The sequence below is a fragment of the Candidatus Nitrosacidococcus tergens genome (assembly GCF_902810445.1).
Lineage (GTDB): Bacteria > Pseudomonadota > Gammaproteobacteria > Nitrosococcales > Nitrosococcaceae > Nitrosacidococcus > Nitrosacidococcus tergens.
This window is the reverse complement of record NZ_LR778175.1, coordinates 345,420-402,844: the sequence shown is the minus strand read 5'-3', so window position 1 is coordinate 402,844 and position 57,425 is coordinate 345,420. Positions and strand designations below refer to the sequence as shown.

Genomic DNA, 57,425 nt, shown 5'->3' with positions numbered 1-57,425 from the left:
AAATACCTTATTAAGTAGCGCTTATAGTGATCTGGCATCGATTCAGTTTGATTACCATGAATGATTATTTTAGGAGGGTTTTCTCCTCCCTGATGAGCGTAGCGTAATTTAATTTGCCGCCCTCTAATTAAAGGCAAAGGATGAGCTGCTGTAGCAGCTGCTAGAGCTTGATTAAGTGCACCAGTAGACAGGTGGCAGCTTGCAGCTTGATAAGATTCATCGATAGAAGGAAAAAGCTGATCTACTCCTTTACCATGAAGTGCGGAAATAAAATGAACTCTAGCAAAATCAAGAAAAGGTAATCGCCTATTTAAATTAGCTTTTAGTCTCTGTTGTTGATAGTCTGAAGCTTTATCCCACTTATTTACAGCAATGATTACTGCTTTACCACTTTCAAGAATTAGCCCTGCTAGATGGAGATCTTGCTCTACTAGACTATCACAAGCATCTATTACTAAAATAGCTACTTGAGCTATTTTTATAGTTTCTATTGCTTTTACAACACTGAATTTTTCAAGGACATCAAATATTTTTGAGCGACGACGAATCCCTGCCGTATCTATTAAAGTATAGCGTTGATTATTTCTAATAAAAGAAACGGCAATACTATCTCTTGTCGTACCGGGTTCATCAAAAGTAATCATACGTTCTTCACCTAACAAGCGATTTACTAAGGTAGATTTCCCTACATTAGGCCGACCCAAAATAGCAAACTGTATTCCTTTGGTAGGGATAGATTCATTTTCCTCTTCCTCCTGATCGATGGGAAGAGAATCTATCAATACATCAATACCTAATCTTTGCCTAGCTGAAATTATTACAGGATCTCCCAATCCCAACTGGTAAAAATCAGTTACTATAGGTTGCTGATTTTTCCTTTCTACTTTATTAACAACTAACTTAATGAGTTTTTGGCTATAACGAAGCTGATCTGCAATCATTTCATCCAATGACGATAATCCCTCACTACCATCGACGATGAACAATATAATGTTTGCTTCTGTAATAGCAAGCTTTACTTGCTTGTTCATTAATTCTGAGATCCCAGAGATCTGATCTGTTACTCCTCCAGTATCAATGATTAAAAATGATTGGGTTTTATAGCGTGCGATACCATATTTCCTGTCTCGAGTCACACCAGGTTGATCTACTACTAAAGCATCACGACTTCGAGTTAAATAATTAAATAAAGTAGATTTCCCTACATTAGGACGACCTACTAAAGCAATTGTTGTTGTCATATTAAGTAGATAAATAAGAGTTAATCTTCTATGATTTGTACTGCACTTAAAATTCCTTTTTCATTAGTCACATAAATTCTATTCTCTACAACTAAAGGAGCATTAATAATTCCTGCCTTTTTTACTCGTAATCGAGTAATGAAGTGACCATCGTCTTTTGACATCCAATGAAGATAGCCTTCATAATCCCCTACAACCACGTAGCCATCATAGCTGATGGGAGCAGTTAGCCTCCTCCTTAATAGTTTGGACTGCCGCCAAAGGGAGGCACCAGTACGACTATCTAGAGCCCAAACATAGTTGTCTATATCTGTCACATATAGATTGCTACCATCTATATTAATACCTGCATAGGAAGACATTTCTCGTGCCCATAAAACATCCCCATTAGTCAGCCATACTGCTGCTATTTTTCCATTATAAGTAACAGTATACGCATAACCCGCATATAATACTGGAGTAGCATTAATATCGGCGAGACGGTCAAGCTCAGTTCTACCTCGAGGAATCACAATACCTCTCTCCCATAATAGCTGACCATCATCTAAAGAAAGTGCGATCAGCTTTCCACCAGGTAAACCAATAATAACTTTATCATTATCGATAACAGGTACTGCTGTTCCTCGAAGGGTTAAAGAGGGTATACTATATTGGTAAACCCATAAACGTGATCCATCTTCCGCATTAAGCCCGTAAATTTGCCCATCTACTGCTCTGACTACTACTATTCCTTCCTTAATGCTCGGAGCTGAAAGTATTTCACTAGACACTGCCGTCTTCCAAAGGGTATTACCCTTTTCAGCATCTAATGCAACTACTTCAGCGTTTTCTGTACCTACTATAATTAGGTGTTCACCCCCTCCTGCAGCAGTAAGAGGTAAATTTAATTTAGTTTCCCATTGGCGTTTTCCAGAAATACCATCAAAAGCACTGACTTGACCACTGTAATCTACTGCAATAATTTGATCATCTATAATAAAGGGAGAAAGACGCAAGTAATGATTTTTAGTTCCTTTACCGATTCTTGTAGACCAAAGTATTTTGGTTTTTATTTTAGGAGTAAATTCTTCTAACTCCATAGGAGGATCGCTGTAATCCTTTTCCGGGAGATATTGACGAATTGCAGAGCAACCAGTCATAAAGCCTAGGAAAAGTAAGCTAAGAGCGAGTAGCTTTTTTTGGGAATAGTTTATATATAGAGATTCTAAAATCAAATAGGCGAGAATAAAGTTCAATTTAAGGGCTAAATACTATAAACTTATAGCAAGTAATAATGCGCTTTCACTTCAGAATGAAAAATTATAGATACTACCTTCTTTAAGATTGTTCTATATCTTTTAACTTTAGTTTAATTATCTGCTGGTGTTGTGTTTCTAGCTTTAGATTTTGTAATCCCTCTTGATAAGCTTCTTTAGCTTCTTTAATTTTTCCTAGTTTTAAATAAATATCACCACGAATTTCTTCAGCATAACTAGCTGTAAGATTTTTCGAGTTGATATTTTCTAGGGCATTTAATGCATTATCCAATTGGTTATCTGCTAGCAGTAATCTAGCAATTCGTAGATAAATAATTTCTCTAAATTCAGAATCCTTTTCTTTAGTGTGTTTTAACGCCCATTCTAAATGAGAGAGTGCAGTTTTTAAATCTCCTTGTTTCTCATCTTCCTTAGCCAGGATAAGTGCACTAAATAACCCATAAGGAGTATCACTATAACTTTCTTTAATTCGTCGTGCACTATTATAAATTTCAGCATCATTTTGCGGAGCTGCTACTGTATTAACGACTAATTGATAGAGGGTTGAAGCTTCAATAGATCTACTATATCTATGTATAATCCAGCTACGTGCAGCTAAAAAAGTAATTGAGCTTACTAGAATACCAATTAATATAATGCGGTAATTCTCTCGCCACCATTTTTTTATTACTTCGCTGTTTTCTTGATCTGATAGGCTAATATTTGAATCCATATCTATATCCTTCAATTCTTAACGAATAATGCTGCGATAGGGTTTTATCAGAAAATCTAAGAAAATTTGTACCTCTAGACTTTGTTCTGCAAGTTGTTTTATTTCTTGAATAGAATCTTCAAAACGAAGTCCTTGACGATAAAGCAGCCTATAAGCGTTACGTAAATTCCTTATTGTATCTTCTTGGAATGCAGCACGTCTTAATCCAATAAGATTAATTCCTACTGGTTTTGCCATATGACCGGCAACTAATACATAGGGAGGTACATCTTTATGCACAACACTTGCGATGGAACAAAAGCTATAAGTTCCAATACTGCAAAACTGAGAGACAAGAGCATATCCTCCTAGGGTTGCATAGTCCTCCACAATTACATGTCCAGCTAATGAAGCATTATTAGCAAAGGTAGTATAGTTTCCAATAAGGCAATCATGGGCGATGTGCGTATAAGCCATAATCCAGTTATTATTTCCAATACGTGTTACTCCGCCACCCTGTACAGTACCTCGATTAATGGTAGTATATTCTCTGATTATATTACCATTTCCAATTTCCAGTAGCGTCTCTTCACCATGATATTTTTTGTCTTGCGGTATATCTCCGATAGATGAAAATTGATATATCTTGTTTCCTTCCCCAATAGAGGTAGGACCTTGAATAACCACATGAGGTCCAATCCAAGTTTTAGCACCGATCCGTACCTTCTCTCCAATCACTGAATATGGACCAATCGTTACAGTTTCGTGTAGTTTAGCACTAGGATCAATAACTGCCTTTGGATCGATCACTAAGAAATTTCCTTATAGGAACACATAACATCTGCTGATGCTACTAATTTTCCATCTACAGTCACCTCACCTTCGAATTTCCATAAGCGGCGAATATTTCTAGTTAAAACTACTTTTAATAATATTTGATCCCCTGGCACTACAGGATGTTTAAATCGAGCATTATCTATACCTGCAAGGTAATAAATGGCATTACTCGTAGGCAGTGTTTCTGTAGTTTTAAAAGCGAGTATCCCAGTAGCTTGGGCCAGTGCTTCCAAGATTAATACTCCTGGCATAATAGGTAAATCGGGAAAGTGACCTTGAAAGTAGGGTTCATTGTAAGTAACGTTTTTAATAGCAAGTAAAGATCGCCCTGGAACATACTCTATGACCTTATCTATAAGAAGAAAAGGATATCTATGAGGTAGGTGTCTAAGTATGTCCTGTATATTTAATGTATCCAATGATAAAACCCTTATAGTTCAGTACTAGAATAAAATAGAGTCTAAAAAGATCGAAAATGAGTAGTTTTTAAATTAGATCTCGTAAGTCTCAATAAACTACTTATTTAGTAATAAATAGTGTCTATGCAGCGACGTAAAATGTAAATCGAGCTTAATAATATTTCTATTTGGCAAGTACTCTAGCAATTGAAAAGCTATTATTTCTTAAATTGTGCTTTCATAAGCTTTAGTACATCATCAGTAATATCTACTGCAGGGCTGGTATAAATTACACCTTCATAAAGTACAAGATCGTATTTATTTTTTTTAGCCAGATCTACGACGGCTTTTGCAATATCTTCCTGTAGCTTTCTGAATTCCTCATTACGACGAATATTGTAATCCTCTTCAAAAGTATCTTGGCTACGCTTAAGATCTCGAGTTTTATCCATTACTTCTCGTTTGAGCTTTTCTCTATCAGATTCGCTCATAATAGCAGCATCCCGATTATATTTTTCCTCTAGCTTTTGAGTTTCTCGCTGTTGAGCAACAAGCTGTCTATTGCGTGCTTCAAATTCCTTTTTTAATCTGCCTAAAGCAGCTTCTTTTTGTGGTGCTTCATCTAATAATTTAACTGCATTAACCGCACCTATTTTCATTTCAGCAGAAACTGAAATGCTACTTGCCATGAGGAAAATACTTATAAGTATCCTCATGTTAAATAGCTTAGATTTTATCATGAACACACTCCATACTATTCTAGTAAAAAGTTAACAGAAAAAATGAGATCATTATACTTTAATAGAGTTAGAAAAAGTATGATAGGGCATTTTAGAATTGAGTTCCCATAGAAAATTGAAATACTTGAGGAAAATCCCCAGGTTGAGTACGCAGCGCTTTAGCAAGGCTGAATCTTAGTGTACCAAAAGGAGAGAGCCACGTTGCAGCAACTCCTGCAGAGTAGCGTAATGTGCTTAGGTTTACAGCCTGTCCTTGTGCATATACATTGCCTGTATCAGCAAATACACTCATTCGCAAAGATTTACCAAGTTTATTCTCATCAAGAAATGGCACTGGGAAAAATACCTCAGCGTTTCCAATAAGTTGAAAATTTCCTCCTAAAGCAAGCCCATCACTTGTTTTAGGACCAAGTGTATTAGGTCTAAATCCACGCACACTATTAATACCACCTGCGTAAAAATTTTCAAAAAATGGATATATATGAGTCCCTCCATAAACACCTCCATATGCAATATCTGCTCTAAGCATTAAAGTAATTGGTTTAGTTTTAGATAAAGGTTGATACCAACTCTGTTTATAGCCAAATTCATAAAAATGTAAACTACCAATAGGTACTGCAACCTTACCAAAAACGTTTTGATACCCTCCTCGAGTAGGGAAAATAGCATTATCTCTTCCATCATGAGCCCAACCAAAATTCACACTAAAAATATCAAAACGACTACCTTCACTTTGAACAAATTGCTCATATTGAGTAGGGGATGTATCAGTGAGACTAAGCTTTACATTTTGATAACCTGCACCTAAATTAATACTATCTAATTCATTAATAGGAATCGTAAAAGTTAGATCTGCTCCATAGTTTTTACTAGTATAGCTAGCTATATTGCCAAATAATGGGTTAGTAGAGCGATAGTAAGCATTGAATCCCCGACTAATACCATCTTCAGTAAAATAAGGATTAGTGTAGCCAAAGCTATAAATAGTATTTATATAACTATTATTAAACCCTAAGTTGACATATTTACCACTACCTAAGAAGTTTTGCTGAGCAATACTCGTATTAAAAATTAATCCTTGAGACTGGGAATAGCCTATACCTGCTGAAAGAGATCCAGAAGGATGTTCCTCTACACTAAAATTTACATCTACTTGATCTGTTGTTCCTGGTACCGGGACTGTCTCTACATTTACATCTTTAAAATAACCTAAACGTTGAACGCGCTCTTTAGAGCGATGTATAAGTTCTGTGGAAATCCACCCTCCCTCTTGTTGCCGTATCTCACGACGTACTACCTCATCACGGGTTTTAGTGTTTCCTGAAATATTCACTCTACGCACATAAGCTCGCTTACCGGGATCAATAAAGAAAGTGAGTGTTACTATTTTTTTCTCTTCATCAATTTCTGGCATTGCATTTACATTCGCAAACGCATATCCTTCATCTCCTAATAAATCTGTAATATTAGTAGTACTTTCTGACACTGCTTTACGAGAAAAAATATCTCCTGAAGCTACAGTTAAGATTTTAAATAATTCTTCAGGAGGAAATATAAATTTCCCTGCTAATTTTACCTCACCGATTTGATACTGATTTCCTTCTGTAACATTAACTACGATAAATACCCTTTTTTTATCAGGCGTAATGGAAACTTGAGTGGAATTAATAGTGAAGTTAACATAACCCCGATCCAAATAATAGGATCGAATAGTTTCTAGATCAGCAGCAAGTTTTTGGCGAGAGTATTGATCATTATGGGTAAGAAAAGAGAGTTTATTTGATTTCTTAAGTTCTAAGGTTCTAAGTAATGTTTTTTCCTTAAAAGCGTGATTGCCCACAATATTAATACCACCAATTTTAGCTATAGCCCCTTCTTTAACATCGATAGTAATGCCTACTCGATTACGAGTCAGTGGAGTTACAGTAGTTTTAATTTTTACTCCATATTTTCCTCGACTAAAGTATTGTCGCTGAAGTTCTAATTCTACTTTCTCTAAAATAGAGCGATCAAAAACCTGCCCTTCAGCAAATCCTATTTGTTGAAGAGCTTTAGTTAGTTGATCTCCTTTAATCTCTTTATTTCCTGTAAATTTAATACTTGCAATTCCAGGACGTTCAGTAACAATAATTACTAGAATGCTACCTTCACGTTCAACTTGAATATCTTTAAAAAACCTAGTTTTAAAAAGCTCATGAATAATATTTTTTACTTTTTGGCTATCTACAGTATCTCCTGCTTTAGCGGGAAGATAGTTAAAGACAGTGCCTGCTGAAATTTGTCGTAATCCTTCAACCCGAATATCTTTAATAGTAAATGGCTGGAACTCTGCAAATACAGCAGTAGCAAAAATTAAGCTTATAATAGCAATCTGAATTTGTGCTTTTATAAACTTCAAAATTTATCCCATTTATTTTTAATGTAACACCCATACAGGATTATCTTTTTGGGGATATAACAAACTATTATTTTATAGAGATTTCCTTAGAAGGAGATAGTTAGAAGAATAGTGATAATGATTCTGGTTATTAGTTATTTTAATAATTAATAACTAAGAAAATAACCGTGCTACATCGTTATAAAAAGCTAATCCCATTAAAACAACTAGAAATATTATGCCTATCTGTTGTCCTGTGATTTGTGCACTCTCCGATAGTGGTACTCCACCACGGATAAACTCTATACAGTTATAGAATAAATGCCCCCCATCTAATACAGGTATGGGCAATAAATTTAACACGGCAAGACTGATACTTACTAAAGCAAGAAAGTTTAAAAACGAGGTAAATCCAATTTGAACACTATATCCAGCATACCTTGCAATAGTAATAGGGCCACTAATAGATTTAGTAGATGTTTTTCCCAGAAGCATTTTGCCAAACATCATTGCAGTCATAGCCCCAATTTCCCAAGTTTTTTCTAGTGATTGAGGTATCGCTTCTAAAGGATTATATTTTAAAGTTGCCTGTAGCTCTTCTGGTAATTTACCCAATGGTTTAGGTGCCACACCAATATGGCCTATAACCTCTCCTTGTTCTTCTACAGATTTAGGTTCTAAACCTAGTACTATGTGCTCTCCCTTACGATCAATCTCAACATTAAAAATAGTATTAGGGTGATTACGTATAAATTGAACCCACTCACTCCAAGAGTGAATAGGATCTCCATTGGCTTGCAGAATATAATCTTCAGGCTGAAACCCTGCTTTAGCTGCAGGTTCATCAGGGAATACTTTTCCAATAATAGGTGGGATAGATGGAATTTTAGGGATTATCCCTAATTCATTAAGTATATTCTCAGCTTTTTCTGGATCTGATGAAATTTGATTAAGTGGCAGATTTAATTCATGTACTCCATTTAATCCAGAAAGAGTAATAGGAATTTCAGATCTATGCTGAGAGGCAATAAGTAGTGCATGGGCTACTATATCCCAAGTAGGGGTTAACTTTTTTCCTATAGCAATTATTTCCTCATTCATCTGAATTCCAGCTTTTTCAGCAGGCGTATTAGTAGAGATATGTCCAATAATCGGTTTTATACCCGAAGTACCTAAAATAAAAACGAACCAATAAGCTACTATTGCAAATAGTATATTAGCTACAGGACCAGCAACTATAATCCCATTTCTTATACTTAAGCTTTGACGATTAAAGGCACGAGAAAGTTCCTTTTGCTGTACTTCTCCTTCACGCTCATCAAGCATTTTGACATAGCCACCCAATGGTATTGCACCTAGTACATATTCAGTTCCATCTGATCCGTATCGCCGCCATAGTGGATAGCCAAACCCTATAGAAAATCGAATGACTTTAACTCCTGAACGCCGAGCAATCCAAAAATGCCCATATTCATGAACAGTAACCAGCACTCCAATTGCAATGATGAAGGCAACAATACTAATTAGCATTTATTTCCACCGATAAATTTGTTCTTCAACTGCCTGACGCGTTAATGTATCACCTTTTAAAATAGTATCAATTGATTCAGCTGTTGTAGAGGTTATTTCCCCTAATGCCCATTCGATTAAGCGAGGAATATAGGTAAATGGAATACGATGCTCGAGAAATGCTTGTACTGCAACTTCATTGGCTGCGTTTAAAATTGTGCTACAAGTTCCCCCCTTTTTAAGGGCTGTATAAGCAAGATCTAGGCAAGGAAACTGCTTAAAATCTGGGGGATAAAAAGTAAGTTGACCTATTTTAAATAGGTCCAAAGGCATTACTCCTGATGCCATACGATTTGGCCAAGCTAGCCCATTAGCAATAGGGGTTCTCATATCTGGATTGCCTAGTTGGGCTAAAACAGATCCATCAATATAATCTACCATAGAGTGAATCACACTTTCAGGATGAATAACCACTTCAATTTGTTCAGCAGTAGCACCAAATAACCAGTGGGCTTCAATAATTTCTAATCCTTTATTCATCATAGATGCTGAGTCTACTGAAATTTTACGCCCCATATCCCAATTAGGATGAGCACAAGCCTCATCTGGAGTGACAGTCTCTAAATCTGAGAGTTTTTTGTTTCTAAATGGGCCTCCAGATGCAGTAAGCAGGATACGGCGAATCCCTTTTTGCTTCATAGAACCATTCCCTTGAGGCATACACTGCCAAATAGCATTATGCTCGCTGTCAATAGGAATTAATTCAGCACCATTTTCTTCAATGGCACTTATAAAGAGTTGGCCACTCATTACAAGAGATTCTTTATTTGCAAGTAATACCCTCTTTCCAGCCCGAGCTGCAGCTAAAGTAGGTAATAATCCCGCAGCACCTACAATAGCAGCCATAACATAATGAGTTCTAGATGAGGATGCAATTTCTTCTAATTTATGACTACCCGCTTCTACTTCTATTTCTGGAGCTATTTTGGTCAATTGTCGATGCAATTGCTCAGCTGCATCAGGGTTTGCCATAACTGCTTTTGTAGGGCGGAATTTTAGACACTGCTGATAAAGCTTTTCAACAGAATTATTAGCAGAGAGTGCCTCAATTCGATAGCGATCAGGATAGCGAGCAAGTACGTCAAGTGTACTTATACCAATAGATCCTGTTGATCCTAGGATGCTAACTCCAATCATTTAACCGCTCCAATAATAAAAAGCCAAAAGTAAATATAGGTGCCGCTGAGGTTAAGCTATCAATCCTATCTAGAATACCTCCATGACCAGGTAATAGATTACTGCTATCTTTAACTGCACCTATTCGTTTAAAGAGACTCTCTAATAGATCGCCTACGATAGAAAACAGTACTGTAGTTAATCCAAGTACTAGAAAAAACCACCATTTTTTCCCAGAAAAATCAAAAAACTGAGTACTTATCACTAAATATAAACTACATATTACTAGTGCCCCATAGACTCCTTCCCATGTTTTTCCAGGACTAAGCATTGGCGCTAATTTAGTATGTCCAAATCTTCTGCCTGCTATATATGCTCCACTATCGGCTAGCCATATAAGCATAAAAAGAAATAATACTATACTTGGACCGATGGTGGGTAAGGAGTGAAGATATATTATGGCTCGCCAAGCAGGAATAAGTATTAATAACCCAATAATAAACCCCCATACCTTAGATATGGGAAAAGAAATACTTTTCTCTTGAAAAGGTTTTATAAATAGAAGTAAACAAAAACTCCACCAAATATTACTAACTAATAATATCCACTGCAGCGGTGTAATCCAGCTTATAAAAAGAGAGCATAAGATAAGTGAAATATATAGATACCGGTTTTTTGTTTTACAAATCCTAATTAACCCGCTCCACTCCCAAGCACTCATCATAACGATGATAGCAAATACTAAAGCAAGTGTTTGGGTAGAGAGGAAATATATAGCCCCTATCATTAAGGGTATTAATAAGACAGCGGTTATTACTCTTTGCTTAAGCACGTTGGTTCAGATTCCATTTGTTTTGATGTTTGACCAAATCGGCGCTCTCGCTTAGAAAAATTATCAATTGCTAATACCAAATCAGATTCATTAAAATCTGGCCATAGGGTATCAGTAAAATAAAACTCAGTATAAGCTAGCTGCCAGAGTAAAAAATTGCTGATTCGTTTTTCTCCTCCTGTGCGGATAAATAAATCTGGTTCTGGAAATTGCTCCGTAGTCAAATATTTAGAAAAAAATTCAGGAGTGATTATATCAGGTGAAATTAGATTAGTTTTCACGCTTATTGCGATTTTTTTTGCCGCTTGAGTAATATCCCAGCGACCTCCGTAATTTGCAGCTATTATTAAATTGATTTTTTGATTATTTGCGGTAAGTATTTCTGCACGATTAATTTCTTCTTGTAGGGGTTTAGAAAATTTACTGCGATCCCCAATAGCTCGAAAGCAAATACCTTGTTTCTGAAACTGATTTATTTTACTTGCAAGTACCGTTTTGAATAACCCCATCAGCACATCAACCTCTTGTGAAGGGCGGCGCCAGTTTTCGCTACTAAATGCAAAAAGAGTGAGTGTTTTTACACCTATTCTAGTACAAGCACGAATAACTTTCTCAGCAGCGTCAACACCTACTTTATGACCATAAAACCTAGGTTGTTTTCGGCTCTCTGCCCAACGCCCATTACCATCCATAATGATGGCAATATGGTGAGGCACTTTAGCGAGTTCTTTTTGATTCTCCATCCCACAAAAAATAATGGGCTAGACTTCCATAAGATCTCGCTCTTTTATAACCAGAAGTTGCTCTACTTCATTAATATACTTATCAGTAATTTTTTGAATGATTTCTTCAGCGTGTCGCTGATCATCTTCGCTGATTTCTTTCTCTTTAACTAATTCTTTAATTGTATGATTACTATCACGCCTAATGTTACGTATTGCAACTCGAGCTGCTTCTGCCTCTTGCTTTACAATACGCACCATATCTCTTCTTCTCTCTTCAGTTAGGGGAGGTAAAGGTATTCTAATCACTGCACCAGAAGTTACTGGATTAAGCCCAAGATCAGAGATCATAATTGCTTTTTCAATTGCAGGAACCATTTGTTTTTCCCATGGAGATACGGAAAGAGTCCTTGAATCCTGAACAGAAATATTAGCTACTTGATTAAGTGGTGTATCTGCTCCATAGTATGAAACCATAATATGATCTAGTAGACCTGCATGTGCTCGATTAGCACGTAGTTTAGAAAAAGTAAGCTTTAGTGTGTCGATACTTTTAACCATTCGATCAGTGGTATCTTTACAAACTTCATTAATCATAATTACTTACTCACTAGTAACTAGGGTTCCTATATTTTCTCCTTGGGTGATGCGAAGTAAATCACCTGTCTTATGAAAATCAAAGACTCGTATTGGTAAGGTATGATCACGACACATAATAATAGCAGTAGCATCCATTACACCTAGTTTATGCTCAATAACTTGATCATAAGTTAGTTGAGGAAAAAACCTTGCAGTAGGATTTGTAAATGGATCTGAGGAATAAATACCATTTACCTTTGTTGCTTTAACTAACAGTTCTGCTTCAATCTCAATAGCTCTAAGACTAGCAGCGGTATCCGTCGTAAAAAAAGGGTTACCTGTACCTGCTGCAAAAATCACAATTCGCCCTTTTTCTAAATGCCGTACTGCCCGACGACGAATATAATCTTCACATACTTGATTAATACGGATTGCAGACATTACTCGAGAGGCTATATTTAGCTGATCGAGAGAATTTTGCAGAGCAAGCGCATTCATGACGGTAGCTAACATCCCCATATGATCAGCAGTGACTCGATCAATGCCTGCTGTAGCCAAACCTACGCCACGAAAGATATTACCTCCACCAATGACCAGCCCAATTTCAATATTTGCCTTATTTAGTGTAGATAGTTCTTGAGCAATTTCTTGAATAACTCTAGAATCAATACCATGTTCTCCCTTTCCTACCAGAGCCTCACCGCTGAGCTTAAGTAAAATACGTCGATATTTTGGTCTTTTATCTAGAGTCATAGTAATTTACCCCCCCTGAGCTTGCGCCCTCACTTCTTCGGCAAAATCACATACTTTCTTTTCAACTCCTTCACCTACCTCAAGACGTATAAATTGTAGAACATTTGCTTGAGCGTTTTTAAGCAGCTTTCCAACTTTGATATCAGGATCCTTGATAAAGGATTGGCCTAATAAAGTTACTTCATTTAAAAATTTCTGTAACCGTCCTTCAACCATTTTCTCAATAATTTCAGGAGATTTATTACTCCCTTCTGATTGAGCAAGGATAATTTCCCGCTCTTTATCTAATATTTCCGTAGAAATATCCTCTTTACTGATTGCTTGAGGTTTACTTGCAGCAATATGCATTGCTATATCTTTTGCAAGATTACTATTGCCTCCTTCCATTGCAACAATTACACCTATTCGATTACCATGGGCATAGTATCCCACTGATCCATTTTTTGATTCAACAGCTGAAAAACGGCGTATATTAATATTTTCACCAATCTTTGCAATTAAATTTTGACGTACTTCATCAATGCTTTGGTTGTTTTCTTCTAAGGGCATTGAAAGTAATTCATCTAAGGTCTTAGGATTAGAAGCTAAAACTCTCCGTGCTGTTTTCGCTGCAAACTGACAGAAATCATCATTTTTAGCGACGAAATCAGTCTCAGAATTTACTTCTATGATTACCGCTTTATGATTATCACTACTGACCTCTATTGTGATAATACCCTCAGCAGCTATTCTGCCTGACTTTTTATCTGCCTTAGCTAGTCCTTGTTTTCGCATCCACTCAATGGCAGCGTCAATATCACCGTGGGCTTCTATTAAGGCTTTTTTACATTCCATCATACCAGCCCCAGTTCGTTCACGTAGTTCTTTAACTTGTGTTGCTGTAACCGCCATATAGTTCTACTCTCTCTTAAAACACTTACAATCAGTAACTTTAGGTAAAATATCTAAAATAGATATTATCTATAATGCCGTACCATTATCTTTATCTTCTATAAATGATTCTTCCTCATTGAAGTCATTCAACTCTACAAATTCATCCTTACTCTCATTTACACTATGAGTCAGCGATGCAGTACGTCCATCTATAATAGCATCAGCAACGCCTTGGGCATAAAGACGAATTGCCCTGATTGCATCATCATTACCCGGAATAATGTAGTCTATATTTTTAGGATCATTGTTAGTATCTACTACTGCAATAACAGGAATCCCTAGCTTAGTAGCTTCATTCACTGCAATACGTTCATGACCCACATCTATCACAAATAAAGCATCAGGAAGACGATTCATATTTTTAATTCCGCCCAAACTGCGCTCTAGCTTATCCCTATTTCTATGTCTCATTAACACTTCTTTTTTCTTAAGGCGATCTAAACTGCCATCATTAATCATAGCTTCTAAGTCATTAAGACGCTTTATTGATTGTCGAACTGTACGAAAATTAGTAAGCATACCGCCAAGCCATCGACGATTTATATAAGGCATACGGCACCGCTGAGCTTCTTCTTGTATAACCTCTTGAGCTGCACGTTTAGTACCTACAAAAAGAATAGTACCTCTATTTGAGGCAAGCTGCCCTAGAAAATTCGTAGCTTCAATATAAAGAGGTAATGTTACCTCTAAGTTAATAATATAAATATTATTGCGTTTTCCAAAAATGTAGGGGGCCATTTTTGGGTTCCAATAGCGAGATTGGTGCCCAAAATGTACACCAGCCTCTAGCATTTGTCGCATTGTTACATTTGACATAGTTTTATTCCTCTATAAAATTGGGTTATTCTTCCGTATATCCCATACACTGACTTCTAAGAAGCACCCTAGTGATATGTGCCGATATACGTGTAATTTTAGTTTGTGATAAAAGCCTGCATTTTATACTATAAAAAAATATTATGCAGCTTTTATTAGCTATCAAAATTATTTCCTTTGCAAGGAATAATCAATACAAGGAAAATCAGCATATTCTATGCCTATGCCAGTCACTATTAAAACTCCAGAGGAGATTGAAAAAATGCGAATTGCCGGTCACCTCGCTGCCGATGTATTATACATGATTCGCCCTTATATCGTACCAGGAATTACTACTGAAGAATTAAATAACATCTGCCATGAGTATATAACTAATACGCAACAAGCGATTCCAGCTCCTCTAAACTATCATGGATTTCCAAGGTCAATTTGTACTTCAGTAAATTATGTTGTGTGCCACGGTATTCCCAATAAAAAGCAACTAAAAAAAGGGGATATTATTAATGTTGATGTCACCGTTATTAAAGATGGTTACCACGGTGATACAAGTAAAATGTTTTTTGTAGGTGAACCTAGCACCATTGCTAAGCGGATTACACAAATAAGCTATGAATGTATGTGCATTGGTATAGAAATGATAAAGCCGGGTGTTTATTTAGGAGATATTGGATATGCAATTCAAACCCATGCGGAAAATAATAACTACTCTATCGTAAGAGAGTTTTGCGGGCATGGAATTGGTCGATTTTTTCATGAGGATCCTCAAGTACTTCATTATGGCACCCCTGGTACTCAACTTAGATTAGAAGAAGGAATGATATTTACCATAGAACCTATGGTAAATGTAGGTAAACGTCATGTAAAAATACTATCAGATAATTGGACAGTAGTGACAAAAGATCACAGCCTTTCTGCCCAATGGGAGCATACTGTTTTAGTAACTAGAGATGGATTTGAAGTGCTTACAATAAGGCCTGGAGATAATTATTGAAATATAATAAATGCTCTTTTTATTAAAAATGTTGATAACCCTTAGATTTAGGGGAGAAAAGAGTGCCGTCACTTCTACAGCAATGCAACCCTTGATTCTCCTCAATAACACCAATGAAAGTACATGGGCAATCAAATTCTGATAACACAGACTCTATAGGTGCATGATCAGGGGCAATAATACAAAGCTCATAATCATCGCCAGCAGTAAGTGCTATCGTAAGTGCTTCATCATTCCCTACGGTGGTTTTGATAAAATCAGAAATAGGAATAGAATCCACATTGATCGTTGCTCCAACTTTACTTGCAATTAAAATATGTTCCAAATCTGCGATAAGACCATCTGAAATATCTATCGCAGCATGAGCTAGCGACCGTAAAGTAAGCGCCTCTAAAACTCTAGGTTGTGGCCAATCTAAAGAGCGATTAATGTAAGATAGTACTTCTTGGGTAGGTACTACCTTACCTAACCTAGCCTGTAGTGCAAGCCCTGCATTGCCTAAAGTACCAGTTATATAAACTTTATCTCCTACTTGAGCTTTATCTCGTCTTAATGCTTTTCCTTTAGGAACAAACCCGTGGAGCTGTAAGGTAATTGTTAAAATTTCTCCTCGAGTAGTATCTCCCCCAATAAGCTGCACTTTATATTTTTCCAAAAGATTATTTATTCCCTGAGAAAATTGAGTAAGCCATTTAGTATTAAGGGTAGGTATCGTTAGTGCTAAAGTAGCCCAAGCAGGCGTTGCCCCCATTGCTGCTAAATCACTTAATCCTACAGCGAGTGCTTTATGGCCTAATGCTTCAGGGTGAGTATTCTTAGTAAAGTGTACACCTTCTATTAAGGTATCTATCGTTAATGCTAGCTCATAATTTTCTGGTACAGTAACTAAAGCACAATCATCTCCGATACCAAGTGTTACATCTCTGCGAAAATAGATATTACGAGTAAAAAATTGTTTTATTATAGAAAATTCATCTAAGGAATCTTGATTAGGTGTAATGTAAGAATCTTTTTCCTTATTGTGAGGCATTCTTTGAAACTTTGGTGGAGTTGGTAGGGGGGAAGTATTAGGAGCTAACTTTTCTGTACTCTCTTGTGTATATGGAGTAATATCAGAATTATTCTGATTTACTAATAATATTTCATTTTTGCTTTGTTGATTTTTTTGCTTTTCAGCTAAATTTTGTTGGTGAGCTACTTTGTCTAAGACCGCATTAATATAACGGTGGCTTTTTTCTGCACCCAATATTTTTGCTAATTCAGTAGCTTCATTTAGCACTACTCGATAAGGAGTATCAGTACAAAAAAGTAATTCAAAAATTCCTACCCTTAAAATAGCATATTCAATAGGATCAAGATCATTAATAGATCGATCTAAAAAAGGCTTCATTTGCTCATCTAATCGATTTTTATTTTGGAGTACTCCTTTAAGAATTTTTTCTCCATAATTTTTGTCAATGCCGCCTTGAGGTTTATTCTGATCAAGAATAAAATCCGACAATTCAATTTCACTCAAATTAATGTCTTGCTCAGTAAGATGCCATTGATAGAGACTTTGTACTGCAGAAATTCGAGCATTTGTTCTTTTAAGCATTGTTTAGTTGCCGTAATACCCTTACCATTTCAATAGTAGAAATCGTTGCATCTGCACCTTTATTCCCAACTTTAGTCCCTGCCCTCTCAATGGCTTGTTCAATAGTATCCACTGTCAATACACCAAACCCTATTGGTAAGCTATACTGCAATGATAATTTGCTTATTCCTTTGCTACATTCCCCTGCTACGTAATCAAAGTGGGGAGTAGAGCCTCTAATAACTACCCCTAAAGCAACGATTGCATCAAATACTCCTTGTTTAGCCAATGCTTGTACTCCTAATGGAAGTTCAAATGCTCCAGGAACTCTAACTATCGTAATATTCTGAGGATTGCCTCCATGGCGAAGTAAGGTGTCAATAGCACTGTCAAGCAAACTTGACACAATAAATTCATTAAACTGTGCTGCAACAATACCTACCCTTAGCCCTTCTGCTGAGTAACTACCCACAATCGTTTTTATAGCGTCTTTCATAGATATATAATTTACCGAAGAGTTTTCTAGGAAAAAATAGGCGTGGAAAGATAGCGATCCCCTCGATCGCAAACTACAGTCACAATAGTACCATTGTGTATCGTTTTAGCTAAACGTAGTGCCGCTGCAACAGCACCTCCTGAAGAGATTCCAGCAAATATTCCTTCTTGGTTAGCAAGGTGTCGAGTAGTTTCTTCTGCTTCTTGTTGAGATATATCAATAATTTCGTTAACTGCGGTGGGGTTGTAAATTCTAGGCAAATAAGCTTCTGGCCAGCGGCGAATCCCAGGAATACTCGCTCCTTCTATTGGCTGAACTCCAATAATTCTAATTGCTGAATTTTTTTCCTTTAAAAAGCGAGAAACACCCATAATCGTTCCTGTAGTGCCCATAGCACTTACAAAATGAGTAATTTTCCCTCTCGTAGCATCCCAAATTTCAGGACCTGTGCTATAATAATGTGCATTCGGGTTATCTTCATTAGAAAACTGATCTAATAATTTTCCTTTTCCTTCTGCTTGCATTTTTAATGCAAGATCCCTAGCTCCTTCCATACCTTCTTGTTGAGATACTAGAATAATTTCAGCCCCAAAAGCTTTCATGATTGATCGACGCTCCATACTCATATTTTCTGGCATGATGAGAATCATCTTATAACCCTTTATCGCTGCAGCCATTGCAAGAGCTATTCCAGTATTCCCGCTAGTAGCTTCAATTAAAGTATCCCCACCCTTAATTTCCCCTCTTTTTTTTGCTTGCTGGATCATATTCATTGCTGGGCGATCTTTAACTGATCCAGCAGGATTATTACCCTCTAGTTTTAGCAAAATAGTGTTGTTATTAGTGCCCTCAAATAGCCTTTGTAATTTTACTAAAGGGGTATGACCAATAAAGTGATCTATAGAAGGGTAGTGCATAAAACTATTTCCTTTGGATTTATAGGAGGGATTTTAGCTTATTAAGCTAGTAATCCTAAAAACGATTTACTTATTGTTAGCACATAAAATAACGAATGCAACTGCATAGTCCTTTTCATCCGAAAGGGTAAGAAATGATTCTGTAATCCTTAGGGCATAGGCTAGCTCTGCTGCTTTTTTTTTCCATGCCAATAGAGGTTGACCTAGCTCTGTATGATTTATCTCGATATGGGATAAATATAGATTATTTCTAAAACCAGTACCTAGTGCTTTTACTGCCGCTTCTTTAGCTGCAAACCGTTTAGCAAGAAAACGAGCATACTCTTTTTTTTTAATAAAAACTCTTTATATTCACTTTCGGTTAAAATTCGTTGTGCAAAACGATTCCCATAGCATTCTAGAAGAGATTGAATGCGAGAGATTTGTATAATATCAGTGCCAATACCAATAATCATAAGCGTGCTGCTCTCATTAGCATTTTCATTTCACTAACAGCATTTTTCATTCCGACAAACAGTGCTTTACTAATGATGGCATGACCAATATTCAGTTCCATGACACTAGGAATTGCTGCAATGGATGTAACATTATGATAATTTAACCCATGACCTGCATTCACCTGTAGACCTAGTTCTAATCCTCTAGTGATCGCTCGAGTAATTTTTAAAAATTCCTGTTGACGGTTTTCCTCTCCTTTGGCATCTGCAAAATGCCCAGTATGAATTTCAATGACAGGCGCTTTAGCTTGAGCTGCTGCTTCAATTTGCCTAAAATCAGGATCAATAAATAAAGAGACTTTAATTCCAGACTCTTTCAAACGAGCACAGGCTTCAGTGACTCGAGATAATTGACTTATCACATCTAATCCACCTTCAGTGGTAAGTTCTTCTCTCCTTTCAGGAACGAGACAACAATCCTCAGGGCGATATTGTTCGGCAATCGTTAACATCTCATCTGTGATTGCCATCTCTAAATTCATTTTGGTAAGTAGGATATTTTTCAGTAAGGCTACATCTCGCTCTTGGATATGACGGCGATCCTCTCGTAAATGTAGCGTAATACTATCCGCACCCGCCTGCTCTGCTTCAATTGCTCCTTGTATTGGATCAGGGTATTTTGTTCCTCTTGCTTGGCGTAGGGTCGCAATATGATCAATATTAACACCTAAAAAAATAGAATGAGTACTCATAGACTACTGTTCTATTGTTTGTTCATGGGTTAATTGTCTTAACGCAATCAACATGGTTCGACTTCTTAGAGGTTTATCTCCCAAATAAGGAGAGAGTAGCCATCGTAACAAATGCTTTGTTTCCCATAAACTTTGTGAGTCAGTTAGCTTCCCATAAGCTAGAGAAAGCAAAGTTTGTCCTTTTAATTTCATTCCATTTCCACTACTGCTCGGTTTAAACTTACTCGGCCCTTTTTCTATCTGATAACTATACCATTGATCTGCTTCAATAGGTTGATGAGTGCCTATTTCATATTCTAATGGGGGAGCATATCCTAAATGAATAAGTAAATCTCGTTCAAATAATCGTAATATTGGCTGGTATTGCTCAGAACATGCAAGTTGTAGTAAAGAGCGTGCATAAATTGAAAATAAGGTTTTAAAAGAATCTTGATGAGATAGCAAGCGAAGCAATAATTCATTAAGGTAAAAACCACATATGAGTGGTTCTCCTACTAAATGAATACTGCTACCACTAGCTTCTACTCCAGTTAGTGTAACTAAATTACTTCGCCCTACCCAAGATATTAATAATGGTTGAAAAGGCTGTAGTAATCCTATTACTTTAGAGCTTTTTCTCTTTATTCCCTTAGCAATAAGGCTTACTCGCCCGTAATCTTCAGTAAAAACTTCAATTAAGGCACTTGTTTCTCGATAAGGATGCTGATGAAGCACATAAGCAGGCTGTAGCGTAACTTTCATCTCTATATAAACTTATTATTGGGAACGCCGCATATGGGGGAATAAAAGTACATCTCGAATAGAGGGTGAGTCAGTTAAAAGCATAACCAAGCGATCAATCCCAATCCCCTCTCCCGCAGTAGGGGGCATACCATACTCTAATGCTTGAATATAATCCTCATCAAATTGCATGGCTTCTTGATCTCCTGCCTCTCGATCTTTGAGCTGATCCTGAAAACGACTAGCTTGATCCTCTGCATCATTTAATTCTGAAAACCCATTAGCAATTTCCCAACCCCCCACAAAAAATTCAAACCGATCTGTAACAAAAGAATCCGTACTATTTCGCCGTGCTAGGGGAGAAACTTCTGTGGGATATGCTGTAATAAAAGTAGGTTCTTTAAGTTTAGATTCCACTGTCTTTTCAAATATTTCTAGTTGAACCTTACCGAGTCCACAGCTTTTTTGTATAGGAATATCTAAAGAGCGAGCCACCTTTTGAGCACTCTCCAAAGATTCTAAATCTTTTGCGTTAATTTGAGAATTAAAATGAAGAATAGATTCTTTTAGAGTCATTCGATTAAAGGGGTTACCAAAATCATAAGATTCCCCCTGATAAGTCACTTGAGAAGATCCTAGTACTGTTTGGGTAAGTCCTCTTAGCATGGATTCTGTAAAATCCATTAAATCTTCATAAGAGGCATAGGCTTGATAAAATTCCACCATAGTAAATTCTGGATTATGACGAGTAGAGAGTCCTTCATTTCGAAAGTTGCGATTAAGCTCAAATACTTTTTCAAAACCGCCCACCACAAGCCGCTTAAGGTAAAGCTCTGGTGCAATTCGTAAAAATAATTCTAAGTCTAAAGCATTATGAAAAGTTACAAAAGGTCGTGCAAGTGCCCCCCCTGGAGTCATTTGCATCATTGGGGTTTCTACTTCGAGAAATCCCTGATGGGCTAGATAATTACGAATATAGCTAATAATATGGCTACGCCGCTGAAATACTTCCCGAGTAGACTCATTCATAATGAGATCTAAGTAGCGTTGACGATAGCGAATTTCTTGATTAGTTAATCCGTGGAATTTTTCAGGTAGTGGACGCAAAGATTTAGTAAGTAACTGTAGATATTCTACTCGAATAGAGAGCTCTCCACTCTTAGTTTTCATGAGAATCCCTTCGGCACCAATAATATCTCCAAGATCCCATTGCTTAAATTCTTGGTAGGCATTCTCCGATAAACTATCTTTTCGAACATAAATCTGGATTTTTCCAGACATATCCTGAATATGAGCAAAACTTGCTTGACCCATCACCCTACGAGTCATCATTCTTCCAGCGATTTTTACTTTAATAGAATCAACAGCAAGGGTTTCGGCATTTTTAGAACCATATTTTTCATATAATTTTTTTGCGGTAGCATTTTTTCTAAAATCATTAGGAAAAGGATTACCTTGATTACGTATTTCAGTTAACTTTGCTTTTCTTTGAGCAATTAGCGTACTTTCTTCCTGTTCTGCCATATTTTTATTTTTAAAAATTTTATAATCCGCTTTTAAGGCTAGCTTCAATAAAAATATCTAAATCCCCATCTAATACTGCCTGCGTATTGCCCACTTCTATTTGAGTACGTAAATCTTTAATACGGGATTGATCTAATACGTAGCTACGAATTTGACTTCCCCAACCAATATCTGATTTTGCATCCTCAGCTTCTTGTTTTTGAGCTTCTCGTTTACGCATTTCTAGCTCATAGAGTTTTGCCCTAAGTTGAGTCATAGCATGAGCTTTATTTTGATGTTGAGATCGTTCACTTTGGCATTGTGCCACTATATTAGTTGGAATATGGGTAATTCTTACCGCTGAATCAGTACGATTTACATGTTGTCCACCTGCCCCACTCGCTCGATAGGTATCAATGCGTAAATCTGCTGGATTAATTTCAATATCTATTTTGTCATCTAACTCAGGATAAACAAAGGCCGCTGCAAAAGAGGTGTGGCGACGATTACCTGAATCAAAAGGGGACTTTCGAACGAGCCGATGTACCCCAGTCTCTGTTCTAAGCCAACCAAATGCATATTCCCCTTTAAAGTGAACGGTAGCACTTTTAATGCCTGCTATATCGCCATCAGAGAGTTCAGTAATTGTAGTTACAAAATTATGATTTTCTCCCCAACGTAAATACATTCTAAGGAGCATATTTGCCCAGTCTTGGGCTTCAGTACCTCCAGATCCAGCTTGTATATCTAAAAAAGTGGAATTATAATCCATTTCTCTAGAAAACATTCGGCGAAATTCTAATGTTGCAAGTTGTTGTTCTATCTCATCTAATTCTAGGACTACATCTTGAGCAGTATCTTGATCATTTTCTTCTAAAGCGAGCTCAAAGAGCTCCTTAGCTTGAAGGGTTTTTTCATCTAACTTGATTAATGGTTTTATAATACTTTGGATTCTAGAGTACTCTTGATTAAGTTTTTGAGCTTGTTCAGGCTGATTCCAAATCGTTGGAAGTGCCAATTCCCTATCCAACTCTATCAATTGTTCTTGTTTTTCTTCAAAGTTAAAGATACCCCCTTAAGGATGCTAATCGTTCCGTATAATCATAAATCCTTTGAACGACTATTCCTTTTTCTATCATAAAATCTCCTGTGATAGGCTTAAATTAATGGTTAATTTAACGAGTAGTAAGGTACTTTAAAGGATCTACTGCTTTATCATTATAGCGGATTTCAAAATGAAGCTTAACTCTAGTTGTACCACTAGATCCTAGTTTAGCAATTTCTTGCCCTTTTCTAACAAAGCTTCCCTCTTTAACAGTAAGAATTTGATTATGGGCATAAGCACTCAAGAAATTATCCTTGTGTTTAAGAATAATTAAATTACCGTATTGAAGTGGACCTACACCACTATATACTACTTCCCCATCAGCTGCAGCAACCACTGATTGCCCTAACTTTCCTTGAATATCAATCCCTTTATGAATAGGAATAGTAGAAGAGAAGCGTTTGATAATTTTACCTTGCGTAGGCCATTGCCAATAAATACTCGTTAAAGATTGTTGAAGAGGTTGAGGAGATTGGTTTGAAATATTTTTCTTTTTAGAAGAGGCTATTTTTATTTTTTTTGAAGTACCAGTATGGGTTGCTAGCTCTTTTGCAGTAGGTACAAGGCGTAATTTTTGACCCGTATAAATAGTATTAGATGCATTAATACTGTTCCATTGGGATAAACTCTCGTAATCTATATTATACTTCCTACCAATTGAAGAGAGTGTATCTCCACGTTTTACAGTGTAATAAGCAGGCGGCTTAATAAAGCTACAAGATTCAATAGCTAGTGTAAAAATAATTACCCATATAAAGCAAAAATTACCAATAGCCAAATTAATAATGTATATACAATACCTACTTATTATCTCAGTGGTTAGCTTTTTAAGCTAGCCACTGAGATAATTTATCAAGCATTTTATAGCTGGTTAAATCCACTTGAATAGGTGTGATAGAGATTTCTCCTTGAGAAATTGCATAAAAATCAGTACCTAACCCTGAGTCCTGGCTTTCTCCAGAGGGTCCTACCCAATAAATAGGATGCCCACTAGGGTCAGTATCTCTAATAATAGGACCTGATTGGTGTCGGCACCCCAATCGAGTAGCTCTAAATCCTTTAATATCTGCTTTAGGTATATCAGGTATATTCACATTAAGTATAGTATCTGCCGGAAGTGGGTTTTTTATTATTCTTCTTACAAGTTCACAAGTAACCCAAGCAGCAGTACCGAAATGCTTTGGTTCAGGAGACACTAAAGAGACTGCAATTGAAGGTAGTCCCAAGAACCTTCCTTCCATAGCAGCTGCCACTGTCCCTGAATAAATTACATCGTCACCTAAATTTGCACCAATATTAATTCCTGAAATTACCATATCCGGAGGATCTTTTAATAGCCCGGTAACTCCTAGATGGACACAATCTGCAGGTGTACCCTCTACTCGATAAAAATTATTTGTTCCAATACTCACTCGTAAAGGAGTATTTAAGGTCAGTGCATGGCTAGCACCACTTTGATTCCGATCAGGGGCAATAACAATAACTTCTGCAATACTAGCTAAGGAATCGGCAAGTGCTTTAATGCCTAGTGATAAATAACCATCGTCATTACTTACCAAAATTTTCATTGTTTTCCCCAAAACAAGAGAGGTTATGTAAATAGTCTTTAAAATCCTTTCCTAAATCTGCATGTTTAAGTGCATGCTCTACTGTAGCTTGAAGGTAGCCTAGTTTACTTCCACAATCATAGCGCTTTCCATTAAATTGATAAGCAAATGCATTTTCCTCATTGAGCACTGTTGCTATTGCATCTGTGAGCTGTATTTCGCCTCTCGAGTCAAAAGAAGTAACACGTAAAAGTTGTAAAACACGTGGTGTTAAGATATAGCGACCAACAACTGCTAGAGAGGAAGGAGCTTGTTCCGGTTTGGGTTTTTCAATAATAGCATCTATTTTATGGACTCTCCCTTCTGAAAAACTAGAGTGAATAATCCCATATTGATCAGTATGATCAAGGGGAACTTCCTCAACACCAATTAGGCTAGTTTGGTATTTATCATATAGCTTTACCATTTGGGTAAGACACTTATCCTTTTCCGTATCGATAAGATCGTCAGCAAGTATTACCGCAAAAGGTTCATCATTAATCACTGGGGCTGCGCAAAGTACTGCATGTCCTAATCCTAAAGCTTCCTCTTGGCGAATATATACGCAAGTGACGTGACTCGGTATAATATTTCGTACCAGTGTAAGTAATTCTCTTTTATTACGATGTTCAAGCTCTGTTTCTAGTTCATAAGCTTTATCAAAATGATTAGCAATAGATTGTTTATTGCGACCAGTAATAAAGATTATGCTAGTAATTCCAGCTTCGATCGCTTCCTCTACAGCATATTGAATAAGAGGCTTATCCACAACAGGTAACATTTCTTTTGGACTTGCTTTAGTAGCAGGAAGAAAGCGGGTACCTAAACCTGCTACTGGAAATATCGCTTTAGTAATAATGGTTTGCTTCATTATTTATTCTCTTAATTATGGGTGAAATTCTAGGACAAAAGAATATAATACTTTTGTTATTTTTTGCTCATCTTCAGTTTGATAAATAGCTTCTAATTTGAGTAATTCTTTTTTTAAGGACTCCCAATTAATAGTGTCACTTCGTGCTAATAGGATTTTTGGTATCTGAGTCATTATGGGTGATTCATTGGGATAGAATAATTCCTCATATAATTTCTCTCCAGGTCGCAATCCTATATAAGTAATTTTTATTTCTCTATTGAGTCCTTGATTTGATAGACGAATCATTTGCTTAGCAAGATCTGTAACTTTAATAGATTTTCCCATATCAAGTACGAAAATTTCACCTCCCTTGCCTAATACTGCGGCTTGAGTAATTAGATGACAGGCCTCAGAGATAGTCATAAAATAACGGGTTACTTCAGGGTGTGTTACAGTAACCGGTCCACCAGATGCAATCTGTTTTTGAAATAAAGGAACAACACTTCCAGTAGAACCTAATACATTGCCAAAACGAACGACAATGAAACGAGTTTTAGGGTAATTACGATTAAGATTTTGGCAGATTAGCTCAGTTATCCGCTTGCTTGCCCCCATAACATTAGTAGGATTTACTGCTTTATCTGTAGAAATTAAAACAAAAGTCCTACATTCTGCTTGGGCAGCAGCTTCTGCAATTTGCTGTGTACCGAGTACATTGTTTCTCATAGCTTGTCGTGCTTGCTTCTCAAGCAAAGGTACGTGCTTATACGCAGCTGCATGGAAGATAATATCTGGCTGATGTTGGGTTAAAATTCTCTGTATTCCAGATTTATCATATATGTCACATAGGTAAATATATAAATTTAGTTTTGGAAATTTTTGTATCAGCTCTAATTCAATACGATAGAGTCTATATTCATTATTATCTATAATAATGAGAGCAGTAGGGTTTAGAGATGCAAGTTGTATACATAACTCTGATCCTATAGATCCACCTCCACCACTGATAAGTAAAGATTTTTTTGAAAAATTTTTTTTAATATCTTTTTTATCTAAAGGAATTTCATCTCGCCCTAATAAATCATCAATAGCCACCTCTCGTAGAGCTTTTACACTAGATTGATCTAACAACTCTCTTAAGCGTGGTAGAGATTGATACGGAATTTTTGCTTGCTCGCAAAGTGAAATAATTCGCTCCATTTGAGCACTACTCGCAGAAGGGATTGCAATACAAATAACATCTATGGAGATTTGTGAAACTATTTCAACAAGTTGTGTTATTGTCCCAATAACAGGAATCCCTCGTACTTGCCTCCCTATCAGATCACTTTGATCATCTAAAAAAGCAATAGGTAAATAACTACTTCCATCAAGCATATCTTTAACTAGTAAATGACCTGCACGGCCCGCACCCAAAACTAAGACTCGCTTATAGTTGTTAGTATGGGTATCGAAATTAAAGCGGCGATCTTTCCAAATTCGATAGGTAAGCCGAGGACCTATAAGAAAGAGTAATAAAAAAAGAGGATAGAGTAATAGTACACTTCGAGGTACCCCATTTAGTCGACTAATTAGAAAAAGTACTAGAGTAATAGATAAAGTACCATAGCAAATAGCACGAGTAACATTAATTACATCAGGGATACTTGTAAAACGCCACATCCCTCGATATATCCCACACCAAATGAAAACTATGTTTTGAACAATGATCGTGATAGGTAAAGTGCCTAGACAAGATTGCCAATCCATCCAGGGAGATAGATTATATCGAGCTAAATAGCTGACTATCCAAGCTAAGCAAACAGCAACTGTATCGTAGGTAATGACAATAAGCTGTAATTTTCTAAAGCTCGTAAGATAGGTTAGCCTGCTATTTAGCATTATTCGCTTTCTATTTTGAATAGAAACATAATATAAAAAAGCTATTTTAACTATATAAAAGATAAAAAGATTATAAGAATAGATGGTTTATTATAGCTTTTTTTGAATGAAGGTTTTGTTAGGTATAAAAAATACTAAAGAGAAAGGTGCATTAGTCTAGAATTTTGGTATCATCGCTGACAGGAAAGTGAAAGTTACTTTCACTAATCTGCATATATATACCATTATTACAAAAACATTGATCTCTATTAATTCCAATAGATGTAAAAGGTACCCATGCAGTACGCTTTTTGATTTAATTTAGCAGAGTACCCAAGGTCATTCTATAGTAGGTGTAGCGATTTTCTAATTTGCTGTTGATCAATTTTTTATTAAACATAAATTCTTTCACAAAGCTAATACATGCAAAGTAACGCTCTCTATTATTCTTATAGTATTGAGATTATTAGATGTATTCACTTTAGATTCATAAAATGTATCAACATACTTGATTGAGCAGTACTTATTGGTTTTACCATTAAATATGCGTCAATGTTACTATGTTAAGAAGATAGGGATAGTCCTCTGCTTTCAGTACCAGAGGCAGAGATATACGACTCATATAGAATTCAAAAGATCTTAGATTTTCAAACGGAATTAAGCTGTTTATCAATTAAGAAAATGCTAAATAAAACTAGAATTTTGCTTACACTACTAAAAAACTAAACAATCATTCCTGCACCTACAGTCTCATTAGTAAATTCGTTAATTAAAATTAAGCTCCCTGTTTCTCTGTTACTATGATAGCTATCAAAAAATAAAGGATTGGCAGTACGAATTTTGATTTTTCCTATATCGTTCAATTCTAAATTCGCTACTTTATCTTTAGATTGGTTTAGGGAAGTCACATTCAATTTAGATTGGATTTCTTTGACAATACATCGAACTTCTCTTGTAGTATGTTTCACTATGTATTTAGCACCTAATACCAAAGGTGTCTCATTAAGCCAACAGACCGTTAATTCTATATCTTGAGATATTTGAGGTTGGCGTGCAGGTTTAACTAACATATCCCCCCGGCTAATATCAATATCATCCTCCAAAGTCAGTGTGACGCACATAGGTGCAAATGCTTCATCTATTGATCCACTCATTGTATCGATGGATTTAATCTGAGTAGATAACCCTGAAGGAAGAGCAATAACTTCATCACCAGGGTGAAAAATGCCACCACTTACACGTCCAGCATAACCACGATAATCATGGTATTCATGAGAGTGGGGGCGAATCACATATTGGATTGCAAGACGACTGTCATTATGATTGTAATCATTGCTGATATGTACATTTTCTAGTGTGTGTAATAGAGTATTGCCCCGATACCAGGGCATATTCTTAGATTTATCCACCACATTATCTCCATAAAAAGCACTAATAGGAATATAGTGAATGTCAGGAATATCTAATCTATCTGCAAAATCTTCAAATTCTTTTTTAATTTTCTCAAAGGCTTGTTCTTCATAATTCACTAAATCCATCTTATTTATACATAAAATGAGGTGAGGAAGCCTTAAGAGGGAAGAAATTGAAGCATGACGGCGAGTTTGCTCATTTACTCCATTGCGTGCATCTACAAGCACCATTGCTAAATTAGCAGTAGATGCTCCTGTTACCATATTACGAGTATATTGAATATGCCCTGGGGTATCTGCAATAATGAATTTTCGTTTTGGCGTAGCAAAGTAACGATAGGCTACATCAATAGTAATTCCTTGCTCTCGCTCGGCACGTAGCCCGTCTGTAAGCAATGCAAGATTAATATGCTCATTTCCATATTGTTGGCTACTTTTTTGTATAGATTCTAATTGGTCTTCAAAAATAGATTTTGAATCATAAAGTAAACGACCAATTAATGTACTTTTACCATCATCTACACTACCTGCTGTAGTAAGACGTAGTAAATCCATTGCTAAATATTGTGAAGATTCATTTATCATTTTTTAAAAATAACCCTGTCTTTTACGATCTTCCATGGCTGATTCTGAGCGCTTATCATCTGCTCTACCTCCTCGCTCAGTCACTCTAGCAGAAGCTACCTCCTGAATAATATCTTCAATAGTTATAGCCTCTGATTCTACAACGCCAGTGCAAGTCATATCGCCAACTGTTCTGCATCGTACTCTTCGTTGTTCTACAATTTCTCCTTCTACTAAAGTAAGATAGGGTGAGTTTGCAAGTAGCATTCCATCTCGCTGAATAATTTCTCGATTATGGCTAAAATAAATACTTGGGATATCTATATTTTCCTGAGCAATGTACTGCCATACATCCATTTCAGTCCAATTACTCAGTGGAAAAACCCTAAAATGCTCTCCTAGATGTTTATGACCATTAAATAGATTCCACAATTCTGGTCGCTGATTTTTAGGATCCCATTGACCAAATTCATCACGATGGGAAAAAATTCTTTCTTTAGCACGTGCTTTTTCCTCATCTCGGCGACCGCCTCCAAAAGCGGCATCTACTTTAAATTCTTCAATAGCATCTAGTAAAGTTACAGTTTGTAGCTTATTACGACTTGCATTCACTCCTTTTTCTTCTATTACTCGCCCTTTATCAATAGAATTTTGCACAGATCCTACCAAAAGCCTTGCTTGAGTTTTTTGAACTAACTTGTCTCTAAACTCTAAAGTTTCAGGAAAATTGTGTCCAGTATCGATGTGTAACAGTGGCAAGGGAATCTTTGCAGGCCAAAATGCCTTTTGTGCAAGATGTACCATAACAATAGAATCTTTACCGCCAGAGAAAAGTAGTGCAGGTCGCTCAAAAATAGCAGCAACCTCTCGCATAATAAATATAGACTCTGATTCGAGCTGTTTTAAATGAGTTAAATGATATGATTCCATAATATGCACTTTACCAATAAATTTTAGGTTATATCAATTTTTATGTAACCCACACTCTTTAGTATCAGCATTTTCCCACCACCAACGTCCAGCACGAATATCCTCACCTACTGTAATTGCTCTGGTACACGGGGCACAACCTATACTTTCATAACCCTGATCATGGAGTATATTATAGGGAGTATTATATTTTTTAATATAATTCCATACGTCATCTCTAGTCCAAGTAATAAGTGGATTAAATTTTTCAAGCTTGTGCTCAGAATCCCATTCTGAAAGGGGTAAATCCTTGCGAGTAATAGCCTGCTCTCTACGCATACCTGTAATCCATGATTTTTTTCCTAGTAGTGCACGTTTAAGCGGCAGTACTTTTCGTATATGGCAGCACTTCTTTCGCAACTCAACACTTTGATAAAATCCATTAGGCCCATGGGTTTGGGTATAGGCTTCTACATCGTCTGATTCAGGAAAATAAATATGGATCGGTTGATGATAGAGTTCTATAACTTTTTGAATTAGCTCATAAGTTTCTTGAGGTAAGCGACCTGTGTCTAAAGTAAACACCTCAATTTCTGGAGCATATTTAAATATCATATCAATGAGTACCATATCTTCTGCTCCAAAACTGGATGAGAAGCAAGCAGGTGCATAGTTATTTACTATAGAAGTAAGCAAAGAAGTTACTTCTATAACCTTATCTGTTAATAAATTATCCGATTCTAATTTCATCAATGACTATATATTTACTTTAAAGAATAAACTTAATACCAATTAACATGAGTAAAGTTGAAAGAGTAATTTGTATTACTCTATCTGGAAGGTTAATACTAAAACGACTACCTAGGTAGACTCCAGGCAAAGATCCTAAAAGAAGATTACCTAAAACATGTACATCTACCGTACCTAAGTGCCAATGTCCTATTCCAGCAATAATCGTTAAAGGCACTGCATGAGCAATATCAGTTGCTGCTAGCTGATTCATATACAAATTAGGGTAAAGGTATAACAAAGCAACAGATCCTAAGGCACCTGCACCAATTGAAGACATAGTGACAATAAATCCTAGTATCCAACCAATAGTAATCGTAGTTATTACAATAAAATTTTTATTTTGTTGAAGACGATGAACAACTTGTACAAGCTTTGAGGTATGATTAGCTTTGATAGCTTTTTTTAACCAATCTTTCAGTGGTAGTGCTAGAGCAGTTAAAATTAATGCAAAGCCTAAAATTAAATTAATTAAATTTGTAAGCTGTTGATCATGGTGCTGAAAATTTTTCAGTACTTGTAGTGTTATTATTGTTGATGGAATGCTACCTAGAGCTAGAAATCCGACAACGTGCCACTGAATGGTATGGTGATGCCAATGACTCCAAACTCCACCTATTTTAGTGAGGGCTGCAAATAGTAAATCGGTACCTACTGCCCTTATAGGAGAGAGACCAAATCCAAAAATCAGAATAGGGGTCATTAGAGATCCACCTCCCACCCCAGTAAGCCCCACCATAAAACCCACTACCAGTCCAGATATTATATATCCTAGTTCCATACGGTAATAACAAATAAGTTATTTAGTTAGAAATTTATCTAAAATGATAATATTTAATGTATATTAAATCAAAATATATTGTTCTTTATAGATATAATTTTTTTTTATATGCAATTATGAAGCTACAACAACTAAGATCAGTACAAGAGATAGTACGCCGAAAATATAGTGTATCTACCGCTGCTCAAGCACTCCATATGACACAACCTGGTATTAGTAATCAAATACATCAACTTGAGCAAGAGCTTGGTACACCTATATTTGAGCGCTATGGTAAGCGTCTTATAGGAATGACTCCAGCTGGGGTTTTAATCTTAGGAATGATTGATAAGATTTTATCTGAAGTAGAGAACATTAAACTAGTAGGAAAGGAGGTAAATAATAAGCGCCAGGGTATACTCTCCATTGCAACTACACATACACAAGCAAGGTATGTTCTACCGCCAATAATTAAACAATTCAGAGCCAGCTATCCTGAAGTCCATTTGAGAATGTTTCAAGGGACACCACAACAAATTGCTGAAATGGCAGCTAATGGTACAGTAGATTTAGCAATTGCAACGGAATCAATTGGTTTATTTAAGGAATTAGCATTATTGCCTTGTTATAGCTGGAATAGATGTGTTATTGTACCATCGAATCATCCACTACTTTTATGTAATCCTCTGACCTTAGAGGATATAGCAAAGTATCCTATTATTACTTATATAACTGGCTTTACAGGTCGCTCGAAGCTTGATCAAGCATTTATAAATAAAAAAATAACGCCCAATATTATTTTGACTGCAAGCGATGCGGATGTAATTAAAACCTACCTTCACTTAGGATTAGGTATTGGTATAATCGCAAAAATGGCATTTAATGCCACTGAAGATGCGCCTCTAAAGTCAATTGATGCAGAAAATCTATTTGAATCTAGTATTACTTATGTAGGAATCCGTCGAGGTGCCTATTTAAGAGGATATGCTTATGATTTTCTAAAACTATTTACGCCATCACTTACTCATGAAGTAATTGATAGAGCGATATATACATAAAAATATATATACTAACTTCTTAAGGGAATACTTAATGAATAAGCAGCTAGTAAATGTTGATCTTCAAGAGATAGGTAGATTTAATACCCTAGCCCATAACTGGTGGGAAAGTAAGGGGGAATTTAGAACACTTCACCACATTAACCCAATACGAATGAAGTATATATGTAGTCATAGCTGTCTGGTAGGAAAAAAAGCTTTGGATGTGGGTTGCGGTGGTGGTCTTCTCACTGAGTCTCTAGCCAAACTTGGTTCTGAAGTAACAGGCATAGATCTGGGTTATGATCTACTCACAGTAGCACGCTTACATGCACTAGAGAGTGGGTTAGGTATAGACTACCAGCAGATAAGCGTAGAAGATTTAGCAAGTGAAAAATCACAATCCTTCGATATTATCACTTGTTTAGAAATGCTAGAGCATGTACCTGATCCTGCCGGAATTATCCATGCTTGTGCTCAATTACTTAAGCCCGGTGGAATATTCTTTTTTTCTACGCTTAACCGCACTCTAAAAGGATATTTATTTGGAGTTGTGGGTGCAGAATATATAGGGAGAATCATCCCTAAAGGAACTCATGACTATAAACGCTTCATTCTTCCTTCCGAATTAGAATCTTGGTGTCGTCTGGAACACTTAAATATCGAGGAATTTATAGGGCTACATTATAACCCTATAAATCAAACATGCTGGTTAAACAGCGATATTAGCGTAAATTATATTGGCTACGCTATTAAGAGCTAATTATTACTATCACGATCCACAAGCTCTATCAAAGTAATAGGAGCATTATCGCCACTACGGAATCCATTTTTTAATAATCTTAGATAACCGCCTGGACGTGTTTTATATCGAGGTGCAAGATCTCTGAATAATTTTGTAACTACGTCCCTATCTCTTAATCGAGAGAATGCTAGACGGCGATTAGCTACAGTATCCTTTTTTGCTAGTGTAATTAGTGGTTCAGCAATCCTTCGAAGCTCCTTAGCTTTAGGAAGGGTTGTTTGGATTACTTCATGCTTTAGTAAAGACACTGACATATTACGAAGCATAGACTCCCTGTGTGCAGTTGTCCGATTTAATTTTCTTCCACTGTGACGATGACGCATATAATCTACTACTCTTTTTTTAAGATATTATATTCTAACCATTTCTAACCCTTCAGGAGGCCAATTATTTACTTGCATGCCTAGTGAGAGGCCTCTAGAAGCAAGAATTTCCTTTATTTCCATTAAAGATTTTTTTCCTAAATTAGGAGTTTTCAGCAGCCCAGATTCTGTTTGTTGGATTAAATCTCCAACATAGTAGATATTTTCTGCTTTCAGGCAATTTAATGAACGTACTGTTAATTCCAAATCATCTATAGACTGTAATAGTATGGGATCAACTTTTCCAAACTCTTGGTTAGTAGAAACATTCTCTTTATTTTTCAAATCAACAAAAAATGTTAGCTGATCTTGCAGAATTGAAGCAGCCTTCCTTATCGCCTCATCTGGCGAAATAGCACCATTCGTCTCAATTTCAATAATAAGTTTATCTAGATCAGTCCTTTGCTCTACACGAGCTCTCTCGACATCATATGCGACTTTTTTAATAGGGCTAAAAGAAGCATCAAGGGTTAAATAGCCAATTGAGTTATGCTTTTCATTATTTGTAGATCGTACAGAAGCGGGCTCATACCCTCTTCCTCGAGCCACCTTCATAATACAAGAGAATTCTCCTGATTCAGTTAGGTGAGCAATCACATGTTCAGGATTGATAATTTCTACGCTATGATCAGTTTTTATATCCCCCGCAGTAATTATTTTAGGTCCTTTACTATTTAATTCTAAAATAGCTTCATCGCAATCATGTAAATTAATCGCCACTTCTTTTAAATTTAATAAAATCTCTACTATATCTTCTTGGATTCCTTCTTTAGAAGAATATTCATGGAGGATATGATCGATCTGTACCTCAACAATAGCACATCCAGGCATTGAAGATAATAAAATTCTTCTTAGGGCATTTCCTAATGTATGCCCAAATCCACGCTCTAGAGGTTCTAATACTACTCTAGCTCTATTATTATTAATACACTGAACATCTATTATCTTTGGTTTCAGGAAATTAGATGCTAACATAGCTTAAGATCAGTCTTATTTTAAATAGTTTGATGCAGCACATAAATAATATGCTATTTTGAATACAGTTCTACTACTAAGTTTTCTTGTATATCAGAAGCTAATTCGCTACGCTCAGGAACTCTTCTAAACACCCCTTCCATTTTATTTAGATCAACATCAACCCAATCCACATTTGTTCTCGCTTGAGCAATTTCAAGTGCTAGTTTTATACGATCCTGCTTCTTAGCTTTATCTTTTACAATTACCTTATCTTCAACCTGAATTTTATAAGAAGGTATATTCACCTCTTTACCATTGACAAGGATACCCTTATGGTTAACAAGCTGGCGTGCTTCAGCACGAGTACTCCCAAATCCCATTCTATAAACCACATTATCAAGGCGAGATTCTAGGATTTTCAACAAATTTTCTCCAGTAGATCCTTTTATTCTTGTGGCTTCCTTATAGTAAGATCGAAACTGCTTTTCTAAAATGCCATACATTCGACGTAGCTTTTGCTTCTCTCGTAACTGAGAAGCATAACCTGATAGGCGACTTTGTTTTGAGGCTGATCCATGCTGTCCGGGAATTTGTTGAATCTTGCATTTTGAATCTATAGATCTAATTCCGCTTTTTAAAAAAAGATCTGTTCCTTCGCGCCTTGCTTGCTTGAGTTTAGGACCTATATATTTAGCCAAGTTTAACCCTCCTTTTAAACTCTTCGCCTTTTAGGGGGGCGACAACCATTATGGGGAATAGGAGTAATATCTATTATACCTATTATTTTAAAACCTATATTATTCAGAGCACGCGCGGCTGATTCTCTTCCTGGTCCAGGACCTTTAATGTATACTTCTACATTTTTCATACCCATCTCTTGAGCAATACGCCCTGCTCTTTCTGCAGCCACTTGTGCGGCAAAAGGTGTACTCTTACGGGATCCACGAAAACCACTTCCACCGGATGTAGCCCATGCTAGAGCATTTCCTTGGCGATCAGAAATCGTAATAATTGTATTATTAAAAGAAGCATGAATATGCGCGATCCCATCGGTAACAGTTCTTCTAACTTTCTTTTTTGTACTTGATTTTACCATTAATATAGACTCTATTATTTTACCTTTCTAGGTCCCTTCCGTGTTCTTGCATTTGTTTGGGTTCGTTGACCATGTACTGGAAGATTCTTGCGGTGCCGAAGACCTCGATAACAACCTATATCCATTAACCGTTTAATATTCATTGTTACTTCACGGCGCAAATCACCTTCTATAGAATATTTATTCACTTCAGTACGTAGATCTTCTAACTCCTGCTCAGAGAGATCTGCAACCTTTTTTTGTATAGGAATTCCTACCGAGTCACAGATTTTTCGAGCACGGGTATTTCCTATTCCATAAATAGAAGTAAGTGCTATCTTTACGTGTTTATGTACTGGTATATTGATTCCAGCGATACGTGCCATTATTTATCTTACCCTCAGTATCTATTTATCGTAATTACTATCCTTGACGTTGTTTATGCCGAGCGTCTTTGCTGCATATTACCCTTACAATTCTTTTTCTTCGTATAAGTTTGCAGCTTTGACAAAGTTTTTTTACAGAAGCTCGAACTTTCATTTATCTAGTTAACCCCCATAGGTAAAATATTAGATTTTGCTAGCGTATAATTTGATTTTGAAGAACATTGTCAATGTTAACACCCTTTGACTCGGCTTTTTTCAATAAGCTTTTATATTGATGAGATACTAGATGGGCTTGTACTTGGGCTACAAAATCCATAACTACAACCACAATAATTAATAAGGATGTGCCTCCAAAATAAAAAGGTACATTCCAGTATAAAATTAAAAATTCTGGCAAAAGACATACAGCAGTAATATAAATAGCACCACCTAAAGTAAGCCTCCCCATAACAGTATCAATATATCGAGTAGTGTGATCTCCTGGGCGTATTCCAGGAATAAAAGCACCAGATTTTTTTAAGTTATCGGCTGTCTCTTTTGGATTAAAAACTAATGCTGTATAAAAAAAGCAGAAAAAAACGATTGCTGCTGCATATAAAATTACATAAATGGGTTGCCCTGGAGACAAAGTGGCTGATAGATCTTTAAGCCATCCCATCCCTTCATTAGAACTAAACCAACTTGCTAGCGTAGCTGGGAATAAAATAATACTAGACGCAAATATAGGCGGAATAACTCCAGACATATTTATTTTTAAAGGTAAATGGCTAACTTGTCCACCATAAGTTTTACCGCCAACTTGCTGCCTTGCATAGTGCACTGGTATACGCCGTTGTGCACGCTCCACAAAAACTACAAATGCTGTTACTGCTAAGGTTAGGGCTAAAAGTACTAGTACAGTAAGTATATGAATCTCCCCGGTTCTCGCTAATTCAAGCGTTCCACCAAGAGCAGATGGTAACCCAGCAACGATTCCAGCAAAAATTATTAATGAAATTCCGTTACCAATACCTCGTTCAGTAATTTGTTCACCAAGCCACATTAAAAATAATGCACCACTAACAAGTGTTATTACAGCAGTTAGTCGAAATAAAATACCTGGATCGATAACTACCGACATACCACTTACCTGTTGTGATTCTAAAGCAATCGCCACTCCTATAGACTGTATAGTTGCCAAAAGCAATGTGCCATAGCGAGTATATTGAGTAATTTTTCTACGCCCTGATGCACCTTCTTTTTTCAACTGTTCTAGTTTAGGATGAACTGTTGTTAGTAGTTGCATAATAATGGATGCAGAGATATAAGGCATAATTCCTAGAGCAAATACAGATAGACGCCTTAGAGCACCACCAGAGAACATGTTAAACATGTCTAATATTGTACCCTGTTGTTGCTCAAATAACGCAGAAAGTGCACTTGGATCGACACCAGGTACAGGAATAAAAGTACCTATTCTATAAACTAATAGAGCACCTAGCACAAAAAATAGCTTACGACTCAAACCATCAAACTTGCTAAATTTATCCCCAGCTCGAGAAAATTTTGCTTTACGGCTATGCTTTGCCACTATTATTCCTTTTCATTAACTTTACCGCCTAGTTCTTCAATTGCTAGGCGTGCATTCGTAGATACTTGAATACCATGAAGAGTTACCGCCTTGTCAATTTTTCCTGATGCAATAATCTTGACTCTTTTAGTTCGCTTTGAAATTAAACCAGAATGAACAAGACTATCAATACTTAACACATCAGCATTTATTCTAGAAATTTGATCTAATCTAAGTTCAATGGAACCTTTAGCACTAAGAGATATAAACCCTATCTTAGGAAGACGCCTCTGAATAGGTAACTGTCCTCCTTCAAAGCCAACCTTATGATAGCCTCCTGCTCTTGCTTTCTGCCCCTTATGACCACGCCCACAAGTTTTACCTAGACCTGATCCTCTACCTCTGCCAAGACGAGTTTTCTTCTGTTTAGTGCCTGATATAAATGAGAGAGTATTTAATCTCATAGCTAATTATCGTTGATTTTAATTAGATAGGAAATTTCTTTTATCATTCCTCTATTTTCCGGAGTATCATAAACAGCAGCTGATTTCCCTATACGGCGTAACCCTAAACCAATAGCACACTTTTTATGCCGCTCTAACCTGCCGATCAGACTTTTTACAAGTACTACTTGAATTCTATTTTTGTTATTCATTATTCACTGAGAATCTCTTGAAGATCTTTTCCTCGCTTCAGAGCAATACTTATAGGACTTGCCATATGAGAAAGACCAAGAATAGTAGATCTAACAATATTAATTGGGTTTGTTGATCCAATACATTTTGCTAAAACATTATGTATACCAACAACTTCGAAAACTGCACGCATGGCTCCTCCAGCAATAATCCCAGTTCCTTGAGGAGCTGGTTGCATATAAATTTTAGCAGCACCGTAACTAGCAGTTAGTGGATACTGTAGAGTTCCCCCTTTGAGAGAGACTGAAACCATATTCTTTTTTGCATCTTCTAATGCTTTTTGAATAGCCGCAGGAACTTCTTTGGCTTTTCCTTGCCCAAATCCTACTCTACCCTTACCATCACCAACTACAGTTAGTGCTGAAAAACCAAATTGGCGACCACCTTTTACAACCTTAGCAACTCGCCTTACAGCTACTAGTTTTTCTAATAGACTGCCTTCTAGTTCTCTATGCTCTATTTGCCCCATTAATATAACCTTTTAAAACTGTAATCCATTTTCACGAGCTGAATTTGCTAACGATTCTACTCGACCATGATATTTATAACCAGATCTATCAAAAGCAACCCTATATATACCCTTTTCTATAGCTCTCTCAGCAATAATTTTACCTACAACTAAAGCAGCTAACTTGTTTCCTGTATATTCCATTTGTTGCTTAATTACTGATTCAACAGTAGAGGCACTAGCAATTACTTCCCCTGATTTGGTGATTTGAGCATAGATATGCCTAGACGTACGATGAACTGCTAATCTAATTGCTTCTTGCTTACGTATCTTAAATCTTGTATTGATTGCTCTTCTTAATCTTGCTTTCTTCTTATTCACGCTGCACCTTAGACTATTTCTTTTTAGCTTCCTTACGTACAATAATCTCAGTTGTATAACGAATGCCCTTACCTTTATAAGGCTCAGGCAGCCTAAAGTTACGTATATCAGCTGCAACTTGTCCAACCTTCCTTTTATCAGCACCTTTTATCAGGATTTCAGTTGAATTTGGTACTTCAATTGTAATTCCTTCAGGAGAGATAAACTCAATAGGGTGAGAATAACCTAGATTAAGCGCTAAATTCCTTCCTTGAAGCTGTGCACGATAACCAACCCCAACTAATTGTAACCCTACAACAAACCCTTGATCTACTCCATATACCATATTACTTATTAAAGCTCTTAGGGTACCACTTAAGGACTCCGAATATTTCTCAGATCGTTTTGGACTACAATATAGTGCCTCTTCTTTATACACTACATTTACTAATTCATGAATTGACAAAGAAAGAAAACCGTTCTTACCCTCTATTTTAATTTCTCGATCTGTTAATTTAATATCAACATTACTAGGAACTAGTATAGGATTATTAGCGACTCTAGACATCAGTCTATTCTCACCTCTATGAAATGTAGCATAATACTTCGCCTCCTATTCCCTTAGATCTAGCTGCTTTGTCAGTCATAACACCGCTGGAAGTAGAAATAATAGCAACCCCTAAACCTCCATAAACTTTAGGGAGATTATTTTTACCTCTATATACACGCAGACCAGGAGTACTCACTCGTTTAATTTCTCCAATAACTGGAAATCCTTTATAATACTTTAATTCTACAACTAAGGTCGGCTTTACACTATCAATTAGCTGATAGTCTTTTATATAGCCTTCAGTCTTTAATAACTGCACAATATTTTTCTTTATTTTCGAAAGAGGCATGTCTATTTTTAACTTGCCAGCTCTCTGACCATTGCGTAACCTTGTCAGCATATCCGAAATTGGATCTGTCATACTCATGACGAACTTACTCTTAATTATTCTATAAATATAAACAACTTACCAACTAGCTTTAGTTAAGCCAGGAATATCCCCGCGCATTGCAATTTCTCTTAATTTATTACGAGATAAAGAGAATCTACGTATATAACCGTGAGGTCTTCCTGTTAAATAACAACGATTTCTCTGACGAGAAGGAGACGAATCTCTTGGTAAAGCACTAAATTTAATTATGGCATCTTTTCGATCTTCTAATGAAAGAGATATATCATTTATTTTTTCTTTTAATTCTAAGCGTTTTACCGCATATTTCTTTGCTATTTTAACTCTTTTTAGCTCACGGTTAATCATACACTTCTTCGACATTATATTCCCCTATTAACCTTTAAAAGGAAAGCTAAACGCCTTTAAGAGAGCCCGAGCTTCATTATCTGTTTTCGCTGTAGTTGTAATAGTAATATTCATACCTCGTATAGCATCTATTTGATCATAATCAATTTCAGGAAATATAATCTGCTCTCGTATACCCATATTATAATTTCCTCTACCATCAAAGGATTTTGCATCAAATCCACGAAAATCTCTAATTCTAGGAATCGCAATATTAATTAATCTATCTAAGAAATCATACATCTTTGTTTGGCGTAAGGTTACCTTACAGCCAATAGGCCAACCTTCGCGGATCTTAAATCCTGCTACTGATTTTCTTGCTAATGTAAGAATCGGCTTTTGCCCAGAGATTTTTTGCATGTCACTACTAGCATGCTCCAAAATACTCTTATTCCCAACTCCCTCACCTACTCCCATATTCAAAGTAAGTTTTTCTATACGGGGGACAGCCATAATAGAACTATACTCAAACTGATTCTTCAGATCGTGGATCACTGTGGAATAATAGTATTCTTGTAATCTAGCCATACTTGATTTTCTAAAAACTAAATATTATTAATCGGTAGAAAAACTAAAGATCTATAGATTCACCGCTAGTCTTTAAATACCGTACTTTACGATTATTTCCTTGCTCTTTAAAGCCAACTCTACTTCCTCGACCAGCCATAGCATCATATATCATAACATTAGAGATGTGAATTGACCCTTCTTTTTCAAGAATTCCTCCAGGATCCCCTGCTGCCATATTTGGTCGTTTATGCTTCTTCAACAGATTAATACCCTCAACAACTATATAATTATTATCTAGTATACGCAAAACCTTTCCTAACTTCCCTTTATCTTTACCAGAAATAACTATAATTTGATCATTTCTTTTTATTCTACGCATTGCTACTCCTAGAGTACTTCTGGGGCTAGAGATATGATTCGCATAAAATTCCCAGACCTAAGTTCACGTGTTACTGGTCCAAATACTCGAGTACCTATAGGCTGCATTTGATTGTTTAATAATACTGCAGCGTTGGTATCAAAACGAACGACTGATCCATCCGATCGACGAATTCCTTTTTTCGTTCGTACAATTACAGCAGTATAAGTATCCCCTTTTTTTACCTTACCACGAGGAATAGCATCTTTTACAGTAACCTTAATAATGTCTCCAATTCCAGCATATCGCCGCTTTGACCCACCCAATACCTTAATGCAAACAAGTTTTTTAGCACCACTATTGTCCGCCGTTTCTAGGCTAGTTTGCATTTGAATCATCTAGTCCCCCTAAATTTAGCACTACAAAAAATAAGCTAACGAGCACGTTCTAATATACTCACTAACTGCCAAGATTTTGTTTTAGATAAAGGCTTAACTGAGGTTATAGATACTGTATCTCCAATAGTGCAATCATTATTTTCATCATGAGCATGCAGCTTACTAGAGCGCCTTATATATTTTTTATATAAAGGATGTGGAATTTTACGCTCGATGACAACAGTTATTGTTTTATCCATCCTATTACTCACTACCTGCCCAGTGACAGTACGAAGATTTTCACTATTCATAATATTAATATTTAATGTTTTTCGCCTAAAACAGTTTTAATTCTTGCAATATCCCTGCGAACTCTCTTTATCTCACTATTATTAGATAATTGATTCGTTCCATTTTGAATACGCAATTTAAATTGCTCTCGTAGAAGATTCAAAAGATCATTTTTTAATATATCAACTGTCTTTAGACGCAAGTCCTGAGCTTTCATCACATAATTGTCCGTATAACAAACATAGTTTTAATCGGTAATTTAGCAGCTGCTAACTCAAAAGCTCTCCTTGCTATATCCTCTTGAACACCCTCCATTTCATAAAGTACTCTACCTGGACGTATATTCATAGCCCAATATTCCACATTACCCTTTCCTTTCCCTTGCCGTACCTCAAGAGGTTTTTTAGTTATAGGTTTGTCAGGAAATACTCGAATCCATACTTTTCCACCACGCTTGATATACCTTGTCATAGCTCGCCTAGCAGATTCAATTTGGCGTGCTGTAATTTGCCCTCTGTCAACAGCTTTTAATCCATAATCCCCGAAAGATACAATGGATCCCCGAGAAGCACTTCCTCTATTCCTGCCTTTTTGTTGTTTACGAAATTTAGTTCTCTTTGGCTGTAGCATCTTGTTATCTCAAATTACTTTATACTTTCTTCTCTTACAGAATTGCTGTTTTGCTGCTCGAATATTTCTCCTTTAAATATCCAAACTTTTACTCCAAGAATCCCATAAGTAGTCTTTGCTTCAGAAAACCCATAATCTATATCAGCTCGTAGAGTATGTAAAGGTATTCTACCTTCTCTGTACCACTCGCTGCGAGCAATTTCTGCACCATTTAAGCGACCAGATACCTTTACCCTAACACCTTGTGCACCAACTCTCATAGCATTAGTTACAGCTCTCTTCATTGCTCTACGGAACATAATTCTACGCTCCAACTGCTGTGCTATACTTACAGCAACAAGAGTAGAATCTAGTTCTGGCTTTCGTATCTCTTGAATATTAATATGGACTGGTATACCCATTATACTAGCAACTTCTTGACGTAAAATATTAATATCCTCTCCTTTTTTCCCAATTACTATTCCGGGTCTTGCTGTATGAATTGTAATTCTAGCACTCCGTGCTGGTCGCTCAATATAGATATTGCTAACAAGAGCATTTGCTAATTTTTTAGATAAATAACTACGCACAGCCAAGTCGTTACTTAGTAATTCACCAAATTGATTACCACTAGCATACCACTTCGAGTTCCAATCTCTAATAATACCCAAACGGACACCAGTAGGGTGAACCTTTTGTCCCATTCTGATTAAACTCCTATTAAATTATTACTCTTCAACAGTTATCTTGACGTGGCAAGAGCGTTTAAGTATTCGATTAATTCTGCCTCTTGCTCTTGCTCGAGTTCGTTTCATGGTAGGACCTACATTTACTGTGATTTCTGAAACTCTTAAATTATCAATATCAGATCCATCATTATGCTCAGCATTCGCAATTACTGAATCTAGTAATTTTTTTATAATGACTGCAGATTTTTTATGACTAAAACTTAAAGCTTCCAGTGCTTTATCTATAGATAAACCTCTAATTTGATCTGCAACTAAACGGCATTTTTGGGGAGATATCCTTACATATTTTAATACTGCTGTAGCCATCTTAATACCTTACTATTTTGTCTTCCTATCTGCCGCATGTCCCTTGAAAGTTCGAGTCGGCGAAAATTCCCCTAATTTATGCCCAACCATATTTTCTGTAATTAATACTGGGACATGCTGTCTACCATTATGGACTGCAATAGTTAACCCTACCATTTCTGGAATAATCATTGATCGCCGGGACCATGTTTTAATAGGCTTTCTATTTTGAGATGAAACCGCTTGCTCAACTTTTCTCTGTAAATGGGCATCAATAAAAGGTCCTTTCTTGATCGAACGTGGCATAGCTAATCTATATTCTCCTCTAATCTATTTTTTACGCCGATGCACAATAAAGGCTTCAGTACGCTTGTTAGAGCGAGTCTTATAACCTTTGGTTGAGATTCCCCAAGGACTAACGGGGTGCCTACCCCCTGATGTTCTTCCTTCTCCTCCGCCATGGGGGTGATCTACAGGATTCATGGCAACCCCACGAACAGTAGGCCGCCTTCCACTTCTCCGTTGAGCACCAGCTTTTCCAAGAGACCGCAACCCGTGACTTCCATTGCTTACTTCCCCAATTGTTGCATAGCATTCAGAAGATACTCTACGTATTTCTCCTGATCTTAATCGCAAAGTAATATACTTCCCCTCACGTGCTATAATCTGGCATGAGGAACCAGCACTTCTAGCTATTTGTGCCCCTTTACCTGGTTTTAATTCAATACAATGGATAAATGTTCCTACAGGAATATTCCGCAGAGGAAGACTATTTCCATCTCGTATTGATGATTCTTGCCCTGAGCTTATAGTATCTCCTACCTTAAGGTTTTTAGGAGCAATAATATATCGCTTTTCACCATCCAAATAACTCACTAATGCAATATGTGCACTACGATTTGGATCGTATTCTATTCTCTCTATACGGCCTAAAATATTAATTTTATCTCTCTTAAAATCAATAAAGCGATATAGCTGTTTGTGTCCACCACCAATATGACGAACAGTTATCCTTCCTAAATTATTTCGTCCACCACTCCGGTTCTTTTTAGTAGTTAAAGGCATATATGGTCTACCTTTATACAGACTAGGGGTTACTACTTTTATAGTAAACCGCTGACCAGGAGATGTAGGATTAACTTCTACCGTTGGCATATCACATCCTATTTAGTTCTAGAAAATTCTATCAAACGCCCGTAAAATCAATGCTATATCCAGAACGAAGTGATACATATGCTTTTTTCCAATCACCCCGATAACCTATATAGCGTCCAAATTTTTTACGTTTTCCTTTCATCAGTACAGTATGAATTTTACTAACTTTAACACTAAATAGCAGTTCAATAGCACTTTTTATTTCCCTCTTACTAGAACTCTTTTCCACCTTAAAAACTATTTGATTATATTTTTCAGCTACAAAAGTGCTTTTTTCAGAAAGTAAAGGAGTTAAGATAATTTTAGTTAATTTTTCCTCATTCATGAAAAATTTCTCTCAATACAACGTAAAGCACTATATGTAGATAGCACACCATTAGATTTTACTAGACTGTAAGGGTTAATTTCCTTTACGTTACAAATATTAACCGTGGGTATATTTCTAGCTGATAACTCTAAATTGCGATCATTTTCAGAAATAATTATTAATAAAGTATCCCAATTAAGAGGTGCAAGTAGATTTACAAGATGTTTAGTTTTTATTCCTGGTAAAGAAATACATTCATCATTAACCGCTCGCAGCCTATCTTGCCGTACTAGCTCAGAAAAAATGGAACACATGGCTCCTTTATACATTTTTTTATTCAATTTCTGAGTATAATCTCTTGGTTGAGCAGCAAATACCTTACCACCTCCGCGCCATAATGGGCTTCTAATAGTTCCAGCTCTAGCACGCCCAGTACCTTTTTGGCGAAAAGGTTTTATGCCTCCACCACGTACTTCAGATCTCGTCTTTTGCGCTTTAGTTCCGGAATGGCTTCTCACTAAGTAAGTGAGAATAGTCTGAGAAACAAGAGCTTCATTAAACTCATTAGAAAAAACAGAATCTGAGATTCGTATAGTACTTTGATCGGGGCCCCCTATAGAGTTTTGTACAGCAAAATCCATTTTACCCTCTATTACTCTTAATTGCTGGTTTGACTAATACTTCACCTCCTGCTGATCCTGGAATTGCTCCTCTTAAAAGCAGTAGCTGATTATCTTGACTAATCCGCATTATTTCTAAATTTTGTATAGTTCGTCTGACATTACCCATTTGCCCAGCCATTTTTTTTCCTTTGAAAACTTTACCAGGCGTTTGGCACTGACCAATGGAACCTGGAGCACGATGAGATAACGAATTACCGTGGCTAGCCTTACCGCCTCTAAAGTGATATCGACGAATTACACCAGAGAAACCACGACCTTTAGTGTTTCCTGTAACATCAACCTTTTGTCCTAGTTTTAAGAAATTTACTTCTAATAATTCACCTAACCCAACTTCTGACTCTTCCTCACTAGATATATGAAATTCATATAACTTCTTTCCAGCTTTATCTATACCTGCTTTAGCAAGATGATTCCTTAACGGTTTACTGACATTATGATGTCTATCTTCTTCTACAAATACTTGCACAGCACGATAAGAATCTTTTTCTAGCGATTTTACTTGAGAGATCCAGTTAGGAGTAAGTTTTATAATTGTCACAGGTATAGATTTATTTTCGCTAAATACCCGAGACATGCCTATCTTTTTCCCGATTACTCCAAATGCCATTTGTATATTCCCACCACAATAATAAGCGCTTAGGTTAATTTAATCTGAACATCTACACCAGCTGCTAGATCCAGCTTCATTAGAGCATCAACTGTTTTCTCTGTAGGATCAACAATATCCATTAGACGTTTATGAGTTCTAATCTCATACTGATCTCGGGCATCTTTATTCACATGAGGAGATATAAGTATAGTAAACCGCTCTTTACGCGTAGGTAGAGGAATGGGACCGCGAATATGTGCACCAGTACGTTTCGCTGTATCTACAATCTCCTTAGTAGATTGATCAATTAAATGATGATCAAAAGACTTTAATCTTATCCTAATAGTCTGTTGTTTATTCATACATAGATTACTCAATAATTTTACTGACCACACCTGCACCCACGGTACGACCACCCTCTCTAACAGCAAAACGTAACCCCTCTTCCATAGCAATAGGTGCAATTAAGCTGACCGTAACCTGAATATTATCTCCAGGCATTACCATCTCCACCCCTTCTGCTAAATCAACTGACCCCGTTACATCTGTAGTTCTAAAATAAAACTGAGGTCGATATCCCGTGAAAAACGGTGTATGACGCCCCCCTTCCTCTTTTGAAAGAATATATACTTCTGCTTGAAACCTAGTGTGTGGCGTAATCGTTCCAGGCTTTGCTAAAACTTGCCCACGCTCCACATCTTCTCTCTTCGTTCCACGAAGCAGTATACCTACATTATCTCCTGCCCTGCCTTCATCTAGCAGCTTACGAAACATCTCAACCCCTGTACAAGTGGTCTTCTGCGTTGCTTTTATCCCTACAATTTCTATTTCATCGCCTACTTTTACAATCCCTCGCTCAGCCCGACCTGTCACAACAGTACCACGACCTGAAATTGAAAATACATCCTCTATAGGCATTAAGAAAGGTTGATCTATTGCTCTTTGTGGCTCTGGGAAATAAGAATCCATCGCCTCTACTAGTTTTACAATAGCAGGCATGCCTATATCACTTTCATCCCCTTCTAGGGCCTTTAAAGCACTACCTACTACAATAGGAATTTCATCTCCTGGAAACTGATAGCTATCAAGAAGCTCCCTAACCTCCATTTCTACTAATTCTAATAGCTCCGGATCATCTACCATATCCGCTTTATTTAGAAAAACCATAATGTTAGGTACACCTACTTGACGAGCAAGTAAAATATGTTCTCTAGTTTGTGGCATTGGACCATCTGCCGCCGATACAACAAGAATAGCTCCATCCATTTGAGCCGCTCCTGTAATCATATTCTTGACATAATCCGCATGTCCAGGGCAATCTACGTGTGCATAATGACGAGCTTGACTTTCATATTCTACATGGGAAGTAGCAATAGTGATCCCACGCTCCCTTTCTTCCGGAGCATTGTCAATTTGATCGTAAGCTTTAGCTTCCCCTCCGTATTTCGCCGAGAGGGTCTTTGTCAATGCCGCCGTCAATGTGGTCTTCCCGTGATCTACGTGACCAATCGTCCCTACATTTACATGGGGCTTCTTTCTTTCAAATTTCGCCTTGGACACAAACTATCTCTCCTACTAAATACTATTATATATAAATCAAGACTTTTTTATAATTGCTTCTGCAATGTTAGCTGGGGCCTCATTATACTTTGAAAACTCCATTGTATAAGTAGCACGCCCTTGAGTAGCTGATCGAAGATCAGTAGCATAACCAAACATCTCTGCTAATGGAACTTCTGCTCGAATAATCTTCCCACTTGGTGAATCTTCCATTCCTTGCACAATTCCACGTCGACGATTAAGATCCCCCATGACATCTCCCATATATTCTTCAGGAGTCACAGCTTCTATTTTCATAATAGGCTCAAGCAATATAGGGCTTGCATTTTTAATGCCTTCTTTAAAAGCCATTGATCCAGCAATCTTAAAGGCCATTTCACTTGAATCTACATCATGGTAAGAACCATCATACAAAGCAACCTTTACATCCACTACTGGGTACCCAGCTATTACTCCATTTTCTATTTGCTCTTTTATTCCTTTATCAACAGCGGGGATAAATTCTTTAGGGATAGCACCCCCAACGATCTGATTGCTAAACTCGTATCCTTTTCCTCGCTCTTGAGGCTCAATTCGAATCCAAACATGACCGTATTGACCACGTCCGCCACTTTGGCGAACAAACTTCCCTTCTTGCTCTACAGATTTCTTAATTGTCTCTCGGTAAGCAACTTGGGGTGCACCTACATTAGCTTCTACTTTAAATTCTCGTCTCATTCGATCTACAATAATATCTAGGTGTAACTCTCCCATACCTGCTATTATCGTTTGACCAGTTTCTTCATCGCTTCTAACTCTAAACGATGGATCCTCTTTAGCTAACTTATTCAAAGCTAGCGACATTTTTTCCTGATCTGTTTTTGTCTTAGGTTCAATTGCCACAGAGATTACTGGTTCTGGAAACTCCATTTTCTCAAGAAGAATAGGATGATCTAGATCGCATAGAGTGTCTCCGGTGGTAACATTCTTTAATCCAACAGCGGCTGCAATATCACCTGCTCTTACTTCTTTAATTTCCTCTCGGCTATTAGCATGCATCTGAAGGACACGTCCAATACGTTCTTTATTTTCAGAAGCGGAATTATAAACTGTATCCCCTGAATTTAAAACTCCAGAATAAACACGGAAAAAAGTAAGATTACCTACGTAGGGATCAGATGCAACCTTAAATGCTAGGGCAGAAAACGGTTTATCATCAGAGGCACTTCGACTATCCTCACCGCCATGAGGATTCAAACCTTTAATTGCTAAAATATCAGATGGTGCAGGCATGAAATAAAGTATCGCATCTAGAACTGCCTGAACCCCTTTATTTTTAAAGGCTGATCCACATAAAACTAGCACTATCTCATTATTTAGAACTCGGTGACGAAGCCCTTTAATAATCTCTTTAAATTCCAACTCTCCCGATTCTAAATACCTCTCCATAAGCTCTTCAGAAGATTCAGCTGCGGATTCTACTAATTTCTCGTAATACTCTTGGCAAATAGAGCTAAGATCGTCTGGAATCTCTTTTTCTTGAAAGGTCATTCCTTTTGTGGATTCATCCCAATAAATCGCTCTCATTTTAATGAGATCAACAATTCCCCGAAACCCATCTTCAGCACCAATCGGAATTTGAATAGGCACCGGAAGTGCTCCTAATCGAGTACGAATCTGATCGACTACTCTAAGAAAGTTAGCCCCTTGACGGTCCATTTTATTTATAAAGGCTAGCCTAGGCACTTTGTACTTATTAGCTTGCCTCCAAACAGTTTCTGATTGCGGCTCTACCCCACCCACTGCACAAAAAACAGCAACGGCACCATCTAATACTCTAAGAGATCTTTCTACTTCAATGGTAAAATCTACGTGACCTGGAGTATCAATAATATTGATTCGGTGCTCAGGAAATTGTTTTTCCATACCCTGCCAAAAACAAGTTGTAGCAGCGGAAGTAATCGTAATCCCTCTCTCTTGTTCTTGTTCCATCCAATCCATAGTAGCTGCACCCTCATGCACTTCACCAAGTTTATGAGAGACTCCTGTATAATATAAAATACGCTCAGTAGTGGTAGTCTTACCAGCATCAATATGAGCCATTATTCCAATATTTCGATAACGTTCGATAGGGGTTTTACGTGCCACAGCTATTAATTATTTAATCTATTTAGTTTATTGATACTATATTTTCAACTTACCATCGATAGTGTGCAAAAGCCTTATTTGCTTCAGCCATACGGTGAGTATCCTCTCGTTTTTTAACAGCAGCTCCTTTACCATCATAAGCATCAAGAAACTCTCCAGCTAAACGAAGATCCATAGATTTTTCACTACGCTTGCGTGCTGCCCCTACTAGCCATCGCATAGCTAGCGTAGCTCGTCGATCCGGGCGAACTTCTACAGGGATCTGGTAGGTCGCTCCTCCTACTCTTCTAGATTTTACTTCTACTAGCGGCTGAACATTCTCTAGTGCTTTTTCTAGAATAGATATTGGTTCCTGTTTTAATTTTTCAGCAGCAGAATCAATAGCATTATATATTATTTTTTCTGCTATAGATTTTTTGCCATCTAACATAAGAATAGCAATAAATTTAGCTATACTTACTTTTCCATACTTTGGATCTGGCAAAACTTCCCTTTTAGAAATAACCCGCTTTCTTGGCATTAATAATTCACCTAACTATATTGATATTACCCTTTTGCCCGTTTCGTCCCATATTTAGATCTACCACGGCGCCGATCGGTTACTCCAGCTGTGTCTAGTGATCCTCTAACAGTATGATATCGCACCCCAGGCAAATCTTTAACACGCCCTCCTCTAATTAAAACTACGGAATGCTCCTGTAAATTGTGCCCTTCACCACCAATATAAGAGGTAACTTCCATTCCGCTAGTCAACCGTACACGAGCTACTTTACGCAAGGCTGAATTAGGTTTTTTAGGAGTTGTAGTATACACCCTAGTACACACTCCCCTTCTTTGGGGGCAAGCCTGCAATGCGGGTACACTATTCTTTTTCTTCTGTTGTATTCTTGGTTTACGAACTAATTGATTTATTGTAGCCATGCATTAAAGATACTCGAAGTAACCATTTGTTAGATAATTAATATATAGCCTTAATCTCAAAGGTACTAATTCTAATATTTAGATACAATATAGTCAAGTGCTAGTATCGATATTGAATAGCCGTTTTTCTAAATTTTCATTAGATGGTTTAATTAGTGATTTTATAGATAATTTTTCCTTCTTCTTTTTGTCCTTTTCTGTATGGTGAGCTAGCCCAGTTCCAGCTGGGATTAAGCGACCCACAATAATATTTTCTTTTAAACCTCGTAAATAATCATACTTTCCGGCAATAGCTGCTTCTGTAAGCACACGAGTTGTCTCTTGAAAGGAGGCAGCAGAGATAAAAGATTCTGTAGCTAGAGAAGCTTTGGTAATGCCTAAAAGTACGGGCTCGTATTGTGCAGGTAATTTACCTGAATCTTTTATTTTCTTATTTTCCTCCAATAATTTAGATTTATCTATATGTTCTCCTTTTAGGAAAGGGGTATCTCCAGGATCTGTAATCTCTACCTTGCGAAGCATCTGACAAACGATTACCTCGATATGTTTATCATTAATTTTTACTCCTTGTAATCGATAAACATCTTGAACTTCATTAACGATGTAGCGAGTTAAAGCTTCTACTCCTCTTAAACGTAAGATATCATGAGGTGATGGTGGACCATCTACAATTACTTCACCTTTCTCAACATGCTCACCTTCAAAAATACCAATTTGGCGCCACTTAGGTATAAGCTCCTCATGTTGAATCACAAGAGCACTATTACCTTCTTGTAGTTCATCATTTGTATTATCTTGATCTATTTTTGTCCTAGTGATGAGTAATCTTTGCTTTCCTTTGGTTTCTTTACCATAGCTCACAATCCCTGAAATTTCTGCAAGAATCGCTGAATCTTTAGGCTTTCTGGCTTCAAATAAATCTGCGACTCTAGGTAATCCTCCTGTAATATCGCGAGTTTTACTTGATTCTTGAGGCAATCGTGCTAACACATCTCCAACGCCAACACTAGTGTCTGTCTCTACTAACACAATGGCACCTACGGGCAAGTAATAATGGGCAGGAATATCAGTTCCTGCTAGGCATAAATCATCTCCCGTTTTATCTACTAATTTAATCATAGGGCGCGATTCTTTAGAAATCGCACTGCCTCGATGTTTATAATCGAGTACTACAAGATTAGTGATGCCTGTAATTTCATCAACCTGCCTCTCTACAGTAGTACCTTCTATAAAACTCTGTAATTGAACTTTACCTGATACTTCTGTAATGATAGGGTGGGTATGGGGGTCCCAAGTTGCAATAATTTGCCCGGCTTCAACCGAATCTCCATCCTTTACTGATAATTCTGCTCCATAAGGAATTTTATAGCGCTCCCTATCCCGATCTTGATCATCAACAATATGTACTTCACCGGATCTAGATACAGCAACATATCGCCCACTTATATGTTGAACTCTCTTAACATTTTTTAAACGAACATTACCTTTATACTTTACTTCAATACTACTAGTAGTTACCGTTCTTGAAGCAGCCCCTCCAATATGAAAAGTACGCATTGTAAGCTGTGTACCAGGTTCACCGATAGACTGTGCAGCAATTACACCAACAGCTTCGCCAATATTCACAAGGTGACCTCGTCCTAAATCTCGACCATAACAGGTGGCACATACCCCATAATGAGTTTGACAAGTAATAGGAGAACGAACTTTTACTGTATCCACTCCTAAACTTTCGAGGCGATCAACCCATGTTTCGTCAAGTAAAGTACCTGCTGGAATTAAAGTGCTATTAGTTCCTAGAGCATGAATATCTAGGGCTAATACTCGCCCAAGTACTCGATCTCTCAAAGGTTCAACAATATCTCCCCCTTCTATTACAGGAGATATATAAATGCCATCTTTTGTACCACAGTCATGTTCAATAACTACTAAATCCTGAGCTACATCTACCAATCTTCGTGTTAAATATCCAGAATTTGCAGTTTTCAGTGCGGTATCTGCAAGACCTTTACGTGCTCCATGGGTAGAAATAAAGTACTGCAGAATATTTAATCCTTCTCGAAAATTAGCAGTAATTGGCGTTTCAATAATTGACCCATCGGGTTTTGCCATTAATCCACGCATACCTGCAAGCTGCCTTATCTGAGCAGCAGACCCACGAGCTCCCGAATCGGCCATCATATAGATCGAGTTAAAAGACTGCTGTTTAGTGATATTGCCTTGAGAATCTTTTATCTCTTCATTTCCAAGGCGGTTCATCATCGCTTTAGCTACTTGATCATTAGTATGTGACCATATATCTACTACTTTATTGTACCGTTCACCATTAGTAACTAATCCCGAAGCATATTGATCTTCAATTTCTTTTACCTCTTTCTCTGCCTTATCTAAGATAGCTTGTTTTTCATCAGGTACAACCATATCATCGATACCAATCGAAATACCACTTAGTGTTGCTTGACGAAATCCCAGATACATAAGCTGATCGGCAAAAACAACTGTTGTCTTTAAATCTAGATATCGATAGCAAGTATTTACTAATTTTGAAATTTCCTTTTTAGTCATGTTTTTATTGACTAAATCAAAAGGCAATCCTTCTGGCAACAATTCTGAAAGTAATGCTCTACCTACTGTAGTAGAAACTATTTTTTTAGTTTTCTCACTTAAATCAAACCTGTTTGATTCAATGATACGTAATTGAATTTTTGCATGAAGATCAACTACATTAGTCTCATAAGCACGCCTTACCTCACTAGTATCAGCAAACACCATCCCTTCGCCTTTTGCATTAATCCGCTCGCAAGTCATGTAGTAAAGACCTAAAACCACATCTTGAGTAGGTACAATAATAGGCTCTCCATTTGCAGGAGATAAAATATTATTGGTTGACATCATTAGGGCTCGAGCTTCTAGTTGAGACTCTAAGGAGAGAGGTACATGCACTGCCATCTGATCTCCATCAAAGTCAGCATTAAAAGCCACACACACTAAAGGGTGTAATTGAATGGCTTTACCTTCGATTAATATTGGCTCGAATGCTTGAATACCTAATCTATGTAAAGTAGGTGCTCGATTAAGCATAACTGGATGCTCCCGAATCACCTCTTCTAATATATCCCATACTTCAGGAGCCTCACGCTCTATCAATTTTTTAGCTGCCTGAATACTATTTGCAAACCCAGATCGCTCTAGCTTACCAAGAATAAAAGGTTTAAATAACTCTAGTGCCATTTTTTTTGGTAACCCACACTGGTGTAACTTTAAGGTGGGGCCTACTACAATAACCGAACGGCCTGAGTAATCTACTCGTTTTCCTAAGAGATTTTGACGGAACCGACCTTGCTTTCCTTTGATCATATCAGCTAAGGATTTTAAAGGCAGTTTATTATTACCTGTAATGGCTTTACCACGACGACCATTATCTAAAAGTGCGTCAACGGATTCTTGTAGCATACGTTTCTCATTGCGTACAATAATATCCGGAGCATTTAGTTCTAATAAGCGTTTAAGCCTATTATTTCGATTAATAACTCGTCGATATAAATCGTTTAGATCAGAGGTAGCAAAACGTCCACCCTCTAAAGGAACTAATGGTCTTAAATCTGGAGGAAGTACGGGTAAAACTTCCATAATCATCCACTCAGGGCGGTTACCAGAATTAATAAAAGACTCAACCAACTTTAGTCGTTTAGTTAATTTTTTTGTTTTAGTATCAGAACCTGTACTATTAATTTCTTCTCTTAATTTTCTGGCTTCATCTTTTAAATCGAGGGTTTTCAGCATGATCTGGATTGCTTCTGCTCCCATTCGGGCATCAAATTCATCCCCATAATCTTCAATTGCTTGAAGATAGGCTTCATCAGATAAAATCTGCCCTTTTTCTAAAGAAGTCATTCCTGGATCAATTACTATTGAAGACTCAAAGTAAAGAACCCTTTCAATATCACGTAGGGTAAAGTCTAAAAGTAAACTAATTCTAGATGGTAAAGATTTTAAAAACCAAATGTGAGCAACTGGGCTAGCTAGCTCGATATGACCCATACGTTCTCTACGAGAAGCTGCCAGGGTAACCTCTACCCCGCACTTTTCACAGACAACTCCTCTGTGCTTAAGACGTTTGTATTTGCCACATAAGCATTCATGATCTTTAATAGGACCAAAAATTTTTGCACAAAAAAGACCATCTCTCTCTGGCTTAAAGGTTCGATAATTAATCGTTTCAGGCTTTTTTACTTCTCCATAAGACCACGCTCTAATTGTATCTGGAGAGGATAAACCGGCACGTATGGAATCAAATTCTTCTGCATGGCTTTGCTGTTTAAGCAAATTTAATAAACCTCTCATATATATCTCTCCATTATCATAAGTGGGGCTATAGTAACTGTTATGGTATTCCTTTACTTTTACGTTTTAATTCAATATCAATTCCTAAAGCATGCACTTCCTTTACAAGTACATTAAAGGATTCTGGTATATTTGCCTCCATCTGATAATTATCATCTACAATATTTTTATAAATTTTAGTACGCCCGCTCATATCATCTGATTTTATAGTAAGCATCTCCTGCAGAGTGTATGCAGCTCCATAGGATTCAAGCGCCCAAACTTCCATTTCTCCAAACCGTTGCCCACCAAATTGGGCTTTCCCACCTAAAGGCTGCTGAGTAACTAAACTATAAGGGCCTGTTGATCTAGCATGCATCTTATCATCAACTAAATGATTTAGTTTTAGCATATGCATATACCCTACAGTAATTGGGCGCGTGAAAGCCTCTCCTGTTCGTCCATCATAGAGAGTAGTCTGTCCACTTGTGGGCAGTCCAGCTAGTTTTAACATATTTTTAATATCTTCTTCAGAAGCCCCATCAAATACTGGAGTTCCCATAGGGACACCATCGGATAAGTTATATGCTAACTCTATAAGCTCTTGATCGTTTAAAGAATTTATATCCTCTTTTTTACCACCAGTATTATAAATTTGCTCTAAAAAACTACGGAGTTTTAATATATCTAATTTCTCTAGATCAAGCATATCTTTAATTTTTTTACCAAGCTCTTTAGCAGCCCACCCTAAATGGGCTTCTAGAATTTGTCCAATATTCATTCTAGAAGGAACCCCTAAAGGATTAAGTACCATATCTATAGGAGTACCATCTGCCATATAAGGCATATCCTCTATTGGCACAATAGTTGAGATCACCCCTTTGTTTCCGTGGCGACCCGCTACTTTATCACCTGGCTGAGCACGGCGTTTCACAGCTAGAGACACTTTGACCATTTTTTGTACTCCTGGAGGTAAATCATGCCCAGAAATCAGTTTAATACGCTGTTGCTCTAAATTCTTATCTGTTATGGATCTTAATTCCTTTAATTGAGTTAAGGTCGATTTAATTTGGTGATTAGATTCTTCATCGTTTAATTTGATATCAACCCATTGCTTTTTGGGTAAAGTTTTAAGATTATCTACAGTAATTTTTATTCCTGATAATAGAGTACCTATCTCTTTTTTGACAGTTTTCCCTAGTAAGATTTGCTCCAAGCGTTGATAAATATCAGCTTCTATAATTCGAAACTCATCTTCTAGATCTTTTTTTATTTTAGCAAGCTCCATTTCTTCAATGGATAATACTCTGGCATCTTTTTCTACACCATCGCGTGTGAATACTTGAACACCAATAACCGTACCATGTATTCCAGAAGGTACACGTAAAGAGGTATCTTTTACTTCAGAAGCTTTCTCACCAAAAATAGCACGTAATAGTTTTTCTTCAGGTGTAAGTTGTGTTTCTCCTTTCGG

68 protein-coding genes (2 of these 68 cut by a window edge) are annotated in these 57,425 nt (G+C 36.9%); 3 read left to right on the top strand and 65 right to left on the bottom strand.

Annotated elements, in window-relative coordinates; translation table 11 throughout:
• From der to rpsB, 15 genes are all read right to left on the bottom strand, one after another.
• Positions 1–1,241: the 5' portion of a ribosome biogenesis GTPase Der gene (der, locus tag NSCAC_RS02055; protein WP_197744771.1), read on the bottom strand. The gene continues 148 nt to the left of window position 1, outside the view; the window shows 1,241 of its 1,389 coding nt (coding positions 1–1,241); its start codon is at positions 1,239–1,241; its stop codon lies beyond the left edge, outside the window.
• Between the two features lie 20 nt (positions 1,242–1,261).
• On the bottom strand, positions 1,262–2,455 hold the full coding sequence (bamB, locus tag NSCAC_RS02050) for an outer membrane protein assembly factor BamB (protein ID WP_456298411.1): 1,194 nt from the start codon (positions 2,453–2,455) through the stop codon (positions 1,262–1,264).
• Between the two features lie 103 nt (positions 2,456–2,558).
• Entirely contained in the window at positions 2,559–3,209 is a 651-nt protein-coding gene (locus tag NSCAC_RS02045; RefSeq protein WP_197744769.1) for a YfgM family protein, read from the bottom strand.
• Positions 3,210–3,227: 18 nt separating this feature from the next.
• Positions 3,228–3,998, bottom strand: a complete 771-nt coding sequence (gene lpxA / locus NSCAC_RS02040; protein ID WP_197744768.1) for an acyl-ACP--UDP-N-acetylglucosamine O-acyltransferase — start codon at positions 3,996–3,998, stop codon at positions 3,228–3,230.
• Positions 3,998–4,444, bottom strand: coding sequence for a 3-hydroxyacyl-ACP dehydratase FabZ (fabZ, locus tag NSCAC_RS02035; RefSeq protein ID WP_197744767.1), 447 nt, complete (start codon positions 4,442–4,444; stop codon positions 3,998–4,000). Before fabZ ends, lpxA begins: the two co-directional genes overlap by 1 nt.
• A gap of 197 nt (positions 4,445–4,641) precedes the next feature.
• Entirely contained in the window at positions 4,642–5,112 is a 471-nt protein-coding gene (locus NSCAC_RS02030) for an OmpH/Skp family outer membrane protein (protein WP_232085962.1), read from the bottom strand.
• 142 nt (positions 5,113–5,254) lie between these two features.
• Entirely contained in the window at positions 5,255–7,561 is a 2,307-nt protein-coding gene (gene bamA / locus NSCAC_RS02025; RefSeq protein ID WP_232085961.1) for an outer membrane protein assembly factor BamA, read from the bottom strand.
• Between the two features lie 153 nt (positions 7,562–7,714).
• Positions 7,715–9,070 carry an RIP metalloprotease RseP gene (gene rseP / locus NSCAC_RS02020; RefSeq protein ID WP_197744765.1) on the bottom strand — a complete coding sequence of 452 codons (1,356 nt, stop codon included), beginning with the start codon at positions 9,068–9,070 and terminating at the stop codon, positions 7,715–7,717.
• Positions 9,071–10,246, bottom strand: coding sequence for a 1-deoxy-D-xylulose-5-phosphate reductoisomerase (ispC, locus tag NSCAC_RS02015; RefSeq protein WP_197744764.1), 1,176 nt, complete (start codon positions 10,244–10,246; stop codon positions 9,071–9,073).
• Positions 10,233–11,012: a phosphatidate cytidylyltransferase gene (locus tag NSCAC_RS02010; RefSeq protein WP_232085960.1), complete on the bottom strand. Its 780-nt coding sequence runs from the start codon at positions 11,010–11,012 to the stop codon at positions 10,233–10,235. Before NSCAC_RS02010 ends, ispC begins: the two co-directional genes overlap by 14 nt.
• Before the next feature lie 26 nt (positions 11,013–11,038).
• Complete coding sequence (locus tag NSCAC_RS02005; protein ID WP_197744762.1) at positions 11,039–11,800, bottom strand: undecaprenyl pyrophosphate synthase; 762 nt, start codon at positions 11,798–11,800, stop codon at positions 11,039–11,041.
• Between the two features lie 18 nt (positions 11,801–11,818).
• Positions 11,819–12,376 carry a ribosome recycling factor gene (gene frr / locus NSCAC_RS02000; protein WP_197744761.1) on the bottom strand — a complete coding sequence of 186 codons (558 nt, stop codon included), beginning with the start codon at positions 12,374–12,376 and terminating at the stop codon, positions 11,819–11,821.
• A gap of 6 nt (positions 12,377–12,382) precedes the next feature.
• Positions 12,383–13,111: a UMP kinase gene (pyrH, locus tag NSCAC_RS01995; RefSeq protein WP_197744760.1), complete on the bottom strand. Its 729-nt coding sequence runs from the start codon at positions 13,109–13,111 to the stop codon at positions 12,383–12,385.
• Between the two features lie 6 nt (positions 13,112–13,117).
• Complete coding sequence (gene tsf, locus NSCAC_RS01990; RefSeq protein WP_197744759.1) at positions 13,118–14,002, bottom strand: translation elongation factor Ts; 885 nt, start codon at positions 14,000–14,002, stop codon at positions 13,118–13,120.
• A gap of 69 nt (positions 14,003–14,071) precedes the next feature.
• Positions 14,072–14,860: a 30S ribosomal protein S2 gene (rpsB, locus tag NSCAC_RS01985; RefSeq protein WP_197744758.1), complete on the bottom strand. Its 789-nt coding sequence runs from the start codon at positions 14,858–14,860 to the stop codon at positions 14,072–14,074.
• A gap of 193 nt (positions 14,861–15,053) precedes the next feature.
• Between rpsB and map the strand changes: the two genes are divergently transcribed.
• On the top strand, positions 15,054–15,851 hold the full coding sequence (map, locus tag NSCAC_RS01980; RefSeq protein ID WP_456298410.1) for a type I methionyl aminopeptidase: 798 nt from the start codon (positions 15,054–15,056) through the stop codon (positions 15,849–15,851).
• 22 nt (positions 15,852–15,873) lie between these two features.
• On the opposite strand, the gene thiL is transcribed toward map, so the two are convergent.
• From thiL to NSCAC_RS01895, 16 genes are all read right to left on the bottom strand, one after another.
• Positions 15,874–17,445 (bottom strand): thiamine-phosphate kinase, encoded by a 1,572-nt coding sequence (gene thiL / locus NSCAC_RS08790; protein ID WP_232085959.1) that lies wholly within the window; start codon positions 17,443–17,445, stop codon positions 15,874–15,876.
• On the bottom strand, positions 17,438–17,920 hold the full coding sequence (gene ribH / locus NSCAC_RS01965; protein ID WP_197744756.1) for a 6,7-dimethyl-8-ribityllumazine synthase: 483 nt from the start codon (positions 17,918–17,920) through the stop codon (positions 17,438–17,440). Before ribH ends, thiL begins: the two co-directional genes overlap by 8 nt.
• Before the next feature lie 26 nt (positions 17,921–17,946).
• Positions 17,947–18,837: a cysteine synthase CysM gene (gene cysM / locus NSCAC_RS01960; RefSeq protein WP_197744755.1), complete on the bottom strand. Its 891-nt coding sequence runs from the start codon at positions 18,835–18,837 to the stop codon at positions 17,947–17,949.
• A 66-nt stretch (positions 18,838–18,903) separates the two neighbouring features.
• The gene (gene acpS / locus NSCAC_RS01955; protein WP_269474129.1) at positions 18,904–19,173 is read right to left on the bottom strand and encodes a holo-ACP synthase; all 270 of its coding nucleotides are present in this window, start codon (positions 19,171–19,173) and stop codon (positions 18,904–18,906) included.
• Between the two features lie 115 nt (positions 19,174–19,288).
• Positions 19,289–20,026 (bottom strand): pyridoxine 5'-phosphate synthase, encoded by a 738-nt coding sequence (gene pdxJ, locus NSCAC_RS01950; RefSeq protein WP_197744754.1) that lies wholly within the window; start codon positions 20,024–20,026, stop codon positions 19,289–19,291.
• Positions 20,027–20,029: 3 nt separating this feature from the next.
• Positions 20,030–20,767 (bottom strand): DNA repair protein RecO, encoded by a 738-nt coding sequence (recO, locus tag NSCAC_RS01945; RefSeq protein WP_197744753.1) that lies wholly within the window; start codon positions 20,765–20,767, stop codon positions 20,030–20,032.
• Between the two features lie 15 nt (positions 20,768–20,782).
• Complete coding sequence (lysS, locus tag NSCAC_RS01940; RefSeq protein ID WP_197744752.1) at positions 20,783–22,270, bottom strand: lysine--tRNA ligase; 1,488 nt, start codon at positions 22,268–22,270, stop codon at positions 20,783–20,785.
• 19 nt (positions 22,271–22,289) lie between these two features.
• Positions 22,290–23,388 (bottom strand): peptide chain release factor 2 gene (prfB, locus tag NSCAC_RS01935; RefSeq protein WP_197744751.1). Its coding sequence is split into 2 segments (ribosomal slippage): positions 22,290–23,312 and positions 23,314–23,388, totalling 1,098 coding nucleotides; the frame shifts between segments, so codons are not numbered across the junction.
• 36 nt (positions 23,389–23,424) lie between these two features.
• The gene (locus tag NSCAC_RS01930; RefSeq protein WP_197744750.1) at positions 23,425–24,132 is read right to left on the bottom strand and encodes a peptidoglycan DD-metalloendopeptidase family protein; all 708 of its coding nucleotides are present in this window, start codon (positions 24,130–24,132) and stop codon (positions 23,425–23,427) included.
• A 49-nt stretch (positions 24,133–24,181) separates the two neighbouring features.
• On the bottom strand, positions 24,182–24,922 hold the full coding sequence (gene surE / locus NSCAC_RS01925; protein WP_197744749.1) for a 5'/3'-nucleotidase SurE: 741 nt from the start codon (positions 24,920–24,922) through the stop codon (positions 24,182–24,184).
• Entirely contained in the window at positions 24,903–25,811 is a 909-nt protein-coding gene (galU, locus tag NSCAC_RS01920; RefSeq protein WP_197744748.1) for a UTP--glucose-1-phosphate uridylyltransferase GalU, read from the bottom strand. The genes surE and galU overlap by 20 nt, the downstream gene beginning before the upstream one ends.
• A 15-nt stretch (positions 25,812–25,826) precedes the next feature.
• A complete protein-coding gene (locus NSCAC_RS01915) occupies positions 25,827–27,674 on the bottom strand; it encodes a nucleoside-diphosphate sugar epimerase/dehydratase (protein WP_197744747.1) in 1,848 nt (615 codons plus the stop codon).
• 701 nt (positions 27,675–28,375) lie between these two features.
• Complete coding sequence (locus tag NSCAC_RS01910; RefSeq protein WP_232085958.1) at positions 28,376–29,650, bottom strand: sulfate adenylyltransferase subunit 1; 1,275 nt, start codon at positions 29,648–29,650, stop codon at positions 28,376–28,378.
• A gap of 3 nt (positions 29,651–29,653) precedes the next feature.
• Positions 29,654–30,559 (bottom strand): sulfate adenylyltransferase subunit CysD, encoded by a 906-nt coding sequence (gene cysD / locus NSCAC_RS01905; RefSeq protein WP_197744746.1) that lies wholly within the window; start codon positions 30,557–30,559, stop codon positions 29,654–29,656.
• A 33-nt stretch (positions 30,560–30,592) separates the two neighbouring features.
• Positions 30,593–31,288: a phosphoadenylyl-sulfate reductase gene (locus NSCAC_RS01900; protein ID WP_197744745.1), complete on the bottom strand. Its 696-nt coding sequence runs from the start codon at positions 31,286–31,288 to the stop codon at positions 30,593–30,595.
• Positions 31,289–31,307: 19 nt separating this feature from the next.
• Complete coding sequence (locus NSCAC_RS01895; RefSeq protein WP_197744744.1) at positions 31,308–32,108, bottom strand: sulfite exporter TauE/SafE family protein; 801 nt, start codon at positions 32,106–32,108, stop codon at positions 31,308–31,310.
• Between the two features lie 116 nt (positions 32,109–32,224).
• Here NSCAC_RS01895 and NSCAC_RS01890 point away from each other — a divergent pair, with 116 nt between their 5' ends.
• Both NSCAC_RS01890 and ubiG read left to right on the top strand, forming a co-directional pair.
• Positions 32,225–33,145 carry a CysB family HTH-type transcriptional regulator gene (locus tag NSCAC_RS01890; RefSeq protein WP_197744743.1) on the top strand — a complete coding sequence of 307 codons (921 nt, stop codon included), beginning with the start codon at positions 32,225–32,227 and terminating at the stop codon, positions 33,143–33,145.
• 34 nt (positions 33,146–33,179) lie between these two features.
• On the top strand, positions 33,180–33,887 hold the full coding sequence (gene ubiG / locus NSCAC_RS01885) for a bifunctional 2-polyprenyl-6-hydroxyphenol methylase/3-demethylubiquinol 3-O-methyltransferase UbiG (protein WP_197744742.1): 708 nt from the start codon (positions 33,180–33,182) through the stop codon (positions 33,885–33,887).
• Here the strand turns inward: ubiG and rplQ are convergent.
• From rplQ to rpoB, 34 genes are all read right to left on the bottom strand, one after another.
• A complete protein-coding gene (gene rplQ / locus NSCAC_RS01880; RefSeq protein ID WP_197744741.1) occupies positions 33,884–34,252 on the bottom strand; it encodes a 50S ribosomal protein L17 in 369 nt (122 codons plus the stop codon). The genes ubiG and rplQ overlap by 4 nt on opposite strands.
• Positions 34,253–34,279: 27 nt before the next feature.
• On the bottom strand, positions 34,280–35,266 hold the full coding sequence (locus NSCAC_RS01875) for a DNA-directed RNA polymerase subunit alpha (protein WP_197744740.1): 987 nt from the start codon (positions 35,264–35,266) through the stop codon (positions 34,280–34,282).
• A gap of 53 nt (positions 35,267–35,319) precedes the next feature.
• Positions 35,320–35,946, bottom strand: a complete 627-nt coding sequence (rpsD, locus tag NSCAC_RS01870; RefSeq protein WP_197744739.1) for a 30S ribosomal protein S4 — start codon at positions 35,944–35,946, stop codon at positions 35,320–35,322.
• Between the two features lie 14 nt (positions 35,947–35,960).
• Positions 35,961–36,344, bottom strand: coding sequence for a 30S ribosomal protein S11 (rpsK, locus tag NSCAC_RS01865; protein WP_197744738.1), 384 nt, complete (start codon positions 36,342–36,344; stop codon positions 35,961–35,963).
• A 14-nt stretch (positions 36,345–36,358) separates the two neighbouring features.
• Positions 36,359–36,709, bottom strand: coding sequence for a 30S ribosomal protein S13 (rpsM, locus tag NSCAC_RS01860; protein WP_197744737.1), 351 nt, complete (start codon positions 36,707–36,709; stop codon positions 36,359–36,361).
• Between the two features lie 37 nt (positions 36,710–36,746).
• The gene (gene rpmJ, locus NSCAC_RS01855; protein ID WP_197744736.1) at positions 36,747–36,863 is read right to left on the bottom strand and encodes a 50S ribosomal protein L36; all 117 of its coding nucleotides are present in this window, start codon (positions 36,861–36,863) and stop codon (positions 36,747–36,749) included.
• Between the two features lie 39 nt (positions 36,864–36,902).
• A complete protein-coding gene (gene secY, locus NSCAC_RS01850) occupies positions 36,903–38,279 on the bottom strand; it encodes a preprotein translocase subunit SecY (protein WP_197744735.1) in 1,377 nt (458 codons plus the stop codon).
• A 2-nt stretch (positions 38,280–38,281) separates the two neighbouring features.
• Complete coding sequence (rplO, locus tag NSCAC_RS01845; protein ID WP_197744734.1) at positions 38,282–38,722, bottom strand: 50S ribosomal protein L15; 441 nt, start codon at positions 38,720–38,722, stop codon at positions 38,282–38,284.
• Positions 38,723–38,724: 2 nt separating this feature from the next.
• The gene (gene rpmD / locus NSCAC_RS01840) at positions 38,725–38,913 is read right to left on the bottom strand and encodes a 50S ribosomal protein L30 (RefSeq protein ID WP_197744733.1); all 189 of its coding nucleotides are present in this window, start codon (positions 38,911–38,913) and stop codon (positions 38,725–38,727) included.
• Positions 38,913–39,422: a 30S ribosomal protein S5 gene (gene rpsE, locus NSCAC_RS01835; protein WP_197744732.1), complete on the bottom strand. Its 510-nt coding sequence runs from the start codon at positions 39,420–39,422 to the stop codon at positions 38,913–38,915. Before rpsE ends, rpmD begins: the two co-directional genes overlap by 1 nt.
• 12 nt (positions 39,423–39,434) lie before the next feature.
• Positions 39,435–39,782: a 50S ribosomal protein L18 gene (rplR, locus tag NSCAC_RS01830; protein WP_197744731.1), complete on the bottom strand. Its 348-nt coding sequence runs from the start codon at positions 39,780–39,782 to the stop codon at positions 39,435–39,437.
• Between the two features lie 13 nt (positions 39,783–39,795).
• On the bottom strand, positions 39,796–40,329 hold the full coding sequence (gene rplF / locus NSCAC_RS01825; RefSeq protein WP_197744730.1) for a 50S ribosomal protein L6: 534 nt from the start codon (positions 40,327–40,329) through the stop codon (positions 39,796–39,798).
• Positions 40,330–40,345: 16 nt separating this feature from the next.
• Complete coding sequence (rpsH, locus tag NSCAC_RS01820; RefSeq protein WP_197744729.1) at positions 40,346–40,738, bottom strand: 30S ribosomal protein S8; 393 nt, start codon at positions 40,736–40,738, stop codon at positions 40,346–40,348.
• A 39-nt stretch (positions 40,739–40,777) separates the two neighbouring features.
• Positions 40,778–41,083, bottom strand: a complete 306-nt coding sequence (gene rpsN, locus NSCAC_RS01815) for a 30S ribosomal protein S14 (protein WP_197744728.1) — start codon at positions 41,081–41,083, stop codon at positions 40,778–40,780.
• A gap of 12 nt (positions 41,084–41,095) precedes the next feature.
• The gene (rplE, locus tag NSCAC_RS01810; protein WP_197744727.1) at positions 41,096–41,635 is read right to left on the bottom strand and encodes a 50S ribosomal protein L5; all 540 of its coding nucleotides are present in this window, start codon (positions 41,633–41,635) and stop codon (positions 41,096–41,098) included.
• A 43-nt stretch (positions 41,636–41,678) separates the two neighbouring features.
• Complete coding sequence (gene rplX / locus NSCAC_RS01805) at positions 41,679–41,996, bottom strand: 50S ribosomal protein L24 (protein WP_197744726.1); 318 nt, start codon at positions 41,994–41,996, stop codon at positions 41,679–41,681.
• An 8-nt stretch (positions 41,997–42,004) separates the two neighbouring features.
• Complete coding sequence (gene rplN, locus NSCAC_RS01800; protein WP_197744725.1) at positions 42,005–42,373, bottom strand: 50S ribosomal protein L14; 369 nt, start codon at positions 42,371–42,373, stop codon at positions 42,005–42,007.
• A gap of 35 nt (positions 42,374–42,408) precedes the next feature.
• On the bottom strand, positions 42,409–42,663 hold the full coding sequence (gene rpsQ / locus NSCAC_RS01795) for a 30S ribosomal protein S17 (protein ID WP_408609563.1): 255 nt from the start codon (positions 42,661–42,663) through the stop codon (positions 42,409–42,411).
• Positions 42,664–42,674: 11 nt separating this feature from the next.
• A complete protein-coding gene (rpmC, locus tag NSCAC_RS01790; RefSeq protein ID WP_197745258.1) occupies positions 42,675–42,860 on the bottom strand; it encodes a 50S ribosomal protein L29 in 186 nt (61 codons plus the stop codon).
• Complete coding sequence (gene rplP / locus NSCAC_RS01785; protein ID WP_197744724.1) at positions 42,860–43,273, bottom strand: 50S ribosomal protein L16; 414 nt, start codon at positions 43,271–43,273, stop codon at positions 42,860–42,862. The genes rpmC and rplP overlap by 1 nt, the downstream gene beginning before the upstream one ends.
• A 14-nt stretch (positions 43,274–43,287) precedes the next feature.
• A complete protein-coding gene (gene rpsC / locus NSCAC_RS01780; RefSeq protein ID WP_197744723.1) occupies positions 43,288–43,956 on the bottom strand; it encodes a 30S ribosomal protein S3 in 669 nt (222 codons plus the stop codon).
• Positions 43,957–43,980: 24 nt separating this feature from the next.
• Entirely contained in the window at positions 43,981–44,307 is a 327-nt protein-coding gene (gene rplV / locus NSCAC_RS01775) for a 50S ribosomal protein L22 (RefSeq protein ID WP_197744722.1), read from the bottom strand.
• Positions 44,308–44,319: 12 nt separating this feature from the next.
• Complete coding sequence (rpsS, locus tag NSCAC_RS01770) at positions 44,320–44,592, bottom strand: 30S ribosomal protein S19 (RefSeq protein ID WP_197744721.1); 273 nt, start codon at positions 44,590–44,592, stop codon at positions 44,320–44,322.
• 24 nt (positions 44,593–44,616) lie between these two features.
• Positions 44,617–45,441, bottom strand: coding sequence for a 50S ribosomal protein L2 (gene rplB, locus NSCAC_RS01765; RefSeq protein WP_197744720.1), 825 nt, complete (start codon positions 45,439–45,441; stop codon positions 44,617–44,619).
• 31 nt (positions 45,442–45,472) lie between these two features.
• The gene (gene rplW / locus NSCAC_RS01760) at positions 45,473–45,766 is read right to left on the bottom strand and encodes a 50S ribosomal protein L23 (protein ID WP_197744719.1); all 294 of its coding nucleotides are present in this window, start codon (positions 45,764–45,766) and stop codon (positions 45,473–45,475) included.
• Complete coding sequence (gene rplD, locus NSCAC_RS01755) at positions 45,763–46,389, bottom strand: 50S ribosomal protein L4 (protein WP_197744718.1); 627 nt, start codon at positions 46,387–46,389, stop codon at positions 45,763–45,765. The genes rplW and rplD overlap by 4 nt, the downstream gene beginning before the upstream one ends.
• 1 nt (position 46,390) lies before the next feature.
• On the bottom strand, positions 46,391–47,038 hold the full coding sequence (gene rplC, locus NSCAC_RS01750) for a 50S ribosomal protein L3 (protein WP_197744717.1): 648 nt from the start codon (positions 47,036–47,038) through the stop codon (positions 46,391–46,393).
• Between the two features lie 29 nt (positions 47,039–47,067).
• Complete coding sequence (gene rpsJ, locus NSCAC_RS01745; RefSeq protein WP_197744716.1) at positions 47,068–47,382, bottom strand: 30S ribosomal protein S10; 315 nt, start codon at positions 47,380–47,382, stop codon at positions 47,068–47,070.
• A 7-nt stretch (positions 47,383–47,389) separates the two neighbouring features.
• Positions 47,390–48,580: an elongation factor Tu gene (tuf, locus tag NSCAC_RS01740; RefSeq protein WP_197744704.1), complete on the bottom strand. Its 1,191-nt coding sequence runs from the start codon at positions 48,578–48,580 to the stop codon at positions 47,390–47,392.
• A gap of 36 nt (positions 48,581–48,616) precedes the next feature.
• On the bottom strand, positions 48,617–50,707 hold the full coding sequence (gene fusA / locus NSCAC_RS01735; protein ID WP_197744715.1) for an elongation factor G: 2,091 nt from the start codon (positions 50,705–50,707) through the stop codon (positions 48,617–48,619).
• Between the two features lie 49 nt (positions 50,708–50,756).
• A complete protein-coding gene (gene rpsG / locus NSCAC_RS01730; protein ID WP_197744714.1) occupies positions 50,757–51,227 on the bottom strand; it encodes a 30S ribosomal protein S7 in 471 nt (156 codons plus the stop codon).
• 26 nt (positions 51,228–51,253) lie between these two features.
• On the bottom strand, positions 51,254–51,628 hold the full coding sequence (rpsL, locus tag NSCAC_RS01725; RefSeq protein ID WP_197744713.1) for a 30S ribosomal protein S12: 375 nt from the start codon (positions 51,626–51,628) through the stop codon (positions 51,254–51,256).
• A gap of 93 nt (positions 51,629–51,721) precedes the next feature.
• The gene (rpoC, locus tag NSCAC_RS01720) at positions 51,722–55,972 is read right to left on the bottom strand and encodes a DNA-directed RNA polymerase subunit beta' (protein ID WP_197744712.1); all 4,251 of its coding nucleotides are present in this window, start codon (positions 55,970–55,972) and stop codon (positions 51,722–51,724) included.
• A 40-nt stretch (positions 55,973–56,012) separates the two neighbouring features.
• Positions 56,013–57,425: the 3' end of a DNA-directed RNA polymerase subunit beta gene (gene rpoB, locus NSCAC_RS01715; RefSeq protein ID WP_197744711.1), read on the bottom strand. Its footprint extends 2,697 nt past the window's final position; the window shows 1,413 of its 4,110 coding nt (coding positions 2,698–4,110); its start codon lies off the right edge, out of view; it ends in the stop codon at positions 56,013–56,015.

Bases quoted from the DNA above. Each gene is read 5' to 3' on its own strand.
- rpoC (WP_197744712.1), bottom strand. From the start codon at position 55,972: ATGAGAGGTTTATTAAATTTGCTTAAACAGCAAAGCCATGCAGAAGAA.
- surE (WP_197744749.1), bottom strand. From the start codon at position 24,922: ATGAAAATTTTGGTAAGTAATGACGATGGTTATTTATCACTAGGCATT.
- rpsS (WP_197744721.1), bottom strand. From the start codon at position 44,592: ATGCCACGTTCGATCAAGAAAGGACCTTTTATTGATGCCCATTTACAG.
- ispC (WP_197744764.1), bottom strand. From the start codon at position 10,246: ATGATTGGAGTTAGCATCCTAGGATCAACAGGATCTATTGGTATAAGT.
- rplE (WP_197744727.1), bottom strand. From the start codon at position 41,635: ATGGCTAGATTACAAGAATACTATTATTCCACAGTGATCCACGATCTG.
- rpsH (WP_197744729.1), bottom strand. From the start codon at position 40,738: ATGAGTATGACAGATCCAATTTCGGATATGCTGACAAGGTTACGCAAT.
- rpsC (WP_197744723.1), bottom strand. From the start codon at position 43,956: ATGGGACAAAAGGTTCACCCTACTGGTGTCCGTTTGGGTATTATTAGA.
- rpsE (WP_197744732.1), bottom strand. From the start codon at position 39,422: ATGGGGCAAATAGAGCATAGAGAACTAGAAGGCAGTCTATTAGAAAAA.
- tsf (WP_197744759.1), bottom strand. From the start codon at position 14,002: ATGGCGGTTACAGCAACACAAGTTAAAGAACTACGTGAACGAACTGGG.
- pdxJ (WP_197744754.1), bottom strand. From the start codon at position 20,026: ATGAGTACTCATTCTATTTTTTTAGGTGTTAATATTGATCATATTGCG.
- rplB (WP_197744720.1), bottom strand. From the start codon at position 45,441: ATGCCAACGGTAGAAGTTAATCCTACATCTCCTGGTCAGCGGTTTACT.
- rpsL (WP_197744713.1), bottom strand. From the start codon at position 51,628: ATGGCTACAATAAATCAATTAGTTCGTAAACCAAGAATACAACAGAAG.
- pyrH (WP_197744760.1), bottom strand. From the start codon at position 13,111: ATGACTCTAGATAAAAGACCAAAATATCGACGTATTTTACTTAAGCTC.
- rplP (WP_197744724.1), bottom strand. From the start codon at position 43,273: ATGCTACAGCCAAAGAGAACTAAATTTCGTAAACAACAAAAAGGCAGG.
- cysD (WP_197744746.1), bottom strand. From the start codon at position 30,559: ATGGAATCATATCATTTAACTCATTTAAAACAGCTCGAATCAGAGTCT.
- rpsQ (WP_408609563.1), bottom strand. From the start codon at position 42,663: ATGAATAGTGAAAATCTTCGTACTGTCACTGGGCAGGTAGTGAGTAAT.
- NSCAC_RS02005 (WP_197744762.1), bottom strand. From the start codon at position 11,800: ATGGAGAATCAAAAAGAACTCGCTAAAGTGCCTCACCATATTGCCATC.
- rpsK (WP_197744738.1), bottom strand. From the start codon at position 36,344: ATGGTAAAATCAAGTACAAAAAAGAAAGTTAGAAGAACTGTTACCGAT.
- rplO (WP_197744734.1), bottom strand. From the start codon at position 38,722: ATGAGATTAAATACTCTCTCATTTATATCAGGCACTAAACAGAAGAAA.
- NSCAC_RS01910 (WP_232085958.1), bottom strand. From the start codon at position 29,650: ATGATAAATGAATCTTCACAATATTTAGCAATGGATTTACTACGTCTT.
- lysS (WP_197744752.1), bottom strand. From the start codon at position 22,270: ATGGCAGAACAGGAAGAAAGTACGCTAATTGCTCAAAGAAAAGCAAAG.
- NSCAC_RS01895 (WP_197744744.1), bottom strand. From the start codon at position 32,108: ATGGAACTAGGATATATAATATCTGGACTGGTAGTGGGTTTTATGGTG.
- rplW (WP_197744719.1), bottom strand. From the start codon at position 45,766: ATGAATGAGGAAAAATTAACTAAAATTATCTTAACTCCTTTACTTTCT.
- NSCAC_RS01900 (WP_197744745.1), bottom strand. From the start codon at position 31,288: ATGAAATTAGAATCGGATAATTTATTAACAGATAAGGTTATAGAAGTA.
- rpsN (WP_197744728.1), bottom strand. From the start codon at position 41,083: ATGTCGAAGAAGTGTATGATTAACCGTGAGCTAAAAAGAGTTAAAATA.
- frr (WP_197744761.1), bottom strand. From the start codon at position 12,376: ATGATTAATGAAGTTTGTAAAGATACCACTGATCGAATGGTTAAAAGT.
- rplN (WP_197744725.1), bottom strand. From the start codon at position 42,373: ATGATTCAAATGCAAACTAGCCTAGAAACGGCGGACAATAGTGGTGCT.
- rplF (WP_197744730.1), bottom strand. From the start codon at position 40,329: ATGTCTAGAGTCGCTAATAATCCTATACTAGTTCCTAGTAATGTTGAT.
- thiL (WP_232085959.1), bottom strand. From the start codon at position 17,445: ATGCTTAAAAGAACAAATGCTCGAATTTCTGCAGTACAAAGTCTCTAT.
- rpsB (WP_197744758.1), bottom strand. From the start codon at position 14,860: ATGTCAAATGTAACAATGCGACAAATGCTAGAGGCTGGTGTACATTTT.
- rplX (WP_197744726.1), bottom strand. From the start codon at position 41,996: ATGCGTAGAATAAAAAGAAATGATCAAATTATAGTTATTTCTGGTAAA.
- NSCAC_RS02030 (WP_232085962.1), bottom strand. From the start codon at position 5,112: ATGGCAAGTAGCATTTCAGTTTCTGCTGAAATGAAAATAGGTGCGGTT.
- rpsM (WP_197744737.1), bottom strand. From the start codon at position 36,709: ATGGCACGTATCGCTGGAATCAATATACCAGTACATAAACACGTAAAG.
- galU (WP_197744748.1), bottom strand. From the start codon at position 25,811: ATGAAGCAAACCATTATTACTAAAGCGATATTTCCAGTAGCAGGTTTA.
- rplD (WP_197744718.1), bottom strand. From the start codon at position 46,389: ATGGATTTTGCTGTACAAAACTCTATAGGGGGCCCCGATCAAAGTACT.
- ribH (WP_197744756.1), bottom strand. From the start codon at position 17,920: ATGAAAGACGCTATAAAAACGATTGTGGGTAGTTACTCAGCAGAAGGG.
- rplC (WP_197744717.1), bottom strand. From the start codon at position 47,038: ATGGCATTTGGAGTAATCGGGAAAAAGATAGGCATGTCTCGGGTATTT.
- rplQ (WP_197744741.1), bottom strand. From the start codon at position 34,252: ATGCGTCATCGTCACAGTGGAAGAAAATTAAATCGGACAACTGCACAC.
- rplV (WP_197744722.1), bottom strand. From the start codon at position 44,307: ATGGCTACAGCAGTATTAAAATATGTAAGGATATCTCCCCAAAAATGC.
- rpsJ (WP_197744716.1), bottom strand. From the start codon at position 47,382: ATGAATAAACAACAGACTATTAGGATAAGATTAAAGTCTTTTGATCAT.
- rpmJ (WP_197744736.1), bottom strand. From the start codon at position 36,863: ATGAAAGTTCGAGCTTCTGTAAAAAAACTTTGTCAAAGCTGCAAACTT.
- NSCAC_RS01875 (WP_197744740.1), bottom strand. From the start codon at position 35,266: ATGTTAGCATCTAATTTCCTGAAACCAAAGATAATAGATGTTCAGTGT.
- NSCAC_RS01890 (WP_197744743.1), top strand. From the start codon at position 32,225: ATGAAGCTACAACAACTAAGATCAGTACAAGAGATAGTACGCCGAAAA.
- ubiG (WP_197744742.1), top strand. From the start codon at position 33,180: ATGAATAAGCAGCTAGTAAATGTTGATCTTCAAGAGATAGGTAGATTT.
- cysM (WP_197744755.1), bottom strand. From the start codon at position 18,837: ATGCACTACCCTTCTATAGATCACTTTATTGGTCATACCCCTTTAGTA.
- NSCAC_RS02045 (WP_197744769.1), bottom strand. From the start codon at position 3,209: ATGGATTCAAATATTAGCCTATCAGATCAAGAAAACAGCGAAGTAATA.
- rpmC (WP_197745258.1), bottom strand. From the start codon at position 42,860: ATGAAAGCTCAGGACTTGCGTCTAAAGACAGTTGATATATTAAAAAAT.
- rseP (WP_197744765.1), bottom strand. From the start codon at position 9,070: ATGCTAATTAGTATTGTTGCCTTCATCATTGCAATTGGAGTGCTGGTT.
- rpsG (WP_197744714.1), bottom strand. From the start codon at position 51,227: ATGCCAAGAAAGCGGGTTATTTCTAAAAGGGAAGTTTTGCCAGATCCA.
- recO (WP_197744753.1), bottom strand. From the start codon at position 20,767: ATGAAAGTTACGCTACAGCCTGCTTATGTGCTTCATCAGCATCCTTAT.
- rpmD (WP_197744733.1), bottom strand. From the start codon at position 38,913: ATGAATAACAAAAATAGAATTCAAGTAGTACTTGTAAAAAGTCTGATC.
- NSCAC_RS02010 (WP_232085960.1), bottom strand. From the start codon at position 11,012: ATGATAGGGGCTATATATTTCCTCTCTACCCAAACACTTGCTTTAGTA.
- NSCAC_RS01915 (WP_197744747.1), bottom strand. From the start codon at position 27,674: ATGCTAAATAGCAGGCTAACCTATCTTACGAGCTTTAGAAAATTACAG.